The 50,403-nt window shown below is 67.7% G+C and carries 45 protein-coding genes and 2 pseudogenes; 18 read left to right on the top strand and 29 right to left on the bottom strand.

Annotated elements, in window-relative coordinates; genetic code table 11:
* Positions 1 to 258: 258 nt before the first annotated feature.
* The gene (locus tag EV671_RS22005; protein WP_132575837.1) at positions 259 to 777 is read right to left on the bottom strand and encodes a hypothetical protein; all 519 of its coding nucleotides are present in this window, start codon (positions 775 to 777) and stop codon (positions 259 to 261) included.
* 191 nt (positions 778 to 968) lie between these two features.
* On the opposite strand from EV671_RS22005, the gene EV671_RS22000 reads away from it, so the two are divergent.
* Both EV671_RS22000 and EV671_RS21995 read left to right on the top strand, forming a co-directional pair.
* Entirely contained in the window at positions 969 to 1,640 is a 672-nt protein-coding gene (locus EV671_RS22000) for a hypothetical protein (RefSeq protein ID WP_132575835.1), read from the top strand.
* 329 nt (positions 1,641 to 1,969) lie between these two features.
* Positions 1,970 to 2,209 carry a hypothetical protein gene (locus EV671_RS21995; RefSeq protein WP_415840493.1) on the top strand — a complete coding sequence of 80 codons (240 nt, stop codon included), beginning with the start codon at positions 1,970 to 1,972 and terminating at the stop codon, positions 2,207 to 2,209.
* Between the two features lie 153 nt (positions 2,210 to 2,362).
* Here EV671_RS21995 and EV671_RS21990 read toward each other — a convergent pair whose 3' ends face one another.
* The 12 genes from EV671_RS21990 to EV671_RS21935 form a co-directional block, all read right to left on the bottom strand.
* Positions 2,363 to 3,166 (bottom strand): hypothetical protein, encoded by an 804-nt coding sequence (locus EV671_RS21990; protein ID WP_132575831.1) that lies wholly within the window; start codon positions 3,164 to 3,166, stop codon positions 2,363 to 2,365.
* Positions 3,167 to 3,447: 281 nt separating this feature from the next.
* Positions 3,448 to 4,431, bottom strand: coding sequence for a LysR family transcriptional regulator (locus EV671_RS21985; protein WP_132575829.1), 984 nt, complete (start codon positions 4,429 to 4,431; stop codon positions 3,448 to 3,450).
* Positions 4,432 to 4,434: 3 nt separating this feature from the next.
* On the bottom strand, positions 4,435 to 5,187 hold the full coding sequence (locus EV671_RS21980; protein ID WP_165917679.1) for a FadR/GntR family transcriptional regulator: 753 nt from the start codon (positions 5,185 to 5,187) through the stop codon (positions 4,435 to 4,437).
* 29 nt (positions 5,188 to 5,216) lie between these two features.
* Entirely contained in the window at positions 5,217 to 7,112 is a 1,896-nt protein-coding gene (locus EV671_RS21975; RefSeq protein WP_132575825.1) for a glycoside hydrolase family 97 protein, read from the bottom strand.
* Between the two features lie 7 nt (positions 7,113 to 7,119).
* On the bottom strand, positions 7,120 to 8,064 hold the full coding sequence (locus EV671_RS21970) for a glycoside hydrolase family 43 protein (RefSeq protein ID WP_132575823.1): 945 nt from the start codon (positions 8,062 to 8,064) through the stop codon (positions 7,120 to 7,122).
* Positions 8,061 to 9,584 (bottom strand): arabinosylfuranosidase ArfA, encoded by a 1,524-nt coding sequence (gene arfA, locus EV671_RS21965; protein ID WP_132575821.1) that lies wholly within the window; start codon positions 9,582 to 9,584, stop codon positions 8,061 to 8,063. Before arfA ends, EV671_RS21970 begins: the two co-directional genes overlap by 4 nt.
* Complete coding sequence (locus EV671_RS21960) at positions 9,584 to 10,918, bottom strand: extracellular solute-binding protein (protein ID WP_132575819.1); 1,335 nt, start codon at positions 10,916 to 10,918, stop codon at positions 9,584 to 9,586. The genes arfA and EV671_RS21960 overlap by 1 nt, the downstream gene beginning before the upstream one ends.
* Positions 10,915 to 11,751, bottom strand: a complete 837-nt coding sequence (locus EV671_RS21955; protein ID WP_132575817.1) for a carbohydrate ABC transporter permease — start codon at positions 11,749 to 11,751, stop codon at positions 10,915 to 10,917. The genes EV671_RS21960 and EV671_RS21955 overlap by 4 nt, the downstream gene beginning before the upstream one ends.
* On the bottom strand, positions 11,748 to 12,638 hold the full coding sequence (locus EV671_RS21950) for a carbohydrate ABC transporter permease (RefSeq protein ID WP_132575815.1): 891 nt from the start codon (positions 12,636 to 12,638) through the stop codon (positions 11,748 to 11,750). The genes EV671_RS21955 and EV671_RS21950 overlap by 4 nt, the downstream gene beginning before the upstream one ends.
* Positions 12,635 to 13,726 (bottom strand): ABC transporter ATP-binding protein, encoded by a 1,092-nt coding sequence (locus tag EV671_RS21945; protein ID WP_132575813.1) that lies wholly within the window; start codon positions 13,724 to 13,726, stop codon positions 12,635 to 12,637. The genes EV671_RS21950 and EV671_RS21945 overlap by 4 nt, the downstream gene beginning before the upstream one ends.
* A 16-nt stretch (positions 13,727 to 13,742) precedes the next feature.
* Complete coding sequence (locus tag EV671_RS21940) at positions 13,743 to 14,672, bottom strand: arabinan endo-1,5-alpha-L-arabinosidase (protein WP_132575811.1); 930 nt, start codon at positions 14,670 to 14,672, stop codon at positions 13,743 to 13,745.
* Positions 14,672 to 15,601 carry a dihydrodipicolinate synthase family protein gene (locus EV671_RS21935; RefSeq protein WP_132575809.1) on the bottom strand — a complete coding sequence of 310 codons (930 nt, stop codon included), beginning with the start codon at positions 15,599 to 15,601 and terminating at the stop codon, positions 14,672 to 14,674. The genes EV671_RS21940 and EV671_RS21935 overlap by 1 nt, the downstream gene beginning before the upstream one ends.
* A gap of 218 nt (positions 15,602 to 15,819) precedes the next feature.
* Between EV671_RS21935 and EV671_RS21930 the strand changes: the two genes are divergently transcribed.
* The 4 genes from EV671_RS21930 to EV671_RS21915 are packed head-to-tail and all read left to right on the top strand — an operon-like array spanning position 15,820 to position 19,041.
* Positions 15,820 to 16,587 (top strand): SDR family NAD(P)-dependent oxidoreductase, encoded by a 768-nt coding sequence (locus tag EV671_RS21930; protein WP_132575807.1) that lies wholly within the window; start codon positions 15,820 to 15,822, stop codon positions 16,585 to 16,587.
* A complete protein-coding gene (locus EV671_RS21925) occupies positions 16,587 to 17,648 on the top strand; it encodes an aldose epimerase family protein (RefSeq protein WP_132575805.1) in 1,062 nt (353 codons plus the stop codon). The genes EV671_RS21930 and EV671_RS21925 overlap by 1 nt, the downstream gene beginning before the upstream one ends.
* 8 nt (positions 17,649 to 17,656) lie before the next feature.
* A complete protein-coding gene (locus EV671_RS21920; RefSeq protein WP_132575803.1) occupies positions 17,657 to 18,118 on the top strand; it encodes an acyl-CoA thioesterase in 462 nt (153 codons plus the stop codon).
* Complete coding sequence (locus EV671_RS21915; RefSeq protein WP_132575801.1) at positions 18,115 to 19,041, top strand: SMP-30/gluconolactonase/LRE family protein; 927 nt, start codon at positions 18,115 to 18,117, stop codon at positions 19,039 to 19,041. Before EV671_RS21920 ends, EV671_RS21915 begins: the two co-directional genes overlap by 4 nt.
* Before the next feature lie 19 nt (positions 19,042 to 19,060).
* Here the strand turns inward: EV671_RS21915 and EV671_RS21910 are convergent, their stop codons facing one another.
* Complete coding sequence (locus EV671_RS21910) at positions 19,061 to 19,240, bottom strand: hypothetical protein (protein ID WP_132575798.1); 180 nt, start codon at positions 19,238 to 19,240, stop codon at positions 19,061 to 19,063.
* Between the two features lie 144 nt (positions 19,241 to 19,384).
* Between EV671_RS21910 and EV671_RS21905 the strand changes: the two genes are divergently transcribed.
* Both EV671_RS21905 and EV671_RS21900 read left to right on the top strand, forming a co-directional pair.
* Positions 19,385 to 21,940, top strand: coding sequence for a cation-translocating P-type ATPase (locus EV671_RS21905; protein WP_132575796.1), 2,556 nt, complete (start codon positions 19,385 to 19,387; stop codon positions 21,938 to 21,940).
* Between the two features lie 213 nt (positions 21,941 to 22,153).
* A complete protein-coding gene (locus EV671_RS21900; RefSeq protein ID WP_132575794.1) occupies positions 22,154 to 23,014 on the top strand; it encodes a type 2 periplasmic-binding domain-containing protein in 861 nt (286 codons plus the stop codon).
* Positions 23,015 to 23,134: 120 nt separating this feature from the next.
* Here EV671_RS21900 and EV671_RS21895 read toward each other — a convergent pair.
* From EV671_RS21895 to EV671_RS21875, 5 genes and pseudogenes are all read right to left on the bottom strand, one after another.
* Positions 23,135 to 23,595, bottom strand: a pseudogene (locus tag EV671_RS21895) (DDE-type integrase/transposase/recombinase).
* Between the two features lie 146 nt (positions 23,596 to 23,741).
* Positions 23,742 to 24,059 (bottom strand): type II toxin-antitoxin system RelE/ParE family toxin, encoded by a 318-nt coding sequence (locus EV671_RS21890; RefSeq protein WP_132575792.1) that lies wholly within the window; start codon positions 24,057 to 24,059, stop codon positions 23,742 to 23,744.
* Positions 24,056 to 24,349, bottom strand: coding sequence for a YlcI/YnfO family protein (locus EV671_RS21885; protein WP_132575790.1), 294 nt, complete (start codon positions 24,347 to 24,349; stop codon positions 24,056 to 24,058). Before EV671_RS21885 ends, EV671_RS21890 begins: the two co-directional genes overlap by 4 nt.
* A gap of 513 nt (positions 24,350 to 24,862) precedes the next feature.
* Positions 24,863 to 25,138, bottom strand: a complete 276-nt coding sequence (locus tag EV671_RS21880) for a hypothetical protein (protein ID WP_132575788.1) — start codon at positions 25,136 to 25,138, stop codon at positions 24,863 to 24,865.
* Positions 25,139 to 25,149: 11 nt separating this feature from the next.
* Positions 25,150 to 25,965 (bottom strand): SOS response-associated peptidase, encoded by an 816-nt coding sequence (locus EV671_RS21875; protein WP_132575786.1) that lies wholly within the window; start codon positions 25,963 to 25,965, stop codon positions 25,150 to 25,152.
* 594 nt (positions 25,966 to 26,559) lie between these two features.
* Between EV671_RS21875 and EV671_RS21870 the strand changes: the two genes are divergently transcribed.
* Both EV671_RS21870 and EV671_RS21865 read left to right on the top strand, forming a co-directional pair.
* Positions 26,560 to 28,863, top strand: coding sequence for a hypothetical protein (locus tag EV671_RS21870; protein WP_132575784.1), 2,304 nt, complete (start codon positions 26,560 to 26,562; stop codon positions 28,861 to 28,863).
* 235 nt (positions 28,864 to 29,098) lie between these two features.
* Positions 29,099 to 29,827, top strand: a complete 729-nt coding sequence (locus EV671_RS21865) for a polysaccharide deacetylase family protein (RefSeq protein WP_132575782.1) — start codon at positions 29,099 to 29,101, stop codon at positions 29,825 to 29,827.
* A 123-nt stretch (positions 29,828 to 29,950) separates the two neighbouring features.
* On the opposite strand, the gene EV671_RS21860 is transcribed toward EV671_RS21865, so the two are convergent.
* From EV671_RS21860 to mnmE, 5 genes are all read right to left on the bottom strand, one after another.
* Complete coding sequence (locus EV671_RS21860) at positions 29,951 to 30,337, bottom strand: hypothetical protein (protein WP_132575780.1); 387 nt, start codon at positions 30,335 to 30,337, stop codon at positions 29,951 to 29,953.
* 23 nt (positions 30,338 to 30,360) lie between these two features.
* Complete coding sequence (locus EV671_RS27835) at positions 30,361 to 30,489, bottom strand: hypothetical protein (RefSeq protein ID WP_277592454.1); 129 nt, start codon at positions 30,487 to 30,489, stop codon at positions 30,361 to 30,363.
* Between the two features lie 136 nt (positions 30,490 to 30,625).
* Positions 30,626 to 32,269, bottom strand: a complete 1,644-nt coding sequence (locus EV671_RS21855; RefSeq protein ID WP_132575778.1) for a DNA glycosylase AlkZ-like family protein — start codon at positions 32,267 to 32,269, stop codon at positions 30,626 to 30,628.
* A gap of 44 nt (positions 32,270 to 32,313) precedes the next feature.
* Positions 32,314 to 32,445, bottom strand: a complete 132-nt coding sequence (locus EV671_RS27830; RefSeq protein ID WP_277592453.1) for a hypothetical protein — start codon at positions 32,443 to 32,445, stop codon at positions 32,314 to 32,316.
* 14 nt (positions 32,446 to 32,459) lie between these two features.
* Entirely contained in the window at positions 32,460 to 33,824 is a 1,365-nt protein-coding gene (gene mnmE / locus EV671_RS21850) for a tRNA uridine-5-carboxymethylaminomethyl(34) synthesis GTPase MnmE (RefSeq protein WP_132575776.1), read from the bottom strand.
* A 50-nt stretch (positions 33,825 to 33,874) separates the two neighbouring features.
* Here mnmE and EV671_RS21845 point away from each other — a divergent pair, with 50 nt between their 5' ends.
* The 4 genes from EV671_RS21845 (at position 33,875) to EV671_RS21830 (ending at position 40,073) form a co-directional block, all read left to right on the top strand.
* Positions 33,875 to 34,423 carry an ECF-type sigma factor gene (locus EV671_RS21845; RefSeq protein WP_165917678.1) on the top strand — a complete coding sequence of 183 codons (549 nt, stop codon included), beginning with the start codon at positions 33,875 to 33,877 and terminating at the stop codon, positions 34,421 to 34,423.
* A 43-nt stretch (positions 34,424 to 34,466) separates the two neighbouring features.
* Positions 34,467 to 37,136 carry a serine/threonine-protein kinase gene (locus tag EV671_RS21840; protein WP_132575774.1) on the top strand — a complete coding sequence of 890 codons (2,670 nt, stop codon included), beginning with the start codon at positions 34,467 to 34,469 and terminating at the stop codon, positions 37,134 to 37,136.
* 109 nt (positions 37,137 to 37,245) lie between these two features.
* Positions 37,246 to 38,172 carry a hypothetical protein gene (locus EV671_RS21835; RefSeq protein ID WP_132575772.1) on the top strand — a complete coding sequence of 309 codons (927 nt, stop codon included), beginning with the start codon at positions 37,246 to 37,248 and terminating at the stop codon, positions 38,170 to 38,172.
* Positions 38,173 to 38,240: 68 nt separating this feature from the next.
* Positions 38,241 to 40,073: a hypothetical protein gene (locus EV671_RS21830; protein WP_132575770.1), complete on the top strand. Its 1,833-nt coding sequence runs from the start codon at positions 38,241 to 38,243 to the stop codon at positions 40,071 to 40,073.
* A 173-nt stretch (positions 40,074 to 40,246) separates the two neighbouring features.
* Here the strand turns inward: EV671_RS21830 and yidC are convergent, their stop codons facing one another.
* Genes yidC through rpmH form a run of 4 tightly spaced genes read right to left on the bottom strand, consistent with a single transcriptional unit; the run spans position 40,247 to position 42,940 of the window.
* Positions 40,247 to 41,956, bottom strand: a complete 1,710-nt coding sequence (gene yidC, locus EV671_RS21825; protein ID WP_132575768.1) for a membrane protein insertase YidC — start codon at positions 41,954 to 41,956, stop codon at positions 40,247 to 40,249.
* Positions 41,949 to 42,263 carry a membrane protein insertion efficiency factor YidD gene (gene yidD / locus EV671_RS21820; RefSeq protein ID WP_243655839.1) on the bottom strand — a complete coding sequence of 105 codons (315 nt, stop codon included), beginning with the start codon at positions 42,261 to 42,263 and terminating at the stop codon, positions 41,949 to 41,951. Before yidD ends, yidC begins: the two co-directional genes overlap by 8 nt.
* Complete coding sequence (locus tag EV671_RS21815; RefSeq protein WP_132575766.1) at positions 42,260 to 42,760, bottom strand: ribonuclease P protein component; 501 nt, start codon at positions 42,758 to 42,760, stop codon at positions 42,260 to 42,262. Before EV671_RS21815 ends, yidD begins: the two co-directional genes overlap by 4 nt.
* 45 nt (positions 42,761 to 42,805) lie before the next feature.
* Complete coding sequence (rpmH, locus tag EV671_RS21810) at positions 42,806 to 42,940, bottom strand: 50S ribosomal protein L34 (protein ID WP_054021782.1); 135 nt, start codon at positions 42,938 to 42,940, stop codon at positions 42,806 to 42,808.
* 322 nt (positions 42,941 to 43,262) lie between these two features.
* Here rpmH and dnaA point away from each other — a divergent pair, with 322 nt between their 5' ends.
* The 4 genes from dnaA to EV671_RS21790 all read left to right on the top strand — a co-directional run bounded on the left by dnaA (position 43,263) and on the right by EV671_RS21790 (position 49,513).
* On the top strand, positions 43,263 to 44,720 hold the full coding sequence (gene dnaA, locus EV671_RS21805) for a chromosomal replication initiator protein DnaA (RefSeq protein WP_132575839.1): 1,458 nt from the start codon (positions 43,263 to 43,265) through the stop codon (positions 44,718 to 44,720).
* Positions 44,721 to 44,874: 154 nt separating this feature from the next.
* On the top strand, positions 44,875 to 45,996 hold the full coding sequence (gene dnaN / locus EV671_RS21800; protein ID WP_132575764.1) for a DNA polymerase III subunit beta: 1,122 nt from the start codon (positions 44,875 to 44,877) through the stop codon (positions 45,994 to 45,996).
* A 94-nt stretch (positions 45,997 to 46,090) separates the two neighbouring features.
* Positions 46,091 to 48,640, top strand: a complete 2,550-nt coding sequence (gyrB, locus tag EV671_RS21795) for a DNA topoisomerase (ATP-hydrolyzing) subunit B (protein WP_132575762.1) — start codon at positions 46,091 to 46,093, stop codon at positions 48,638 to 48,640.
* Positions 48,641 to 48,913: 273 nt separating this feature from the next.
* Positions 48,914 to 49,513 carry a hypothetical protein gene (locus tag EV671_RS21790; RefSeq protein WP_132575760.1) on the top strand — a complete coding sequence of 200 codons (600 nt, stop codon included), beginning with the start codon at positions 48,914 to 48,916 and terminating at the stop codon, positions 49,511 to 49,513.
* A 315-nt stretch (positions 49,514 to 49,828) separates the two neighbouring features.
* Here EV671_RS21790 and EV671_RS27550 read toward each other — a convergent pair.
* A pseudogene (locus tag EV671_RS27550) lies at positions 49,829 to 50,314 on the bottom strand (restriction endonuclease); the annotation flags it as partial.
* Between the last annotated feature and the right edge of the window lie 89 nt (positions 50,315 to 50,403).

Below are 50,403 nucleotides of genomic sequence, written 5' to 3'. Positions count from 1 at the left end.
GTTGCGGGTCCCGTCCAAACCTTCGCGGGACAACAGCTTCTGCTCAACCTCGAATAGCTTGGGACTGCGAGCCCAAATCTACGCGGGACGTAACACGCCCACCTCGCCGGGGTGAAGGCGGATATCAGCCCGCCAAGGGCCGCAGCCACGGCAATGTGAAACAGCGCTGAGCGAATTTTCATGATGGGCGACGTATCCCAATGCCGACGTTTGCGACCGACCGGTCATGGCCGGGACCGTTAGTTCGGGCATCGGCGGCTACCGGCGGCAGTCGAAAGCCGGGGTGGCATTGGCGAATCCGTCCGAGTCTTTGACCTGCACCGCCGCGTTGACCTCAATCACCTCGCAAGGCAACTCCGTCACGCCGAAGCGTGGCCAACGGTGAGGGGCTGCCTCCCAGCCGTACGAATCCAGAAGCAGCTGCGAGGCGCCACCAGCGCCCTTCAGCACGACGACCCACACGTGGGAGTCGATACCTTGCGCCTCCGACGCAACCCAGTAGTGCAGTTGATGTCGTTCGGCGTGTTCAATGCATTTCAGCGCCGCGCCGCGATCTGCCCCCAGAGCCACGAAGCCGCACGCGCGCAACCCGTCGGGAACGATGTTGAGCACCGTCGCTTGCGCCTCGTCCCGCCATCTCCCCGCCTCCTGCTCCTGAAGTGCGGTCAACTCCGCTTGCGACTGCCATGGTCGGCCATCTAGGCAGACAAGGCACAGGCACGTCACGACCCCGCTCAGCAGTGAGGCAAGGACGCCGAAGCTGGAATTGACGATCATGGCTGCCGCAGTCTTTGCGTTGTGCTCTGCACCGTGTTTGGCATGCCAGGGCAAAGCTCATTGAGCGGCATGATGCCTCATTGCCGCCGTTCGCGAATGGCGGGTGGTGGTCGGAACCGGCGCACGAAGTATGTCCATCTTGGCTATGAGACCGGTATCGTGTGCGTACGAACCGGGAGCACAGGCAACACATGGGAACGTCGGGCGCCGCGCTATTCAACGATGACGTTGCAAACGACGTCAAGCGAGACTTTCTGGACCTCTTGAGGCGCGGCATGACGCCCGGTGAGGCGACCGAGGTTCTCGGGACGGACTGGGCCAGCTCCATCGCTGATGCCGACGACGGCCCCACCTACTGGCTGGCATTGGCCGCCACGCAGTGGGCCTATGGTTGCCTCGATGATGAAGTTAAGCGCAGAGCAATCGAAGTCATTGACAACGGGGACGACCTCGCACGCTGGTCGGGCTCGGCGGTAGCTAGGCGCCGCAGAGTCCTCGATGAGCTCAAGCTTCAGTTGCTCGCCCCGCAGCCCAAGGCAAGGCGTCCGCGCAGGCAGAAACCGGTAGAGCCGCCTCCAAGTCATGAGGCAGCCGCGCCAGACGGGCGGGGCAAGGCTGTGGCGTTTAGCCTGCCAGATGCAGCATTCACGCAGGTCTATGTGGAGCGCCTCGTTGGTACATCGCGCGGCGGGGGCAGCATCTTCGTCGCAGAGTGCGAATACGACGAGATTGACCTGCATTGGTTGGTCGAGGGCGGATTGCAGGTCACGTACCCGGCGGGTGCCAAAGTGACACAGAGGTCTGAATCGCACTTCTACTGTGGAGAGGTCACGCCCATCGTCTACCGGACGAAGGGCGCCTAGAACGCGAGGTTTGGCGAGCAGCCAAGCATCCGGTTAGCAGCCGTTCGCGGAGGGCGGCTTCTGGCCGCGACTTCAAGTTCGCGATCCTCCCCCTTAGCGGTCGGTCCAGCTAGGAGTCAGGCTAGGTCTCGTGAAGCCGGCGGGCATATCGGCTCCGTGACGCTCGCGCCGCAATTCGGGCAGGTCACAGGCGCCCATCTAATCTGGTCCTTTTTCTAAGAATCTGCGCCTGTTTTTTTCATCCCGCCGAGGGCACAGTGGCAAGCAGTGGCTGTGGTCGTTCGCCTCGCGATTGACAGCGTCAACAAGAAGTCTGGAGCATCGAAATCATGGAATGGGTCCCCGCCGTATTCATTGCTTTCAAGGTGAGCGTGCTGGGAATCGGAATGTTCCTCGCCATTAAGTGGCACTACGACAAAGCGAAAAAAGAGAAGGGGCCAGCGTCGCAGCGTGCGGTCCTCTGGGCGGGCGGAAAGGTGCTCGTTGTCTTCGTGCTATTGCTCGCCGCCCTACTGTCCCTGGCATTCGGCCTGGGCTCGATGCTCAGCATCGACTTGACCCCTCCATGATCGAGAAGATGGGCGGCCGATACGAACACGCGATCTCCCCAACAAGCCTTCGGGCACCAACCGTCTCATTGCTTGTCCTTCCTCTGACGCGTCGGTCGCCGGGAGAGCCTATTGGCCGACACCCGCCCCAGTCGGTTCAAAGCCGGGCGGAGCTCACGGCCGCAGGACCTGCGATGCGAGCGCATGCCACCCCGGCGTGTCCCACAGCAGATCGGCGGCGATGGCGAATGGCAGGAACAGACCCAGCCAGACCAGGTAGGCCCGCTGCACCGAGCGGTGCCTGACCAGATCCCACAGGAACATCGGCGACACGGCCAGCAGGGTGTAGAGGTCGGTCGCCAACGGGCCGCCCGGCATGGTGGTCGGCAGCCAACTGATTCGGTCAATCGCCGCCGGCAGGGGCAGGACGGTCGCCAGGAACATCATGCGCTTGTGAAAGTCGGCGTCGGTACGCCGTGCGCGCAGGGCCAGGGCGATGCAGACGGGAAAGAGGATGCCGATGCGCAGCTGCAGCAAGGCGATGTTGTCGAGAAAACCGAGCAGATGCCGCAGCTTCTCCTGCACCTGGGGCGGTGCCGCCTGTGCCGCGTTCCAGACCTGCTGATAGATCGTCGGGACGAGGATGATGCCGACGACGACGATGACGGGCACCAGCACGAAGGCCACGCGCCCCAGCAGCATGTGCCGCCCGCGCTGGCCGGTCGCCATCAGCGTGGCTTGGGCGAGCAGCAGCAGCAGGAACGTTCCCATGAGGACGGCATGCGCATGCAGGACCAGAGGGAAGGGCGCCCGCGCGCCGGCCCGCACCATTTCGACCTTCATCAGCGAGTCCGGGATGAAGCCCGTCAAGGTGATGGCGACGAAGAAGGCCGCCATGAAGACCCAGATCCAACGGTCGATGGCCTGCGCGAGCGGGCTGTCGGACGATTGCATCGGCAGTGCGTAGTTCGTGCTCATGGTGCTCCTCGCCGGTTTGTCTTCACAACGAACGGGTCCGCCAATGCACCTGCAAGGAGCGCACCACTGCCCCGTGGAAACGCTGTTTCCTCACTGACGGCCGGGGGCGCGCATCCGCGCTTCGCGCGCCTCAGGCCTCGCAAGTGTCAAATTTTCCGACAGGGGTGGGGCGGCCTCCCGCCGCATGAGCGGGCCAGCCGACCGTCAAACCACCGGGGCCATGCTGCGCCGACCTCGGCGATGACATCGGGCGCTGAAATCGACGAGCACGGTGGCAGCGCTCAATACAGATCCCGCGCCGCCAGCCTCACCTCATGCAGCAACTGCCGCGCCCCCGGCGACATCAGGTGGCCCTCGCGGGTGATGATGCCGAAGGCGTCCATATGGCAGGGCAGCTCGATGGGCAGGATGGCCAGCACGTTCAGCGACGCGTAGTAGCGAGCCACCTCCACCGGCATCACATGCAGCGAATCCGTCTGCTGCAGCAGGGCGGTGATCAGCAGCAGGGCCGTGGTGTCCACCGCATTGGCCGGCGGCTCCAGCGCGGCGCGGCGGAACATCAGCTCCCAGCGGTGGCGCAGCACGCTGCCCGGCGGCGGCAGGATCCAGGGCTGGTCGGCCAGGTCGGCGAGCTTGAGGTTGTCGGCCTTCAGCAGCGGGTGGCCCACGCGGGCCACGGCGCAGGCGGGCTCGACCGTCAGCTCCTCGTAGTGCAGGCCGGCGGCGCCGTCGTCCTCCAGGATGCGGCCGATCATGAAGTCCAGCGAGCCGCGCTGCAGCATGTCCAGCAGCACCTTGCTGCTCTCCATGTGCACGGCGATGCGCAGCATGGGCGCCTGCAGCTTGATGCGGGCGATGGCGCGCGGCAGCAGGCCCATGGCCGGGGTCATGATGACGCCCACCTCCACCTGGCCGCTGAGGCCGTGCTTGAGCGCGACGATGTCGTCATGCGCGGCCGACAGGCTGGTCAGCGCCATGCGCGCGTGGCGGATCATGGTCTCGCCGTAGAGCGTGGGCTCCATGCCGCGCGGGTGGCGCTCGAAGAGCTTCACGTCCAGCATGTCCTCCAGGTCCTTGAGCTGCTTGGACGCGGCGGGCTGGGTCATGCACAGGGCGTCGGCGGCGCGGTGGATGTTGCGCTCGTCGTCCAGCGCGATCAGCAGCAGCAGCTGGCGCGTCTTCAGCCGTGCGCGCAGGAACCAGTTGGGGTTGGGGCTGGCGTCGGTCAGCGCGCCGTTGTCGTCATCGTCGTCTTCGCGGGCCATGGCTCAGGCGAGATTGACGCGGCCGTCACTGGCCAGCACGTTGCTGAGGTCGGTCTCGGTCTCGTCCAGCTGCACCAGCGTGGCCTGGCGGGCGCCGAGCGGGTCGCGGGCCTGCAGTGCCGTCAGGATGGCCTTGTGGCGCGGCAGCGAGAGCTCGTGCGTGTTGGGCAACTGGCTGGACAGGATGATGGACTCGCGCAGCGCCAGCGACAGCATGTTGCCGATATAGGCCAGCAGGTCGTTGCCGGTGGCCTCGGCGATGCGGCGGTGGAAGGCCAGGTCGGGCTCCAGCAGCTCGGCCGTGGTCCTGGCGGCGGCCATGCCTTCGTAGGCGGTGGCGATGCCGGCCAGTTGCTCGTCGCTGGCCGCGCGTGCGGCCAAGGCAGCGGCGGCGGGTTCGAAGATCTGGCGCACCTCGAGCAGCGCCTGCACGAAGTCGCGCTGGGGCTGGGCCTGGATGAGCCAGTACAGCACGTCGGGGTCCAGCATGTGCCACTCGTTGCGCGGGCGCACGATGGCGCCGGCGCGCTGGCGCGACACCACCAGGCCCTTGGCCACGAGCACGCGCACGGCCTCGCGCAGCACGGGGCGGCTGATCTCGTAGCGCTCCAGCAGCTGGGCCTCGGGCGGCAGCTTGTCGCCGGGCTGCAGTTCGCCGCGCACGATGGCCAGACCCAGCTCGCTGACGATGCGGCCGTGCTGGCTCTTGCCCTCGGGCTGGGCGCTGTAGGTGGAATGGTCCGCTCGGGTTCGCATCGGCGGCAGGCTGGTGAATAAGGCCTTCATTATCGAAAGCGCGCGACGAAGCCGCCGTGGGGCGCCAGCATGAGTGTGGCCTGCGGCGCGGCAAGGCGGGATTCGGCGAAGTCGCGCGGGCCTTCGCCATCGGTGACCAGCTGGCCGGCGCGCCGGCCCAGCCAGGCGAGGTCGAGCCGCACTTCGCGTGCCTCCTCGTCGGCGTTCAGGCCGGCGATGAACCATTGCCGTCCGGCGCGGCGCGCCAGCACGACGTAGCGGCCGGGCTCGCCGGCCAGGAAGCGCACCTCGTCCCAATGCCGCGGCAGCTCGCGCAACAGCGTCTTCACATAGGCCGGCGCCGTGGCCATGCCCTCGGGCTTCTCGGCGTAATGCTGGATGCCCGACAGGAAGATGACGCTCTCGGCCAGCTCGAAACCGTTGCGCGTGGCGCGCCGGATGTTGGGGATGTCGCCGAACACCAGGGGCGTGAAGTCCATGGGATCGAAGAGGTTGCGCGCGAAGGGCAGCATGGCCGCATGGCGGGCCACCTTGTCCTGGTCCTCCTGCGTGAAGGTCGTGTATTCCAGCCCTTTCACGGCCTCGGTCGTCAGCAGGTTGGGGTAGGTGCGGGCCCAGCCGCGCGGCAGCGTCGCGCCGTGGAAGTTGAGGAGCAGGCCGGTCGCGGCGGTCTCCTTCAGCAGGTCGATGTAATAGGCCTGCATGGAGGCGCCGTCGCCGCCGAAGAAGTCGATCTTCATGCCCTTCACGCCGAGGGCCTTGAGCCGCGCGAATTCGCGCTGGCGGTCGGCGGCGGTCAGCAGTGCGCTCTTGGGGCTGTACTCGGTGTCGTTCCAGGCGCCCGAGGAGTTGTACCAGGCGAGAAGCCCGACGCCCTTGGTGGCCGCGTAGTCGGCCAGTTCCTTCATCTTCGCGTCGCCGATCCTGCGGTCCCAGTCGGCGTCCACCAGCGTGTAGGGCCAGTGCATGTCGGCGGCGTAGTCGACGAAGCGCTTCTGCACGTCGAACACCGTGCCCTCGTCCTTCAGCAGCGCCCAGCTCCAGGACGCGGGGCCGGGCTTGAGCTTGCTCTTGTCGAAGGGAATGGCCGGCGCGGCCAGGTCGGTGCCCAGCGTCGACTCCATGACCGTCTTCAGCGGGCCGATGGCGAGTACGCGCCAGGGCGTCGTCAGCGGACCGTCCATCTGAGCCAGCAGATGGCCGCCGGTGAAGATCTCGCTGGGGTCAGGCAGGCCGATGCGGTAGACGCCGCCGGCCGAGTCGGCCTGCAGGCGCGACGCATGGAAGCGCCCGTCCATGCCGGCCTCGGTCAGCGCGACCCAGTTGGCGCCGGCGCGGAACAGCGCGGGGAAGACCCAGCCGGCCTGCGTGGGCGCCGGCGTGCCGACGGCGATATCGGTCTGGTAATGCTCCTCGTAGGACGGGTTGGTGCGCTTCCAGCCCGTCTTGGCGACGGACATGGGCTGCAGCCAGGCGCGTGCCTCGGGCGCGAAGGCAAAGCTCGTCGCCTCGTCCCTGAAATGCTTGGGGCCGGCGCCGCCCACCGTGTAGCGCAGGGCCAGGCCGTCGTTGGAGGCGCGCAGCGTCAGCAACAGCTTCTGGCCGGCGGCGTTGGCGACGGTGAAGCTCTGCTCATTGGCGCGGACCTCGACGCTGCTGCGCTTGCCGGCGGTCAATGTGTAGTGCTCGTGGTGCGGCTTCACGGGCGAGGCGGCGGCGAGGCTGAGGCCGTTCGCGAAGTCGCCTTCCTCCAGCACCAGGCCCAGGCGCGAGGCCAGCAGCACCGGCTCGCCAGCGCGCTGCACCGTGTAGACGAGCTGCTGCGCGGGGTTGATCGACACGTCGACCCGGAGCCGGCCGTCGGGGCTGCTCAGCGCGTGAGCCAGGGCGGGCAGGGCGAGCAGCAGCGATGCAGTCAGGCGCATGGCGATCTCAGAGGGTGTAGAGGCCATCGGCCACCGGCGTGCCGAAGTCGGGAAAGCCGTCGGCGCGCCAGGCCAAGGCCTGCACGCGCGCGTGGCGATTGGGGTCGTTGAGCGGGTCACCGACGATGTCGCTGTAGTTGCGCGCGTGGTAGACGATCAGGTCGGTGCGGCCGTCCGGCGTCGTCGTGAAGCTGTTGTGGCCGGGCCCGAACTGGCCCGCGGCCTCGTTGGTCCTGAACACCGGCAGTGGCGACTTCTGCCAGCTGTGGCGGTCCAGCAGGTTGGCGCCCTCGTCCGCCCACAGCAGGCCCATGCAGTAGTTGGCATCGGTCGCCGCGGCGGAGTAGGCGATGAAGACGCGGCCGTGGCGCTTCAGCACGGCCGGACCTTCGTTGACGTGGAAGCCGATACGCTCCCAGGCCAGATCGGGGCGACTGATGCAGACGGGTGCGGACTTCAGCGTCCACGGGTTGGCCAGTTCGGCGAGGTAGAGGTTGCTTTCCGTCGGCGGGCTCTTCTGCGCCCAGCAGAGGTAGTGCCGGCCGCCATGCTCGAAGGGCGTCGCGTCCAGCGAGAAGCCCTCTTCGGGCGTGAGGATCTGGCCGCGCTCCACCCAGGCGTCGCGCAGCGGGTCTTGCCCCGAGCACTCGAGCACATACATGCGCAGCTTCCAGATGTCGCCGCGTTCGCTGGCCGCGAAGTAGACGAACCAGCGGCCGGCTATGCGGTGCAGTTCGGGGGCCCACACGTGATAGCTCATCGGGCCGCTGTCGTGCTTGCGCCAGATGACCTTGGGGGTGGCGGTCGCGAGGCCTGCGATGCTGTCGGCGCTGCGGATCTCGATGGCGTCGTAGCTCGGCACCGACGCGGTGAACCAGTAGCGGCCGTCGACCCGGCTCAGATGCGGGTCGGCGCGCTGCTCGACGAGGGGGTTGGTCCAGCTGATGCTCATGCGCGAACTGCCTTCGTGACGATGACGTTCCACGACGCCGGCTTGAGCTTCACGCGCAGCTGCTCGCCGTCGATGGCGATGCCGGCCAGCGGCTGGGGCGCGACGCGGTCGGGCGCGTCGATGGTGTTGGCGGCATGGAGGTCGGCCGAATGCAGCTGCTCGGCCTGCACCAGCTCGCGGCCGGCGCCCAGGCCGCGCAGCGTGATGCCCAGGTCCATCTCTTCGGTGAGGTGGCGGTTCAGCAGGAAGACCGCCGTCTGCCCGGTGGACGCGTCGTCGACGACGCTGGCGCACAGCCAGGGCAGCTCGCCGTGCTTCGCGTTCGCACAGCCGGGCGACTTGACGACAGGCCGCAGCACGTCGCCGTGCGCCCAGCGCGCCGCCTGCGCGAAGGGATGAAAAATGGTCTGCCGCCAGGCCGGCCCGCCGGGCTCGGTCATGATGGGCGCGATGACATTGCACAGCTGGGCCATGCAGGCCACCTTCAGGCGGTCGGCATGGTTCATCATCATCGTCAGCATGCCGCCGATCAGCAGCGCGTCCTCGGCCGTGTAGACCTCTTCCAGCAGGCGCGGCGCCTCGGGCCAGCCGGCCTGTTTCAGGTGCTCGCCGTGGCGGGCGCGGTACCAGACGTTCCACTCGTCGAAAGACAGCATCAGCCGCTTGCTCGACCGCTTGCGCGTCGCCACCGCATCCGCAATCGCCACCGTGTCCTCGATGTAGCGCGCATTCGTCTCGATCTGCGCGAAGAAGCTCTCGGTGGATGTGTCCGCCGGCGGCTTCACGAAATAGCTGTGCAGCGACAGATAGTCCACCTGCTCGAAGCAGTGCTCCAGCACGCGGTCTTCCCAGGCGCCGTAGCTCGGCATGTCGTAGGCCGAGGAGCCGCAGGCGGCCAGCTCGATGCTCGGGTCCACCCAGCGCATCAGCTTGGCCGTCTCCTTGGCGATGCGACCGTATTCGTCGGGTGTCTTCTGGCAGATCTGCCAGGGACCGTCCATCTCGTTGCCCAGGCACCAGAACTTGATGCCCAGCGGCTCCTCGGCCCCGTGCGCGCGGCGCAGGTCCGACAGCGCCGTGCCGCCGGGGTGGTTGCAGTATTCGAGGTAATGGCGGGCCTCGTCCGGCCCGCGGGTGCCGAGGTTGACGCCGAACATGGGCTCGATGCCGACCTTGCGACACCAGTGCATGAACTCGTGCGTGCCGACCTGGTTGGTCTCGGTGGAGAACCAGGCCAGGTCCAGGCGGCGCGGGCGCTGGTCCTTGGGACCGACGCCGTCCTCCCAGTTGTAGCCCGACATGAAGTTGCCGCCGGGGTAGCGAACGAGGGTCGCGCCCAGCTCCTTCGTCAGCTCGGCCACGTCGCCGCGAAAGCCCTGCTCGTCGGCGGTCGGGTGGCCCGGCTCGTAAAGCCCAGAGTAGACGCAGCGGCCGAGGTGCTCGACGAAGACGCCGAACAGGCGGCGGTCCAGCGGCGCGAGGGCGAAGTCGCGGTCGACGGTGAGCGAAGCTTCAAACATCAGCGGCGGGCTTTCTTCAGGGCGGTGTTGACGCGTTTCTCGACGCTGGCCTGTACGTCGTCGACCGGCTTGGCCGACAGCATCAGATTGGCCACGTCCTCGCCGATCAGCAGTTCGATGGCGCGCTGCGTCGGCACATTGCCCGGCATGCCGATGCCGGTGCGGGTGATCTCGGCCAGCGGCTCGCGCAGTGGCAGCGCGCGGAAGGCCGCGCTGCCCGCCACCGACTGGCGCACCGGCAGGTGGCCGGTGCGCGACCACTCGGCGCTGTGGTCCCAGATGAACTTCAGGAACTTCAGCGCCGCTTCGTGGCCCTTGGCGTCGGTCGTGCCACCCTTGAACAGCGCCCAGGAGTGGCCGTCGGCGAACACGGCCGGCCGCTCGTAGAGCTGGGGGAAGGGCACGACCGTGTAGCCGCCCTTCAGCGGCGAATCGGCCTTGCGCGACTCGCGCAGGAACTGGTCGATGGTCCAGGTGCCGACGACGACGACCCCGGCCTCGCCGTTCAGGAAGGCCTGGTTGGCCGCGGCGTAGTCCAGGTTGGGTTTGACCAGGCCTTCCGCGTAGAGGCGCTGCAGCAGCGTCAGTGCATTGGTGACGGCCGGCTGGTGCATCTGGATGGTCTTGCCGTCCGCCGAGAACAGCTGGGCGCCCTGCTGCGCGACCAGGGTCAGAAAAGTGCGGTCGTTGGCCGCCGTCTCGTTGGCCACCGCCCACGCGAAATAGGGCTTGCCGGTGCGCTGCCTGAACTGCCGCGCCTGGGCCAGCAGCTCCTCGGGCGAATGCGGCAGCAGCGGCCTGCCGTCGGCGCCCATCAGCCCGGCCTGCTTCATCAGCCGCGTGTTGATGTGCCAGAGCCAGGCCCAGGTGTCGAAGGGCAGGGCATAGGTCTGGCCGTTGAACGAGGTGCCACGTGCGGCGTGCTCGGTGAAGTCGGCCTTGGCTATGCCGATGCGGGCGAAGTCCGCATCCAGCGGCAGCACGAGCTTGCGGCGCACATAGTCGCCGAGGGCCGATTCGTGCATGACGGCGACGGCCGGGATGTCCTTGGCGACGAGGCGGGCGGTGAGCTGGTCGTAGTAGGGCCCCCACTCGCCGATCTGCGTGCGCACGACGATGCCGTCGGTGTTGGTCGCGTTGAACTCGTTGACCAGGGCCGTGACGATGCCGCATTCGCCGACGCCTTCGGAGGCCTTCACCACCTGGCCGTACTGCGCCTCGCAGCTGCCGAAGAAGCGCATCAGCGTGATCTCGGTCTTGCCCGGGTCGGGCGTGTGGGCGCTGCAGGCCGCGAGCAGGGCCGTGCAGAGCATGAGGCAAAGGCGCTTCATCATGACTTGCCCGTTCCGGCGACCGCGGTGACGAGGTGGCGCTGGAAGAAGAGATAGAGCATCAGCGCGGGCAGGCCGGCGAACACGGCCTGGGCCATCAGGAAGCCCAAACCCTCCGACTGCGCGAAGTTGGTCTGCGTGGAGGCGAGGCCGCGGGTCAGCGTGTACATCTCGGGCTTGGTCGCGATGACGAGGGGCCAGAGGTAGTCGTTCCAGCAGGCCAGGAAGGTGAAGATGCCCAGCGTGGCCTGGGCCGGCAGCGTCAGCGGCAGCACGATGCTGAAGAAGGTCTTGAAGCGCGAGGCGTTGTCCAGCAGCGCGGCCTCCTCCAGCTCGGTCGGGATGGCCTTGAAGTACTGCGTCATCAGGTAGACGCCGAAGGGCGCGGCCAGGCCCGGCAGCGCGAGGCCGGCCAGCGTGTTCTGCAGGTTCCAGTCCGAGAACAGCCGGTGCAGCGGGATGAAGACCGACTGCGCCGGCACCGCGAGGCCGAACATGACGAGGGCGAAGAGCGCCCGCCTGCCGGGGAACTCGCAGCGTGCGAAGCCATAGCCGGCCAGCGACGACAGGATGAGCACGCCGACCGTCTGCAGCAGCGCCACCGCCGCGCTGTTGCCCAGCCAGCGGAACACCTGCGAGGTCTGCAGGATGTCCAGGTAGTTGGCCAGCGTGTAGGGCGGCGCGAGGAAGACGTCGGTGTGGCGCAGCAGGAACTCGTTGGGCTTGAACGAGAGCGCCAGCACCCACAAGAGCGGTGCGATCCAGGCCAGGGCCAGCAGCGTCAGGCCGGCCATCACGAGGCGGTCGAACCAGCCGCGTCTCAGCAAGGGGTTCATCGCTGGCCTCCCTTGTCGCGTTCCAGCCAGAGTTGGGCCGAGACGCCCACCAGCATGATGGCCAGCAGCACCTGCGAGGCAGCCGTCGCGTAGCCCAGGGAGAGCTGCATGAAGGCCTGCTCGTAGATGAACTGCACGATGGAGCGGGTCGTGTTGTTGGGCCCGCCATTGGTCATCAGCATGATCTGCGGGAAGACCTGGAACTCGCGGATCACCTCGATCAGCGCGACGAGGACGATGGCGCGCTTCAGGCTGGGCAGCGTGATGTGGGTCAGCACGCGCCAGCGCGGCGTGTTGTCCAGCGCGGCGGCCTCGTAGATGTCGGAGGGGATCTGCTGCAGGGCCGACAGGAAGAGGATCATCGGCAGGCCGATGATCCACCAGACGGTGACGAGGGCGATGGTCAGCAGAGCGAGGTTGTCGCTGGTCAGCAGCGGCAGCTCGGGGATGCCGAGGGCCGCGAACAGCTGGGCGACGAGGCCGCGCTCGGGCATCAGCGCGAGCTTCCACACGAGGGTGATCAGCGTCACCGAGAACACCGATGCGCAGAAGAAGGTGGCACGCAGCAGCGCGGCGAGCCTGCCGGGGCGGTTGAGGGCGAGCGCCAGTGCCAGCGACAGGACCACGAAGATGGGCGTGCTGATCGCGACGAAGCGGATCGTGTTCCACACGACCTGGTGGAAGACCTCGTCGTTGAGCAGTTCCCGGTAGTTGCCCAGGCCCACCCAGAGGCTGTCGTCGGACAGCAGGTCGTGGTCGTGGAAGCTGATCCACACGCCCTTGGCCAGGGGCCAAAGCAACAGCAGGGCGTAGATGGCGACGAAGGGCAGGACAAAGAAGGCGTAGGCGGGGCGCGGGGCGCGCAGGCCGACGGTTGCGGCACTCATGCCAGCGCCTCTTGCGCATGGTGGGCCCGGCCGGCCTCATCGAACAGATGCGCCTCGGCCACATCCACGCTGACGGCGACATGCGAGCCCGGCTTCGGCGAAGCGCCGGCTGGCACCGTGACGATCAGCGGGCTGCCGTCTTCGAGCTTCAGGTGCGCCAGCGTGCGCTCGCCGAGGAACTCGACGAGCTGGACGCGGCCGCGCAGCGGGCCCTGCTCGCCGATGCTCAGGTTCTCGGGCCGCACACCCAGCACCAGGCCCTGCGCGGGCAGGCCTTCGGCCGCGACCCGCGTCGCCACGTTCTGCCCGCCCGGCACAGTCACCACGGCGCGGCCCTGCTCGTCGCCTGCGCGCTGCACCGGCACGAAACCCATGCCCGGCGTGCCGATGAAGCTCGCGACGAAGCGCGTGGCCGGGCGGCGGTAGAGCTCGGTGGGCGTGGCGACCTGCTCGATGGCGCCGCCCTTCATGACGACGATGCGCGTCGCCAGCGTCATCGCCTCGATCTGGTCGTGCGTGACGAAGACCATCGTCGCGCCCAGGCGCTGGTGCAGCTGCGCGAGCTCCAGCCTTGTGCGACCCCGCAATGCCGCATCGAGATTCGACAGCGGTTCGTCGAACAGGAAGATGCCCGGCTCCTTCACCACCGCGCGGCCGATGGCGACGCGCTGGCGCTGGCCGCCGGAGAGCTGGCCGGGCTTGCGCTCGAGCAGCGCGTCCAGCTCCAGCATGCGGGCCGACTCGGTGATGCGCCGGGCGATCTCGTCGGCCGGGATGCCGATGTTCTTCAGCCCGAAGGCGAGGTTGTCCCGCACCGACATGTGTGGATAAAGCGCGTAGTGCTGGAACACCATGGCCAGGTTGCGCTGGCCCGGGGCGGCGGCCGTCACGTCGTGGTCGCCGATCAGGATGCGGCCCCCCGTCACCTCCTCCAGGCCCGCGATCATGCGCAGCAGGCTGGTCTTGCCGCAGCCCGAGGGGCCGAGGAAGACGACGAACTCGCCTTGCGCCACGTCCAGCGACAGGTTCTCGATGACCTGCACGGCGCCGTAGCGCTTGCAGACGTTCTCCAGCTTCAGGCCAGCCACGTGGGTCTCCGGTTCATCATTCTTCCTGGATGCTCGGCCAGCCGTCGGCGGACCAGCTCAGCCTCGCGATGCGCAGATGCGGCCGGCCGCCGTCTTCGGCGTCGTAGGCATGGCGCACGATGACGTCGCCGACGACGTCCTGGTGGCCCGGCCCCTTCCAGCGCTTGCCGCCGGCCTCGATCAGCGTGCCGCCGCCGTCCAGCATGGGCACACCGTCGCGGTCGACGAAGGGGCCGCCCACATCGCGTGCGCGGCCGACGCGGATGTTGTAGCTGCTGTCGACGCCGCGGCAGCAGAGGTCGTGCGAGACGAAGAGATAGGCCCAGTCGCCATGGCGCACCAGGGTCGGCGCCTCGATGCCGCCGCGGTGGCGGGCGATGAAGCGGGTCTCGCCGATGGGGTGCAGCGTGGCCGCGTCCAGCTCGGTCAGGCGGATGCCGCCCCAGAAGGAGCCATAGGTCATCCACAACCGACCGTCGCGGTCGCGCATCACGTCGGGGTCGATGGCGTTGAAGTCGTCGCCAGCGCCGCTCTGCACGATGAGGCCGTCGTCGCGCCAGTCGGTGGCGTCGGGCGCCGTGCTGCTGGCCAGGCCGATGGCCGAGCGGTTCTTGCCGAAGGTGGAGATGGAGTACAGCACCCAGGTGCGGCCGGCATGCACGAAAAGCTTGGGCGCCCAGACATCCAGCCGCCGGTGTTCGGGCACGGCCTCGGCCCACCAGGCGGGGGCTTCACTGAAGACGGGCGCGAGGCGGCGCCAGGTCTTGCCGGCGTCGCGGGATTCCAGCCGCTGGATGCCCCGCCCGGTCGTGAAGGCGAACCAGTGCGCGCCGTCCATCAGCAGCGTCGGGTCGTGGGCGCCGGTGTCGCCCTGGGGCTCCACGGCCGACACCTGCATGGCCAGCGCAAGGGCCAGGATCGCTACCAGCGCCAACAGCGCGCGCATCACTGGCCCCAGCGCAGGACCAGGGGGTCGAGGCGGCGGGCGGCGTCGAGGAGGCCGGCGCGCACTTCGGGGCTCATCTCGGGGAAGGGATGGCGCGGCGCATCGCTCCTGATGACGCCGCCTTCCTTCATCAATGCCTTGGCGGTCAGGATGCCGCCCTGGCGGTTCTCGTAGTTGATCAGCGGCAGCCAGCGGCCGTACTGGGCCACGGCCTCCTCGCGGTCGCCGGCGTGGAAGGCGTCGAAGATCTTGCGGATGCCGTCCGGGAAGCCGCCGCCCGTCATCGCGCCGGTGGCGCCGGCGTCCAGGTCGGCCAGCAGCGTGATCGCCTCCTCGCCGTCCCAGGGGCCTTCGATGGCCGCGCCGCCGACGCGGATCAGCTCGCGCATCTTGCTGGCGGCCTGGGGCATCTCCAGCTTGAAGTACTTCACGTTGGCGATGTTCTGCGCCATGCGCGCCAGCAGCGGCACCGGCAGCGGCGTGCCGGCCACCGGGGCGTCCTGGATCATGATGGGAATGCGAATGGCGTCGGACAGGCGCTGGTAGAAGCCCTCGATCTGGCCCTCGGACACGCGGAAGGTGGCGCCGTGGTAGGGCGGCATGACCATGACCATGGCCGCGCCGAGTTCCTGAGCGAGCCGGCTTCGCTCGATGCAGATCTGCGTTGCGTAGTGCGTCGTCGTGACGATGACGGGCACGCGGCCGGCCACGTGCGCCAGGATGGCCCGCGTCAGCGTCTCGCGCTCGGCGTCGGACAGCACGAACTGCTCGGAGAAATTCGCCAGGATGCACAGGCCGGTGGAACCGGCATCGATCATGAAGTCGATGCAGCGCAGCTGGCCCGGAAGGTCCAGGCCGCCATCGGCGTTGAAGATGGTCGGAACGACGGGAAAGACGCCCCGATACGGGCGGGTGGCGGAGGCGCTCATGATGCGGGCCTTGTCTCGGAGAAGTTGGATCAGGCACCGGCAAGCGGCGCGCGGGCCAGCTGTCGTCGCCGGCATGTCGTCATTAAAGTATGACTATTTATGAATGATCATCGGGGTTAACCCGAAAATTGCCCGCTTCCAAAGAAAAAAAGTATGACTAATAATGGCCACCAAGCCGGGCCCATGCCGCCCGCGCAATGCCTTTCGGAGACAAGTTCATGAGTGCATTCGCCCGCTACCCCAGCCTGCAGGACCGGGCCGTCCTGATCACCGGCGGGGCCACCGGCATCGGTGAAACGCTGGTCGAGGCCTTTGCCGGGCAGGGCGCCAAGGTGGCCTTCATCGACCTGGCCGCCGACGAAGGCGCGGCCCTGGCCGCGCGCCTGGCAGGCAGCTCCCGCCACGCGCCGCAGTTCATGGCCGCCGACCTGAGCCAGGTCGAGGCATTGCGCGGATCGATCGCCGCGCTGCGCGAGCGCACCGGTCCGTTCTCGGTGCTGCTGAACAACGCCGCCAACGACAGGCGCCATGCCGTCGAGGACACGACGCCCGAGTTCTGGGACGCCAGCGTGGCCGTCAACATCAGGCATCAGTTCTTCACGGCTCAGGCCGTGCTGCCCGACATGAAGGCGCTGGGCGGCGGCAGCATCGTCAACTTCGGCTCCATCTCCTGGATGCTCAAGCAGGGCGGCATGCCGGCCTACACGGCCAGCAAGGCGGCCGTGCAGGGCCTGACGCGCTGCCTGGCGCGCGACGTCGGGCCGCATCGGGTCCGCGTCAACACGCTGGTGCCCGGCTGGGTCATGACCGAGAAGCAGTTGAAGCTCTGGGTCACCGAGGAGACCAAGCAGGAAATCGCCAAGGGCCAATGCATCGCCGACCCGCTGATGCCGCAGCACATCGCGGCTATGGCCCTGTTCCTGGCAGCGGACGATTCGGCCATGTGCACCGCGCAGGACTTCATCGTCGACGGCGGCTGGGCGTGATGGAGGTCCGCGACTACGGCCATCTGCCCGATGGCCGGCCGGTGCATGAGTACACCCTCGCCAACGGCCTGGGCCTGAGGCTGACCGCGATCACGCTGGGCGGCATCGTTACCGGCCTGTGGGTGCCGGATGCCCACGGCCAGGCCGCCAACGTCGTGCTGGGTTTCGACAACCTGGACGACTACGTCCACCGCAACCCGTCCTTCGGCATCATCGTCGGCCGCTATGGCAACCGCATCGCCGGCGCGAGCTTCGAGCTGGACGGCGAGACCCACGCGCTGAGCCGCAACGACGGCCCCAACTGCCTGCATGGCGGCGTCGAGGGCTTCGGCCACCGGCTCTGGCAGGCCGAGCCCGACGCGCCGCGTGCCGGCGAGGCCGTGGCCCTGCTGCTTCACGACACCAGCCCGCACGGCGATCAGGGCTTCCCGGGCGAGCTGCGGGTGAGCGTGCGCTATGCGCTGAGCGCGACCGAGAACAGCTGGCGCATCGACTACGAGGCCACGACCGACCGCGCCACCGTCGTCAATCTGACCCACCACGACTATTTCAACCTCGCCGGCCACGGCTCGGTGCTGCGGCACCGGCTGACTCTCCCCGCTTCGCGCTATAGCGAGGTCGACGAGCACCTGATTCCGCTGTGCCATGCGGCCGTCGAGGGCACGCCCTTCGACTTCCGCCGACCGACGCCCATCGTCGCCCGCCTCCGCGAAGCCCACCCGCAGCTGCTGCGCGCCCGCGGCTATGACCACAACTGGCTGCTCGACGGCAGGCCGGGCGCCGACGGCCTGCGCCCCGCCGCGACGCTGGAGGACCCGCATTCCGGCCGCCGCATGGACGTGCTGACGACCGAGCCGGCCCTGCAGTTCTATTCCGGCAACTTCCTCGACGGCAGCCTGGCCGGTCCCGGCGGGCGCGTCTACCGCCAGGGCGACGGCCTGTGCCTGGAGACCCAGCACAACCCTGATTCTCCGCATCACGAAGCCGGTTCAGACTGGCCTTCGACGGTGCTGAGGCCCGGCGAGACATGGCGCAGCACCACAATCCACTGCTTCACCTAGGAGCGATCATGGACCTGCCCGCCCACCAACTGACGATGACGGTGCTGATGACGCCGGACACCGCCAACTTCGCCGGCAATGTCCACGGCGGCAACATCCTCAAGCTGCTCGACCAGGTCGCCTACGCCTGCGCCAGCCGCTACGCCGGCCGCTATGTCGTCACGCTGTCGGTGGACCGCGTCATCTTCCGCCAGCCCATCCACGTCGGCGAGCTGGTCAGCTTCCTGGCCAGCATCAACCACACCGGCACCTCGTCGATGGAGGTCGGCATCAAGGTCGTGGCCGAGAACATCCGCACGCAGGAGACGCGCCACGTGAACAGCTGCTATTTCACGATGGTGGCCGTGGGCGACGACAACAAGCCCGTGCCCGTCGCGCCGCTGCGCCCCTTCACGCCCGACGAGCGCCGCCGCCATGCCGCGGCCATCGCCCGCAAGCAGGCCCGAGCCAGCCTGGAAACCCCACCATGAACTCCGCGACCGCCGCCCCGGCTCTGACGCCTGCCCTGACCCAGTCCGCGACGCTGGGCGAGGGCCTGCAGTGGCATGCGCCCAGCGGCCGCTGGTGGTGGACCGACATCGAGGGCCGCAGCCTGCACGCCTGGACGCCCGGTGCGAAGGCGACGCTGGTGCTGCGCCTGCCCGAGCGCGTGGGTTGCTTCGTGCACTGCCGCTCCGGCGCGCTGCTGCTGGGCATGGCCAAGCGCGTCGCGTGGCTGCGCGTGGCCGACCTGCAGGCCTGCGGCGAGTTCGTGCTCAGCCCCGAGGAGATCGTGCCCGTCGAGGCCGGCATGCCGACTACGCGCGTCAACGACGGCCGCTGCGACCGCAGCGGCAACCTCGTGTTCGGCACGCTGGACGAAGCTCGCCCGCGCCAGACGATAGGCAGCTTCTACCAATATTCGCAAGCCCACGGCCTGCGCCGCCTTGCGCTGGATGGCGTCGCCATCGCCAACAGCATCTGCTTCAGCCTCGACGGCCGGCGCATGCACTACTGCGACACGTTGAGTCGCCGCATCATGGTCTGCGACTACGACGCTGCCACCGCCCGCGTCAGTGAGCCACGCCTGTTCGCGAAGAAGGACGTCGACGACTGCTGGCCCGACGGCTCGACCATCGACGCCAAGGGCTGCCTGTGGAACGCCGAATGGGGCCATGCCAGCGTCGCGCGCTACGCGCCGGACGGCCGCCTGCTCGGCCGCTACGCGGTGCCGGTCAGCAACGTCAGCTGCCCGGCACTCGGCGGCCCGGCGGGCGACCAGCTCCTCGTCACGACGGCCCGCCAGGAGCTTGGCACGGCCGAGCTGATGGCCATGCCGCTGTCGGGCAGCCTGTTCGGCATGGCGGTCGAGGCCGGGCTCTACCTGCCCGAGCCGCTGTTCAACGACGCCTGAGACCTCTAAGAGTTTCTGATCAGCGCCGGCCGGGCTTCTGCACCCAGGCGTCCATCCAGTCCGAACCGGACAGCACGCGGCGCGAGCGCCACATCTCGTCGCGGGGCTGCGGGCTCGCGAGCGCGCTCGACCGCGCCTGCGGCACCGGCTGGCGGGGTGCGGGGTCGATCGTGAAGCTGACGTGTTGAAGGCGTTTCATGCGTCCTCCTCCTGCTGAGGCCACTCTAGGCAGCCGGTGATCAAGCTGGTGTCGAGCTTGCCGGCCGGCGCATCAAGAACGCATAAGGACGCGATCCGGACGACAGGGTCGCGCGGCGTCACGTCGCTTTGCGACACTGGGCCGATGGCAGACTCCTCTCTCCCAGGCGGCCTGACGGCCGACGAGGCGCGCCGGCGCCTGGCCGAGTTCGGCCCCAACGAGCTGCAAGGCCGCGAGAGCGGCGGCCTCGTCGCGCTGCTGCGCAGCATCGCGACCGAGCCGATGTTCCTGCTGCTGCTCGCCGCGGCCGGGCTCTATCTTGTCGTCGGCGACCTCGGCGAGGGCCTGATGCTGGCCGGCTTTGCCGTCGTGACGGTCGGCCTGACCCTGATGCAGGAGCGCCGCAGCGCGCGGGCGCTGGACGCCCTGCGCGAGCTGACCGTGCCGCAGGTGCGCGTGATCCGCGACGGCAGCGTGCAGCGCCTGCCGGTGCGCGAGCTGGTGCCGGGCGACCTCTTCCTGTTTACCGAGGGCGAGCGCATCGCCGCCGATGGCCTGGTGCGCGACGCCGTCGGCCTGGGCGTCGACGAATCGCTGCTGACCGGCGAATCCGTGCCGGTGCGCAAGAGCCCGAGTCCCGGCACGCAGCGGCCGGCCGCCGCGCCGCCTGGCGGCGACGACACGCCCTGGGTGTTCGCGAGCACGCTGGTCGTCGCCGGCCATGGCCTGGCCGAGGTGGTGGCGACCGGGGAGCGAACCGAGGTCGGCCGCATCGGCGTGTCGCTGGCTGGCATCGCCACCGAGGCCACGCCGCTGCAACGCCAGCTCGGCCGTCTCGTGCGCCTGTTCGGCGGCGTCGCCATCGCCGCCTGCGCGCTGCTGGCGGCCTGGTGGGGCCTGTCGCGCGGCGACTGGCTGCAGGGCCTGCTGTCCGCCATCGCGCTGGGCATGGCCATGCTGCCCGAGGAGTTCCCGATGGTGCTGGCGGTCTTCCTGGCGCTGGGCGCGTGGCGGCTGGCCCGGCTCAAGGTGCTGGCGCGCCGCCCAGCCGTCGTCGAGGCCCTGGGCGCCGCGACGGTGCTGTGCGTGGACAAGACCGGCACGCTGACCGAGAACCGCATGCAGCTGCGCCGCCTCGTCAGCGACACGGACGATGTCGAGGTGCGGCCCGGCGCCGAGCTGCCCGAGGCCGTGCACCGCCTGGCCGAGTTCGCGCTGCTGGCCTCGCAGCGTGACGGCCTGGACCCGATGGACCGCGCCGTCCTCGCCCTCGGCGACGCGGCGCTGCAGGGCAGCGAGCATCTGCATCCTGAGTGGCAGCTGGCGCGCGAATACCCGCTGACACCGGCCCTGCTGGCCATGGCCCAGGCCTGGACCGCCGAGGACGGCCGGCGCTGGCTCGCGGCCAAGGGCGCACCCGAGGCGATCTTCGACCTCTGCCACCTGGAGCCCGCACACCGCGAGGCCCTGCTCGCGCGGGTGCGCGGCCTGGCCACCGAGGGGCTGCGTGTGCTCGCCGTTGCCGAGGGCCGGCATGACGGCCGCGCCGAGCACGATGGTGCGACGCTGCCCGAGCATCCGCATGCCCATGGATTCGCGTTGCTGGGCCTGCTGGGCTTTGCCGACCCGCTGCGTGCCGGCGTGCCCGAAGCTGTCGCACAGGCGCGCGAGGCCGGCATCGCGGTGGCGATGATCACCGGCGACCATGCCGCGACGGCGCTCGCCATCGCCGCCCAGGCCGGCCTGGACACGAATGCCGGCGCGCTTGCCGGTGCCGAGCTCGCCGGCCTGGACGACACCGCGCTGGCCGCGGCCGTGCGCCGCGTGCGCGTCTTCGCGCGCGTGTCGCCCGAGCAGAAGCTGCGCCTCGTCCAGGCCTTCAAACGCAACGGCGAGACGGTCGCGATGACGGGCGACGGCGTCAATGACGCGCCGGCGTTGAAGGCGGCCCATGTCGGCATCGCGATGGGCGCGCGCGGCACCGACGTCGCCCGCGAGGCGGCCGGCCTGGTGCTGCTGGACGAGGATTTCGGCCACATCGTCGCCGGCGTGCGCATGGGCCGGCGCATCTTCGACAACCTGCGCAAGGCCATGGTCTACATCACGGCCATCCATGTGCCGGTGGTCGGGCTGGCGCTGCTGCCGATGCTGTTCGGCCTGCCGCCGCTGCTGCTGCCGGCCCATGTGGTGCTGACCGAGATGGTCATCGACCCGGCCTGCTCGCTGGCCTTCGAGGGCGCGCCCGAGGACCCGCGCGTGATGCGCCGCCCACCACGCAATGCCGACCGCGGCCTCATCGACCGCGGCCTGCTGCTGGAGGGGTTGTTGCAGGGCGCCGTCCTGCTCGGCGCGACGCTGGCGATCTATGCGCTGGCGCTGCAGGCCGGCCGCGGTGCGGACGTCGCCCGCACGCTGGCCGTCGTCGGCCTGACCGTCGGCAACCTGCTGCTGGTGGCGGCCACCGTTTCGGCGGGTCTGGGCCTGCGCACGCTGCTTCAGCCCGGCGCGCGACCCCTTTGGATCGTGGCCGCTGCGGCCACGGCCGCCCTCGGTAGCGCGTTGCTGTGGGCGCCGCTGCGGGGACTGCTGCATTTCGGGGTGCCTTCTGCCAGCGACCTCGGCGCTGCGCTGCTCGCCATCGTGCTGGCCGTCACGGCGGGGGCGGCGCTGGCGCCACGTTGCCGCGGGGCGGAGCATTAGGCCCGGCGTTTTGGAGCCCGACGACCGGTCGCGTTCTCGTTCGGCCCGAGCGTGTGCGAGTGCCCACTGAATTCAGCTGGGCGCCACGCTCGCGTGATCGCACCAGTGCGCCTGGTGGAGGCACCGGACCATCAAGTCCGCTGTGCGTCGTGCGAGGATCGTGCGGTTTCGGTCCGTCGGAAGAAACTACCGTTCAACGCTTGACAGCCGTAGATGACCAGCAAAGCCATCTTGACACTCGTCCTCGCTGGTGTGTCCTTGTTCGGGCTCCGTGCACAGGCCGGGTCCGCGGAAGGCGCGCCTGGGATCGTGACCTACCCGGCGTCGGGAGCCCCCGACGACAAACGTGGTGACTACTATGTCAGCCTGCTCGAGCTCGCGTTGAACAAGGCCGGGACCGGTCTCGTGGCGCGGCCCTCCACCAACCCGAGCGTGGCAGCGCGCGCCTTCATCAATATGGCCAAGGGCCGGGGCATCGACGTGGTCTGGGCACCGACCACCACCGAACTCGAGCGTGACTATCTTCCCGTGCGTATCCCACTCGACAAGGGCATCCTTGGCTGGCGGATCTTCCTCATCGCGGGTGGTGACCAGGCTCGATTCGCGAGCATCCAATCCGTGCAGGAGCTCAAGGCCCTGACGGTCGGCCAAGTCAGGGAATGGGTCGATACCGGCATCCTGAGCGCCGACGGTTTTTCCGTGGTGGCGGCTTCACGCTACGAAAACCTGTTCACGATGCTGGCGGCCAGGCGCTTTGACTACTTGCCGCGCGGTGTCGGAGAGGTCTACGACGAGGCGCACAACTACGGCCATCTGGGCCTGGTTGTCGAATCCCACCTGGCGCTGAACTATCCGATGTGCACCTATTTCTTCGTGGCGCCGAAGAATGTCGAGCTCGCCAGGCACATCGAGAAGGGGCTGCTGCGCGCGCAGATCGACGGGTCGCTCGAGGAACTTTTTCAGCGCTTCTTCGGCAAGATGCTGCGGGATGCGAGGCTGGACAGCCGCCTGGTTTTCAACCTGGAACGTCCGACCGCACCTTCGACCTGCAAGCGCGCCGGCATGCCGGGGTGACCATCCTGAACGCAGGGCATCAGTTGCGCCCCTGAGCGCCCATGCCACGGTCAAGGGCGAGCTGGGTTCTGTCGAAATAAGGGGTACGGATCGAGTTGAGTTGGAAGGGCGAGCTGGGGATCAAACAGCCAGGCTGTAGAACTGTGTGGCAGCAGGCAGAGTTCGGCCCTCGGGGCAGGCCAACTGCCCCTTCTTGATGGCAGGCATGGTCTCGATGCCGGCGATGATCTTGTCGATGCTGATTTTCTCGGGCACGTCAATGCCGTCGATCGCGCGCGGGCGACTCGGGCCGCGGCCAAATCACGCCGAGCCGTGAGCAGGAAGTCCACGGTCTGCCCGAGCTTGTCGACGGCCCGGTACAGGTGCTTCCAGCGGCCGCCGATCTTGATGTAGGTCCATCCGCCAGCTCTTGCCTACCGGGCGTTTGCGCCGGCGAAAGGCCTTCGCCAGCACCGGCAGGATCTTCAGCGACCCGTTGTGCACCGTGGAGTGATCGACCTCCACGCCTGGCTCAGCCATCATCTCTTCCAGGTTGCGCGTGCTAACGGATAGGCGGCATACCAGCGCAGGCACAACAGCATGATCTCCAACGGGTCGTGCAAGCGCTGGAAAACCTTCCGCAGAGCCGACCTCGTGAGCTGAATGTGCGCTGGAACCGTCCTTCCCTCTTCCGCCAACTCGCCTATTTCGACAGAGCCAGATTTCCGCAGTGGCCCGTTCACCAGCGTCAGTGATAGTCGGCCTCGTGTTGATGACGAATGGCAAGTACCACCACCAGCTGAGGTGAAGCGATTTCGTACTTGAGCACGTACCCTGCAGCGCCAAAGGGCACGACCAGCTCGCGCCGAAGAGGGCTACGCGACCCGGCCGTCTTGCGAAACAGGAAAGGCGTCCTAGCAAGCGAGGACATGGCCGCGTCGATGGCCTCAAGCGCACGATCCGCAATGTCCAGATCCTCGACGTACTCAGCGCGTTCGAGCAGGTACTCGTAAAGCCTCAGCAAATCCGCCTTCGCTTCGGGATCGACGATGACCCTGAAGGTCATGCTTTCGTCGTTCGGTGCTTGCCCTGCAGCTCGCGGCGCCGAGCTTGCAGCCGCCCGCGCATCTCGGCAACGACCTCTTCGGCCGGCACACCAGCGCCCGTCTGCTGGAAGCGCGACCAAGCGGCATCCGCTCGGGCGTCAAACTCGGCTTGCATGCGTCGGAAGTCCACCGCCTGACGCACGGTCGCTTCCAGGAAGTCGGACAGTGTTTCACCTTCGCGCAGCACCGCTTCGAGGTCGGCCCGAAGCTGGGGCTCTACGCGCACTTGCGGAAGGATGGCGGTCTTCATTTGACGAGTGTGTTGCAAACGCGTTGCAACGTCAAGAACGGCTGGGGCCATCTTGTCGGCCTGTGGTCTCAATGAAGAAGGCAACGCAGCTGGCGGTGCAGGATCTGCGAGAGGTTGAGCAGACGTTTGCAGCGCGACATGTGCGCAATGGCAGGCACGGTGGCGCACGGCATGTAAGCGCTCCCGGTCCGACGGCTGAAATGAGGCGGCAGGGGCGGCTCAAGGCTGCGGGCGCAAGTTCACCAGGCGAACTCGTTGCCACCTTCCGCTCGGAATGCCTTGATCAGGCCTGGAGAAAAACCGCGTCCTCGCCGTCACATAGATGCGGATCTCGACCAGCGTTCACAGCCAGATTCGCGTCCGGCAATTCCAGGGCCGCGCGGAGCTTCCTGCTCGGCCACGGCGAGCGCTCATAAAAAAGGGCTGGACAGCCCAAGCCATCAAGCCCAATGCCGCATTGTTCCGAAGACCCGCGGCAACTGCTCTGTGAGCACCTCAGCTGCTGCTGAGCCTTCAACCCATGGCGAACTCGCTGAATCTCGACTCGGGCGCGGACACCGCGCCGTCCTGCTCTGTATCCCACGTCTTCGAGCTGCGTCGCTGCTCGATCGATCGCCGCCTCAGCGCCCGCAATTCGGGACTCGCAGCGATACGGCGCCGCGCTGCGTTGATGCTGCGGGAGAACTCCGGGCTGGCCCGAAGCTTGTAGTCCAGATAGCTGTCATGGCGCTCCGGGAAGACCTGCCACCAAGCCACGATGCTGTCCACGCTGTTGAGGTCGAGTTGCATGACCACTCCGTTCAGAAGAGATCGCCCGTGATCGGGCCGGGAAGTTCGTGTGGCTTGGGCGCTAGGGCCCGCGGCGCGCGGACCGCGCGCTTGGGCGGCTGCTCCGCAGCGAGGGCATGCCACTCGGACGCGAACATGTCGGGCACCGCGGCCCAGCTCTCAGGCTCGGTCCAGGCCTTGCTTGGCGGCTCCCGCGATGTGGCCTGCAACTGCTCCGCCGGGTAGCGCGTCAGCAGCCGCTCGGCGTCCTTCATCGCGCCATAGAGCCATAACTCCTGCGCGTTGATCGGCAAGATCACCGGCATCCGTTTCTCGTGGTCCGGAGCGTTCAGGCGCCCGAAGACTTCATGCCCGTCAGCATTGAGGGTCAGCAGGCTGAACGACAGCACCCTCTCGCCTGCCGGGCTGGTCCAGTCGTTCCACAGGCCCGCCAGGCCCATGGGCGCCTCGTCGGCCCGCTGGACGTGCCACATCTGCGGTCGGCCCGACTCATAGTTCCACTCGGAGATCAGCTCCACCGGGATCACGCAGCGCCGTGCCGCCCACCAGCTTTCCCGGAAAGCCGGCTGGGACTTCATCGTCTCCATGCGGCAGTTGCAGGTCTGCTTGCCGAAGCCGATGTCGGTCGCGAAGTGCGGCAGCAAGCCCAACAGTCCGAACTTGGCGTCGCCCAGCGCGCCAGGCGATTTGACCTCCGCGCGGACGATGAAGGGCGCCGTCACGCCCGCGCTGCATTGGGACGCCAGGTCGGCTTCCCCGGACAGGGTGACGCCGAAGCTGGCCAACAGTCGGTCGCTGTCCGTGACGGGTTCGTAGTTCGAGCGCATGGTTCAGGGCTGGATCAGCGCCTCGTGAGGGCCAGCGGGCGGGGCGTGTGGCGGTTGGCACGCGCGCAATTCGATGGTTCGACAAGGTCGTGGGCTGGATAATACTGTATGCAAGAACAGTACTTCGAGCGCGAACCTTCAGTCGCCTGCCAGGCGGGCCGCCATTTCTTGGCGCAGCCGCTGCCGGCCCGTGTCGAGGCAGCACCGTGGCGGGCGGCGCCCCCCGGTGGTCGTTGGCGCCATCAACATCGCAGAGTCAGGGGCGCAACGATCCGCCGCCATCGTCGTCGGAGCGGCTACCGAGCGGTTTGGTCTACCGAGTGGGCGGGTGTTGCCCTTGTGCCGCGAGCTCGATCGCCCCCTTGGGTTGGGGACTATTGCCCATGGAGGCAGGGCGGCGTGTCATCACTCTCCGAATACAGTTTTGCGTCCGATAGGGAGAGGAACATGTCGTCTTGGAAAGCTTGGGCGGGTGCTTGCGCCTGCCTCTGGGTGCTGGCGGGATGCGGCGGAGGCGGCGGTGGCAGCAACGGCGGTGCCGGGGACCCGGGCAGTGGTAGTACCGCTGGCAACACGACACCGGCCTACTCGGGTGTGCAGCCCGTCGCCGCGCCCGCAGCACCGCTGGTCGACGCGAGCCATGCCAGCGGCACGGTGTCAGTCGCTGGTGATACCTTAGATGCCACCGGCCGAAGAGCCGGGCTGTCCGTCGAATTGCATGCCATCCAGACAGACGGCAGCCTGGGGCCGATCGTGGGCAGTGCGAGTACGGGCGCTGATGGCAGTTTTTCAATCGCCATGCCGGCAGGCAGTTCGACCGCAGATGGCACCTGGATGTTGCAGGTCCGGGCTGGAGGTGTCACCCTGCGTGCCTATCTATATCCCGGCACCGTGCGAGTGGACGCGAGCTCCGAAGCATGGGTCCGCGAAGTAGTTGCTGCGGCCGGACGCGTGCTCACCTTCCCTGGGACGCCGCTGACCACCGTGGCCCAGATCTCGGGTGCCTTTGGCTTATATGCCGATGCGACGGGGGATCAACACGCAGCGCTGTCACCTTCGACCGCTGCGGCGCAACTGGTGCAGGCGCTCGCCGACGACCATGCGCTGGCCTATGTGCTGAACACGCTGCGCGTCAGCAACTCACTGCCCAGCGCGGGCACAGGTGACATCGGCGCGTTCTATGCGCTGTCCAAGACCTATGCCGCCTTTTTCGTCAAGGACAAGGCCCAGCAACTGCAAGTCTCGCTCGCAGACCAATTCGGTGTTGCGATGGGGGCGGATGGTGCTTGGCAGTACACCGCCACCATCGCCTCTCAGACGAACGGGAAGTGGACGCCTCTGACCGGGGCCGGAGGCTCAAGGCGGCAGAGCGCCAGCCGCGATTACCAATCCCTGCCTACGACGACGTCGCAGGACGCTCTGGTGTCCGGCGTGGTCGGCGAGTTTCCCGCGTCGAGTTATCCGGTGCAGCCAGGCGCTCGCCAACTCGATGGTCGCAGGATTGACGCGACGAAGCTGAATTTCACGGGTGGAACCGATATCCAGCCGCTGGCCTTCTCGGTCAACGAGCAGGTGGGGGGCGTGGAGACGGTCTCCATTGCGGCCGGCACGTTCCGGGCGGTTCGCGTGGTCACGGACACGCAAATCGTGGTGCCCAAATCCGCGACAGCGGTCACGACCGAGCTGGTACACACGACCGTGTGGCTGGCGCCTGGGGTGGGCATCTTGAAGGAGACTGATCAGTACTTTCTCGATGGGGTGGAGAACACCAGCAGCGCGACAACTTTGGAACTCAGTGGCGCCTATGCCAACGGCGGCGTATGGCCCGCGCAACTGGCGATTGGCGTCGACCGCCTCGACAGGCTTACGCAGACGCACTTTTGCCCACCCGTGGTATTGCCAGCTCTGCATCGCATGGTCACGGTGGAATCCGGACCCACCAGTCAAGGGTCACCAACGCTGGCACTGGCGCTCTGGAACATCGATACGGGGTTGCAAGTCGCAAGCCAACGCGTGTTTGCTGGGTTTTCTACTTTTTGCCCGATTGCCACGGGCGATCTGTCGAGCTTGCTGGTGCCCGAGGCGATCCAACCGAACAACTTGCCCTACAGCGACCCGACGACCGCGGCTGCGGCTGCAGCGCAGAGCGATGTGATCCATCAAGTCAGCGGTGCGGACCTGTCGGACATTGCGAGCTACACGCTGCCTGCCGTCCCCGATGCGACGCAGCCCGCCAAGTTCCGGTCGGCGCAGCTCACTGCCTTGTACGCCGCGGCAGACGGCAGCGGTCAGTTCATGGCGAGCTTTAACCAGTCCCTGACGCTGGGGGTGATGCCGCACTATGTGCAGGCACTGGGGCCGGGGCTGGCCGGCCCGGCGGCAAACATTGGCGACCAGAATGATTTGCTGATTGGCGTGGATTGGAGCAATGGACGCGCCTTCTCATGGCAAAACGCCACCCCCCAGTTGCTGCAGGCCTGGACCTTTGCACCAGGCACTGGCATCGATTCAGTGTCGACTCGAACGATTCGCACCGGTACGAGCGTGCCCCAGCTCTGGTATGCGAGCACCAATCTGCTGCATTTGAACGATGGCAGCACGATTCGCATCAGCGATGGCGGCGATGGACCGAAATTGCCCTATGCGTCAAAGGACTGCGGTTACGGCTACGGCATGCTCGTGTGTCTTGATGCCACGGCGGACCAACTGGTCAAGCTCGATCCGGACACACTGGCGGTCCGCTCGACCGTGGATCTCGGTTCCTACCTGCGCAGCCTCTCGGCAACGCCCCCGGATTTCAGGGCACCGTCGGATCCCAACGCCCGTGGAATCCAGTTCTTGGACGACTCGACCTACAGCATTCGGGGCTACGTCGTGCACGTGGGGCGCTGGAGATGAGCGCTGCCGCTCGTGTGCGATCCGCGCCGGCCTCGGTAAGTGAGAGGGGCGATGGCGGCCGAACTCGACGCGAGGCGCTGTGGCATGCCCCGCAATCTCGGACCTTGACCGATCTCCGTGACAGGATCGAGCCCATGCTTGCATGCAGGTGAGATCTCCGGGTCAAGTTTGCAGTTCGCACGGTTCGCCAAGCTCTGGCCGTCATCCAAATGCCGTCCATTCACGTTGATCGAGCATGAGCCGAACCGTTTTCACTTTGCTCCTGGGTCTGATGGTGTCAGCGACAGTTACCGCCGCGCCGAGTTGGGGTGTGGAGGTGCATGATCGCCTTGCCGTGCCGTCAGGCGCGCCAACGAAGGCGGTGGCAATCACGCTCGATGCCTGCGGGGGAGCTTTCGACGCCAGCCTGATTGAAACGCTGATCGATCTGCGCGTACCTGCGACCATCTTCGTGACGAAGAAGTGGCTTGATCGCAATCCTGCAGGCACAGCCATGCTGCTGGCTCACCCCGATCTGTTCGAACTGGAGGATCACGGGACGTCGCATGTGCCGGCAGTGATCGGCACGGGTCGACGTGTCTATGGCATTGCCGCGGAACCGGACGCTGCACATCTCGAAGAAGAAGTCAGCGGCGCCGCGCAGGCCATCCGGTCGCTGACGGGTCGCGCGCCGGTGTTCTTCAGAGGGGCCACCGCGATCTACGACGCGCAGTCGATGCAGATCATTCGCTCGATGGGCTACCAGGTTGCGGGCTTCTCGGTGAATGCGGATGCCGGTGCCACGCTGTCCGAGGCGCAAATCTCCGCGCGCCTGCGCGCAGTTCAACCTGGCGATATCGTGATTGCGCACATGAACAAGCCGGCTGGCTCGACGGCCGAGGCTTTCGCAGCGACCCTGCCGTCGTTGCTTGCCAAGGGCTATCGTTTCGTCACCCTGTCCGGGGGGCGCCTGCAGCCTGCTTGAGCAGGTTCGGCGCTTGGCACGGACGCGAGCCAGATCTGTTGAACCGGGGCGGATGCCCCGTGATTGCAATTCTTGCAGGGCCAATCCCACCCCGGGGCCTGAGCCTTGGGTCGGAAGGTCCCATCAAACCGACGTCAGCGCGCCAAACGGATCGTCGGAGTCCTTCTTGCACCCGACCCAGGCGTCGCAACTCCAGCAGACCCAGAACTGCCGCTCCGCGAGATCCTTGTGATCCGGGTACACGTCGAGGCCGCCGTACGGATCTGCGTGCCTGCCAAAGTAGTCGCAGATCACGAGCAGCACCAGGTCCGGCACGATGAGGGCCTTGCTGCGCGTGTAGCCGGGCGGGCAGTCCACCCGGTATGGGTTCACAACGCAGAAGTCGTCGCGCTCGGGGCGCTCCCAGTCGATGAAGTGGATGGTCTGGCCGCGGCCGCTACCCCAGCCAGGCAGGCCTTCCGCCGCCAGGCGGCCCACCAGCAGCGAGGTATCCGCCTTGTTGGCCCACATCAGCCGGTGGCCCGGCGTGCGGGTCAGGGCGATTCGGCCTGGGTGAGGCGCTCGTCATCCAGCCAGAGTTGGCCGTCGTGCAGGTTCGGCGCGTGCAGCTGGCGGCGCAGGGTGTCCGCCTCGGTGACTCGGGCGAAGCTGGCCAACCTCATCCAATTCCCGGGGCATAAACCTCCATACCAACCTCACTGGGGCCGCTAAGTGCTTGATTAATAAGACGCGTATTGGATATATGGCCCGCAGCTTCGTCCAATTCCATCCGATTCCATCCGATTCCTCTGGAATCCTTTAGGCGCCCTTAGGCTCTTCCCCCGGCACATAGGCGGCAGCTCGCCCTGCCCCTTCCAGCGTCAACTTGCCTTCCGCCTTCAACCGCTTGAGCAGATCCTTGGCCTGACCCTCGGTCAACCGGCACAAATCCATCACGTCAGCGCGCTGAATGCGTCCATGCTGCCGCACGTAGTTCAACACCAGCTGCTCATGTTGGAGGCTGCTGAAGCCCAACTGGCGGGTGTAGGCGGCCTTGTCGCCATCGGCCTTGTAGACGCCCATGGCCAGCGTGTAGGTCCGTCCGCGGGCATTGCCGTGCGCCTGCGCCAGGCCAGCCTCCACCAGGCTCTCCAACGTCTTCTTGGCCTGTACCGGCTCGCGCTGGATGTGCGCCGCCAGCTCGTCGGTACTCAGCCGCTTCAGATCGCGCAGCGTGGCCAGGGCAATGAGGCTATCGATGGGCAGCTCGCGGCCCTGCCTGCCCTCCTGCTCCACCACCAGCTTCAAGAAGGCCTCGTCGGCATCCACCGTTGCCAGCCGCAGCACCACATCGGTGGCGCTGGTGCGGCGGTAGTCCGGCTCGGGCCGGCCAAAACGCAGCATGCCGCGGTAGATCTTGTCCACGCCACGGCCGGAGCGCTCCACCATCCCGACGCGTTTCATCGCATCCGCCAGCATGCGGTTGCGCGGCCGGGGTTCGGTGGTCAGCAGGTTGGCCAGCGTCACACCGTCCACGAGGCCACCCGGATTGCTGATGGTCAGGCCCTCGTCGTCCAGTCGCACATGCACGGCACCCAGGCGGTGGTAGTCGCGGTGCACCAAGGCATTCGCCAAGGCTTCCCGGAAGGCGCCCATCTCCACCTGAGGCACCGGCACGCGGAACAGGCCGATCTGCATTTCGCGCTCTGGGTTGTAGGGTCTGAAGTTGGTCTCCAGCCAGTCCATCGCCTTAAGCAGTGGAAAGCGGCGGAACTCGTTGAACCGCACGGCTTCACGCGCCAGAACCTGGAAAGCGAACTCGTGTGTGGGCACCAGCTCGCGCAGTGCAGGCTCGCGGCCGATCAGCAGCAGGCCGGTCAGCGTCGGTGCGCGGCCGCTACCGTCGGACAGGCGTGCCGTCAGTCCCAGCGCGCCGTCCAACGCCTCGTCGTCCAGTTCCAGCAGAGCGCGGTCACCGCCGTACTGCTGCACGCACTGGCGCAGCCGCTCGCGCTCCAGCGGGTCCAGGTCGGCCAGCGTGGCGCCGGCCACGATCTGCGTCGAGGCATCCATCAGCCCGAAGCTGCTGGCCCGGCTGGCGCGGTCGTGCGGCAGCATGGCCACACACTCGGGCGTGCCGTCGGACTTGAGGCGGCGGCGCAGGTAGACGCCCGTCGTGGTGGACACCTCCCCCTGGGCCTTGGGCACGGCGATGCGAGCCACGGCCACGCCGCCCAACTGCACCGGCGTCACCGTCACGGCCAGGGAGGGCGAGGTGCGCGCTGCCACAAGTCCGGCCAGACCCGCCAGCTGCTGGTGCTCGGTGTGAAGGCCGGTAGGCTGACCATCGTCCTCCACGCCCAACCACAGCTCACCGCCTTCGGCATTGGCCATGCAGACGATGGCCTCCACCAGCTCCCTGTCGGGCAGGCGGCTGCGGTCGCTTTTGAACTCGACGGTCATCGATTCGCAGGGGGCAGCGAGTGGGCTGTCATGTGGATACCGCGTTAGAGAAGCGGGCGAAGGCTCTGCCTGCGGCGCAGCGACAGTTTCGCAGCCCGGCAGCCCGGCAGCCCGGCAGCACGCCGTGCGACCGAACGATTGGCGGCTTGCAGTTCGAGCAGGATGTCGTCGAACATCCTTTGACCCGGTTTCACTTGCCGATGCAGAAGCTGCTGAAGATGACGCCCAGAAGCTCGTCGGCCGAGAAGGCGCCGGTGATTTCGCCCAGCGCGTCGTGGGCCAGGCGCAGCTCCTCGGCCAGCAGGTCCAGCGCCGCGTCGCGCTGCTCGGCGATGGTGCGGGCCAGGTCCAGGTGCTCGGCCGTGCGGGCCAGGGCCTGCACATGGCGCTCGCGGGCGATGAACAGGCCTTCGGGCACGGCCTGCCAGCCGGCGGTCTGCAGCAGGCGCTGGCGCAGCGGCTCCAGACCTTCGCCGGTCTTGGCGCTCAGCGCGATCTCGCCGGCCGGCGGCTGTGCGAGGTCGGCCTTGTTGAAGACCTGCACGATGCGGTTCGCATCCACGCCCGCCAGCCGCGCGCGGATGCGCTCGTCCTCGGCCTCGTAGTCCGGCTGGCCGACGCGGCCCAGGTCGTGCAGGAAGAGCACGACGTCGGCATCGGCGATCGCGTCCCAGCTGCGTGACACGCCGATGCGCTCGACCTCGTCGGCGGTCGCGTCGCGCAGGCCGGCCGTGTCGGTGATGTGCAGGGGCACGCCTTCGATCTGGATGGTCTGGCTGACCTTGTCGCGCGTCGTGCCGGGGATGGGCGTGACGATGGCCAGCTCGGCGCCCGCCAGCGCGTTCAGCAGCGAGCTCTTGCCGACATTGGGCTGGCCGGCGAGAACCACCTTGAGGCCGTCGCGCAGCAGCGTGCCCTGGCGGGTGCGGGCCTGGACCGCGCTCAGTTGCGCGGTCAGGCGGTCCAGCCGGCCGAAGGCGTCGGCCTTCTCGAGGAAGTCGATCTCCTCCTCGGGGAAGTCCAGCGTCGCCTCGACCAGCATGCGCAGCTGGATCAGCTGGTCGCGCAGCAGGCCTACCTCGTGCGACAGCGCCCCGCCCAGCGCGCGGCTGGCGCTGCGTGCAGCCGCCTCGGTGCTGGCGTCGATCAGGTCGGCCACGGCCTCGGCCTGGGCCAGGTCGAGCTTGCCGTTCAGGAAGGCGCGCTGCGTGAACTCGCCCGGTTCGGCCAGGCGCACGCCCGCACCGGCCTCGATGACCCGCGCCAGCAGCAGTTGCAGCACGACGGAGCCGCCATGGGCCTGGAGCTCAAGCACATGCTCGCCGGTGTAGGAGTGCGGCGCCGGGAAGTGCAGGGCCAGGCCCTGGTCAATGGCGTTGCCGCTTGCGTCGCGCAAGGGCAGATAGGTGGCCTCGCGCGCGCGGAGCTGGCGTCCGCAGACGGCTAACATCAAGGGTGTCAGGTCTTGCGGTGAGGACACGCGCACGATGCCGACCGCCCCGCGCCCGGGCGCGGTGGCAATGGCGGCGATGGGGTCGGCATGGCGGGACAGCATGGCGGCATTGTCGAACCTCCCGCTGGCCGCCCGGGAGCCCGTCACCGCCCGTGAATACGACCACCTCCGCCCCCACCGAATCTGCGACCCCGCTGCTCCCCCTGGACCCCGCGCTGCGCGATGAGCTCTACCGCGAGTTGCGCCAGATGGCCCACCAGCGCCTGCGCCGCAGCGGCCCGCTGACCTTGCTGGACACCACGGCGCTGGTACACGAAGGCTGGCTCAAGCTGGCCAACGGCAGCGGCTGGCAGGGCCTGGAGCCAGGCCATTTCATGGCCTATGCGGCCACCGTGATGCGCTCCATCGTCGTGGACTACGCCCGCGCCCGTCAGACCCGTCAGCGCGGCGGCGGCGCCACCCATGTGCCGCTGGAAGAGCTGCCCACGCTGGCCCACCGCGACGACGAATACCTGCAGGTGCACGAGGCGCTGAACGACCTCGAACGCCAGGACCCGCGTCTGGCCCGGCTGGTGGAGCTGCGCTTTTTCGTCGGCCTGGAAGAGGCCGAATGCGCGGAGGCGCTGGGCCAGTCCCGTCGCACCGTGCAGCGCGACTGGCAGAAGGCGCGGGCCTTGTTGTGGGACGCGCTGAACGACTGAATCTTCACCCTTGGCTGCGGCGCTGGGGCGCTCGCTCTTCACCATGTCCGTCCTTTCCCCTGACGATTGGCAGCTCGTCGAGCCCTTGCTCGACGCCGCCTTGTCCCTGCCGCCTGCCGAGCGCCGGCACTTTCTCGATACCCTGCCTCCCGCGCAGCAGCGCTGGCGCGCCAAGCTGGACCGGCTGTTGCAGGCCGAGGCCGACGCCGCGGGAGCCGGTTTCCTGAGCCGCGCGGCCAGCCTGGCCGGCGGCACCGAGGGCCCGGGTGCCGGCGCGCCCCGGTGGCATGCCGGCCAGCATGTCGGCCCCTGGGCGCTGATCGAGGAGCTGGGCCGCGGCGGCATGGCCAGTGTCTGGCGCGCCCGCCCGCACAGCGGTGACTTCCAGCGCGAGGTGGCGCTCAAGCTGCCGCACAGCCCTGCGCCTGGCTGGCTGGAGCGGCTCAGGCGCGAGCGCGACCTGCTGGCCCGGCTGCAGCATGCCGGCATCGCGAGGCTTTACGACGCCGGCGTGGACTCGCAGGGCCTGCCCTGGCTGGCGATGGAGTGTGTGCAGGGCCGTGACATCCTCGCCTGGTGCGAAGCCCACCGCAGCAGCACGCGGGAACGCGTGGGCCTGCTGTTGCAGGTGGCCGACGCGCTGCAGTACGCGCACAGCCGCCTGGTGCTGCACCGGGACATCAAGCCCGCCAACGTCATGGTGCAGGACGACGGCCAGGTGCGGCTGCTGGACTTCGGCATCGCGCGCAGCCTGGCGGCGGCCGAGGACGAGGCCGCGCTGACCCAGCTCGGCCAGCGCCCGATGACGCCCGAATACGCCTCGCCCGAGCAGGTGCGTGGCGAGGAGCCCGGCATCGCCAGCGACGTCTATGCCTTCGGCGTGCTGGCCTACCGGCTGCTCAGCGGCGCCAGCCCCTATGCGGCGGCCGCGCCCGCGTCGCGCCATGCGCTGGAGCGCGCCGTGCTGGAGGTCGAGCCGCCGGCGGCGTCCACCGCCGCGGCCGATGCGGCCACGCGCAAGGCCCTGCGGGGCGACCTGGATGCCATCGTCGGCAAGGCCCTGGCCAAGGACCCCGCGCAGCGCTATGCGACGCTGGACGCGCTGGCTGCCGACCTGCGCCGCCACCTCGCCGGCGAGGCCGTGCTGGCCCGGCCGCCCTCCTGGCGCTACCGGGCCGGGCGCGTGATCGCGCGACATCGCTGGGCCGTCGGGGTGTCCACGCTGGCGGTACTGGCGCTGGTGGGCACGACGGGGTGGGCCGTGCAGGAGGCCCGGGCGGCGCGCCAGGAGGCCCGACGGTCGGGGGCGATGTATGAGTTCCTGACCGGGCTGTTCAACCCTTTGCGGGAGGCACAGCCGGATACCCGCAATCGGGACATGCCGGTGCGCCGCCTCATCGAGGACGGTGCCGAGCGCGTGCTGGGCGCCTTGAAGGACGAGCCGCTGGCCCGGGAGCAGTTGCTGATCGACCTGAGCACGCTGACCCAGCAATTGGGCTTGCCCGAGCTGTCGCGCGAGTTGGCCGAGGAGCGGGTGCGGCAGGCCGAGGCGCTGCACGGTACGCAGAGCCGCGCCTACGCCGATGCCTTGCTGGGGCAGCGCGACCTTTGGGAGAGCTCGGGCCGGTACGCGCAAGGGTACAAGGCAGCTGGGCAGGCCCTGGCGATCTACCAGGCCCAAGGCGAGCATGACCCGCAGCGTCTGGCGTTGGCCCACCTGACCCTGGGCGGCTTTGGCGCTCGATTGCACCCCCCCGAGCAGGCGGACATCGAGCACCTGCAGACCGCCGCCAGGCTGTTGAGTCCACTGCCCGGTCCCAACCTGCTGGGCGTGGTCTATGAACAGCTGACGGTTGTCTACATTGGGCGGGGCGACATGGAGTCGGCCTACCAGGCCGGCATGCTCGGCATCCAGGCGAATCGCGCGCAGCGGGGCGCGGAGGACTGGAAGACCGGTGCGTCGGAGGATCAGGTGGGCCAATTTGCCATGCTGACCCTGCGTCCGGCCGAAGCCCGCAAGCTGATCCGGCACGGGCTGGAAGTGGTGCGCAAGACCATGGGCCCGGATGTCGTCATCCTGGCGCGCGGCGAGGCCAATCTCGCGATGCTGGACATGGCCGCGGGGAAGGTCGAGGAGGCGCGTGCCCATGTGACGGAGGCCCGCCGCATCGCCGCGCTGCCGGCCAATCGCGCGATGGTTCCTTTCGGGTTGACGGTCGAGGCTTCAGCCCTGGATGTGGCCCAGCAATCGGGGGACTGGGGGGCGCTGCACGAGGCTTGCCAGCGCTGGGGCAGGGATGTGCAGGCCCCGCAGCCGGCGCTGCGGCTGCGCCTGCAGCAGGCTTGCGCGGCCGAGGCGCTCCATGTGGGGGATCTCGGCCGCGCGCGTGCGTTGTTGGACCAGGGGCAGGCGGTGGCTCGGCAATTCTTCGCGCAGGTGCCGGCGCGCCATGCCGCGCTGTGGCTGCGCGAGGGCGAATGGCTGGCGGCTCTGGGGCGCACCGATGCCGCCATCGAACGCTGGAAGCAGGTCTTGAGCGTGGATGACCGCAGCATCGTCACCGCAAGGGCCCAGGCTTATGCCCACCTGCGCGAGCAGCATGCCTTGGACGCCCCCACCCGCGCCTTGGCCGCGCGGCTGCGCGAGCAACTGCACGCCGCTGGTGGTGACGCGTTGCTGGCCACGCCGCTGGGCCTGCTGGCCGACGGTTGACCGCCGTTCAAGGCGGCATGGCGCTTTTCGGCGCCCGTTCTCGTGAATGCAGATGGAGGCCCCGGCACGACCGCTTGGGGGTCCATTGCGCAATCAAGGAGAACTGGCAATGAAGAGGATTTCGACCCTGGGGCTGGGCCTGCTGATGGCCGCCGTGCTGGCGGCCTGCGGCGGCGGTGGCAGCGACAGCAGCACGGCCTCCGCCGGCAGCACCGGCTCGACGGGTTCGTCGGGTTCGGGGAGCTCATCGGGTTCGTCCGGCGGCGCCACCGCCTTCCCGTTCACCCGCTACGACGTCTACGCCCTCTATGGCACCGGCCTGAACACCGGCACCAACACGGTGGCCTCGGTGTCGGCCACGCAGGGCACGCTGTCGACGGGCTCGGTGAGTTTCCGTGGCGCGCAGGGCGGCGGCGGGACCACCGTCACGCTGGGCACGGGCAGCGTCAGCCTGACGAGCGCCGTCGTGGCGACCGCCGACTTGAGCTGGCTGGCGCCAGGCGCGGACGGGCAGCTGGTGCAGCAATGCTCGGTGGTGCGTCAGGACGTGAGCGGTGCGAGCGTCGGCGGCTATGCCAAGAGCATGATGGTGATGGTGGCCGGCACGGCCACCGCGCTCGGCCAGGTGAGCGGCATCCCCACCGGGACGCGGCTCTATGCGGCCGAGGACTGCCAGTTCACCGGCGGCACGCCCACCGGTGACATCGCCAAGGTCACGGCGCAAGCCAACGACAGCGCCGTGGTCAACGCCGATGGCTCGGTGACGGTGTCGCCGATTGGCGCCGCCAGCTTCACGGTCTCGGCGGCCGATGTCGGCGCCGCGCTGGCCGCCGGCGGTACGGGCCTGGACGTGGTGGGCGACGTGGTGGTGCCCAGCGCCGCCGGCAAGGCCAACGGCAGCTATGCGATGCATGCCTACAGCCTGCCGCGCACCGGCGCAACGCCGCGCTACGTCGTCGTCATCCAGGCCACGCCGACGGGCGGCAATGTCGCGACGGGCAGCAAGGGCTCCGTGTCCATGCTGGTCAGCGCCTGAACGCCCTCGGCTGAAGACCCTCGAACCGGGCGGCTTGGTGCCGCCCGCTGCCGCATGAAGGCCTCCCCATGATCTCGTCCCTCCTGGCTCTCGTCCGCGCTGCGGCCGCCGCTTCCTTGCTCGTCACGCTTTGCGCCTGTGGTGGCGGTGGCGTCGACGGCACCGCACCCGCCGCCACGCCCAGCAGCCCGTTGGCCGTGCCGGTGCCGCCCGCCGCCACGGGCGATACCACCGTGCAGGCGGCCTACCAGCCCGGTGTGCGCGAACTCGTCAGCGCCAATGGCGGTCCGAAGCTGCTGCAGAGCGACGCGAGCGGCGGCCTGGTGTTCAGCGCCGCGCCCGGGGCGCAGGTCGGCCAGGTGTTGATCGTGGCCGGGCGGGCCTATAGGGTCACCGCGGTGGACGCCAGTGGCACGCAGCTGGCGACCCGCGCGCCCGAGTTGGGCGAGGTGTTCTCCAGCCTGCGCATCAAGGCCAGCGTGCAGGATGCCAGTGCCGTGCCTGCGGCGGCCGGCTGGGCCCGGCCGTTGGCCAGCGGCGGCGCCAGCACCAGCTTCGCCTACGACCTGGGTGCCATCGGTCCGGTGGGCTTGAGCTACAAGGGCCAGCTCGCGATGAAGCTGGACCTGGATCTGGACTTCAGCGCCGCCGGCGGGTTCAAGACCTTCAGCCTGGCTGGCGACCTGACCCTCACGCAGACGCTGCTGCTGCAGTTGCAGACGGCTGCCAGCAACGGCAGCGCCAGCGCCGGCGTGGAGCTCACCCGCTTCAGCTATGTGATCCCGCAGACCCTGGGCCTGGCGCGGGTGGACGTGCCCGTCATCATCCAGGCACAGGCCAGCGGCGATGCCAAGCTCTCGATGCGGGTCATCGACGGTCCGACGCATGCCCATGTGTCTCTGCGTTATGACCCGACCACCGGCCAGTTGCAGAGTGACGGCGGCGTCGATGCCAGCGCCGGCAGTGAGGCACCCGCTGCCACGGCCCAGTCCGCGGTCTCGACCACCAGCCTGGGGCTCACGTTGAAGCTGGGCCCCGACCTGCAGCTCAAGCTGCTGGACACGGTGCTGCCCTTCAGCGCCAGCGTGCGCGCGAACCTGGGGGTCTCGGCCCAGGTGGTCAGCAACGGCCAGAGCAACTGCGTGGGCTGGAGCGCCACGCTGGGCCTCGAGGCGTCCGCCAAGCTCAAGCGCGGGGGTGGCGGCAGCGGAACCGGCGACCTGCAGGCGACGCTCGCCAGCAGCCCCTGGCCGCTGGGCAGCGGCGGCGACCTGGCCGCCTGCCAAGTGCCGACGCCTAAGCCGACACCCACGCCGACACCTGTGCCACCACCCACTCCCGCGCCCGTTGTCGACGGCCTGGCACTGCTGCCGATGCCCGCCGGCGCGGAGCTGCTGACCGACTATCAACTGGTGCTGGCGACCGACGCCTTCACGCCCGACGTGAAGAACGTCTTCAACGAGAGCAGCCTGTGCTGGCAGCAGCCTTTCTATGGCTTGCAGGCCGAGCTGCTGGAGACGGTGGCGGTCTGCGCCCATACGCTGCAGCCGCAGATCCGGCGGGCCGATGCCAGCGTGGTGAATCCCGAGGCCAGCGACGACTGGGTGATCCGTTTTGGCAGCCCCGGCATGCCGAGCTGCGCGGCCGACCTGGTCGACCCCTTGCTGGGCGTGACGCAGGGGGGCGTGGTGCGGACGCACGAGCAGGGCAGTTTTGTTGGCGCGTTGACCTACTTCATCGGCCCGACCGCGGTCCACACCAACCGCCTCAGCCTGGTCTGTCAGTTGCAGGTCACGGAGCGCACGACCGGCAAGAGCTATGTCTTGCGCAGTCCGGTGTGGACATCGCCCACCGGCAAGGTGGCGGTGTCGGGCGTGACCTGGACCTGGGTCGGCGACTGATCCCGCGTGCGCCCGACTTTGGCCGGGCGCGGTGTCTGGCGCGGGGGAGGCCCGGTCCGGGCGCTCTCGTGAGCCCCGTCCGGGCCGGTGTTCTCTGCCCCGCGTCGCCATTGAACTCCGAAGCGCGGGCATAAAAAAGCCCCCGCGTGCGGGGGCTCATTCAGGGGTGTGAATCAGTTCACGCCCAACCTCTTGTTGATCAGCCACTGCTGGGCGATGGACAGGATGTTGTTCGTCAGCCAGTACAGCACCAGACCTGCGGGGAAGACGAAGAACATGATGCCGAAGGCCACTGGCATGATCCACATCATCTTCTGCTGCATCGGGTCCTGGGCCGGCGGGTTGAGCCAGACCTGGAACAGGCTGGAGGCCATCATCAGCAGCGGCAGGATGAAGAAGGGGTCGCGCACCGACAGGTCGGTGATCCACAGCGCCCAGGGTGCCTGGCGCATCTCGACCGTGGACAGCAGCACCCAGTACAGGGCCATGAAGATGGGCATCTGCAGGAAGATGGGCAGGCAGCCGCCGATGGGGTTGACCTTCTCCTCGCGGTAGATCTTCATCATCTCCTGCTGCATTTCCTGCGGCTTGTCCTTGTAGCGCTCCTTCAGCTCGTTGATGCGCGGCGCGACGGCCTTCATCTTGGCCATGGACTTGTAGGCACTGGCGTTCAGCCAGTACAGCGCGATCTTCAGCAGCACGACCAGGGCGACGATGGTCCAGCCCCAGTTGCCGAGCAGGCCGTGGATCTTGTCGAGCAGCCAGAACAGCGGCTCGGCCAGGATGGTCAGCTTGCCGTAGTCCTTCACGCGCTCCAGGCCCGGGGCCAGGGCGGCGAGCTTCTTCTCCTCTTGCGGGCCGGCAAACAGCGTGGCCTGCTGCGTGGTGCTGGCGCCGGGCGCGAGCGTGGGCAGCGTGAAGACCATGCCGCTGGCATAGGTCTGGTCGGGCTGCTTGCGCACGAAGAACTCGCGGTTGCCGGCTTCGTTGACCAGCCAGGCGCTGGCGAAGTAGTGCTGGATCATCGAGACCCAGCCGTCGTTGGCCTGCTTCTCGATGTCGACCTTGCCCTTGTCGATGTCCTCGAACTTCAGGGTCTGGAACTTGGTCTTGTCGTTGTAGACGGCCGGGCCGGTGAAGCTGGGCGTGAAGGCCGCGCCGCCGGTGACGTGGCTGCCGTCGCGCACCAGCTGCAGATAGACCTGCGGCGTGACCGGCGCGGTGCCGACGTTGACGACCTCGTGCGTGACGCCCACCGTGTAGGCGCCGCGCTTGAAGGTGAAGGTCTTGACCAGCTTGACGCCGCCGACCTCGGCCGACTCCAGGCGCAGCCGGATCTCGTCCTGGCCGTCCTTGAGCTCGCGCTCGCCGGCCACTGCCGTCATCGGCGTGGTGTGGGCGGGCAGCGGGCCCTGGGCGCTGACCAGGCCGGTCTGGGCGCGGTAGCGCTGGGCCTCGTTGAACAGCAGGACGGGCTGGGGCGTGAACTCCGGCTTCTTCTGCAGATGCACCATCTGCAGCAGCTGGTCCGTCACCGTCGGGTCGGGCGAGGTCAGGTAGTGCGGCAGCTCGGTGCGCACGATGTCGCCGCCCAGCGTGTCGACCGTGACGGCCAGCACGTCGGTGTGGACGGTGATCTTCTCGGACGGAGCGGGCCCTGCCGGCGCGGCGGCGGCCGTTGTGGGCGCCTGGCCGGCCGCGGCCGTGCTGGCTGGCGGCACACCGCCGCCCGAGGCGGGCGTGGCCGGTGCCGCCGTCGACACGGCCTTGGGCGCCGGGCTGAACATGGACGGATGCCCGTTGTACTTTTGCCAGCCGTCCCAGAGCAGGACGAGGGACATCGTGAACACCACCCACAGCACGGTGCGGCGAATATCAGTCATGAGGAGACTCGGACGAGGAAGACGACGCGCTGGCGCGCGCCATGGAGGGGGAGACGAAGCGGGTGAACAGCCGCGGCGGATTGTGGGGCACGGGGTCGTGCCCGCCGTCGCACCACGGGTTGCAGCGCAGGATGCGGTGGACCGTCAGATAGCTGCCGGCCAGCGCGCCATGCTGTTCCAGCGCCTGCAGCGAATAGCGCGAGCAGGTCGGTTCGAAGCGGCAGGCATTGCCCAGCCAGGGGCTGAGCATCAGGCGGTAGCCGCGCACGACAGCCATCAGCGCCCGGGCCGGCCAGCTGGGCATCATGCCTGTGCCCCAGATTTGGGCGGCTGCGGCTTCAGCGCGCGATCCAGCAGCTGGGCCAGCTCGGCGCGCGCGGCCTGGCGCAGCGCGTCGGAGGCGGCGCTGGGGAATTTCTGGCGGTCAAAAGGCGAGCGCAAGCGGACGACCCACAAACCCGGCGGCATGCCTGGGCGCTCGGCAAATGCGGCGCGGATCTGCCTCTTCAAGAGCTGGCGCGTCACCGAGCGCTTCGCATGCCGCTTGGGAACGACGATGCCCACCCAGCAGCCTTCAACTTGTTCGGAAGGCGCGCGAGGCGGGTCTTGTTCCACAAGGGTGTGGGCAGGCTGTGTGTCGCCTGTTGATAACTCGGCCTGGGCTGTGCGCAACTTGGCGGCATGCCAGGCGCTGGGCGCCGGATTGGCCGAGAGATGGTGCAGCGCGAAATGCGCGCTGCGTCCCCGGCTCTGACGACCGAGCACACGCTCAAAGTCCACCGGGCGTTGCAGCTTGCCGATCATCGGATGCCCGGGGGCTGACGACGCGCTCGGGCGTCGTCGCGCGGCTTAGACGGCCAGGCGCTTGCGGCCCTTGGCGCGGCGAGCGGCGATGACGGCACGGCCGCCACGCGTCTTCATGCGCACGAGGAAGCCGTGGGTACGGGCGCGGCGGGTCTTGGAGGCTTGGTAGGTACGCTTCATGGGAAACCTCTTTTGAGGGTTTGTTCAGGCTGGGCGCAACGGTTGGCACCCGGCAAGGGGCCGGGACGGGCCCCGGCGAAAAGCGCACGACGAAGCACTCGCAGTGCGCGAAAACCCGTGATTACAGCAGATGCCGCGGCCCCGGTCAATAAGTCGCCGGCCTCAAGGCGGGTTTGCCAGGGATTGACCCCCGTCCAATTTCTGTGGATAACCCGCCTTTCTGGGGCGCTGGTTCCGTACAATCCAGCCGCTCGAGAACAAGTTTTCCACAATGAGCGAAGAAGAACACGGGGTGGACGGGGTGCAGGCCTTGGCAACTGGCATGGAATCGGCGGACTGGGCATCGGACCTGTGGCGGCGCGGCTGCGAGCGCTTGGCCACCGAGCTGCCGGAGCAGCAGTTCAACACCTGGATCCGCCCGCTGCCGCCGGCCACGCTGGCCGGCGAGGGCGCCCCCGAAAGCGCCCTGGTCGCGACGCTGCGGGTGCCCAACCACTTCAAGCGCGACTGGATCCGCCGTCAGTACGCGGCCCGCATCGAAGCCATCCTGACCGAGCTGGCCGGCCGCCCGACCCGGCTGGAGCTGGCCCTGGCCGCGCGCGACCCCGCCGGCGCCGCCATCGCCGTGCCGCCTGCGGCGCAGGCGATGGCGCCGCAGCAGCTCCCGGTCCTGCCGGCCGAGCCGAGCGCGGCGCTGAGGCCGGTCGTCGTGCCGGCAGCGTCCACCGTCGTCCTGCCTTCGCAGGCGCCGGCCTCGGCCAAGCACCGCATCAACCCGTCGCTCACCTTCGACACGCTGGTGCCCGGCCGCGCCAACCAGATGGCCCGCACGGCGGCCCTGCATGTGGCCGGTGCCCCGGGCGTCACCTACAACCCGCTGTTCATCTACGGCGGCGTCGGCCTGGGCAAGACCCACCTGATCCACGCCGTCGGCAACGCGCTGCTCAAGGACAGGCCGGACGCCCGCGTGCTCTACCTGCATGCCGAGCAGTTCATCTCCGACGTGGTCAAGAACTACCAGCGCAAGACCTTCGACGAACTCAAGGCCAAATACCACTCGCTGGACCTGCTGCTCATCGACGACGTGCAGTTCTTCGCCGGCAAGGACCGCACCCAGGAGGAGTTCTTCAACGCCTTCGAGGCGCTGCTGGCCAAGAAGGCCCACATCATCATGACGTCGGACACCTACCCCAAGGGTCTGGTGGACATCGACGAGCGCCTGACCTCGCGCTTCGACGCCGGCCTGACGGTGGCCATCGAGCCGCCCGAGCTGGAGATGCGCGTCGCCATCCTGATCAAGAAGGCCGAGGCCGAGGGCCAGCCCATGCCCGAGGACGTGGCCTTCTTCGTCGCCAAGAACGTGCGCGCCAACGTGCGCGAGCTCGAAGGCGCGCTGCGCAAGGTGCTGGCCTATGCCAAGTTCTCGCACAAGGAGATCAGCATCACGCTGGCCCGCGAGGCGCTGAAGGATCTGCTCTCCATCCAGAACCGCCAGATCGGTGTGGAGAACATCCAGAAGACGGTGGCCGACTTCTACAAGATCAAGGTCGCCGACATGTACTCCAAGAAGCGCCCGGCCAGCATCGCCCGGCCGCGCCAGATCGCCATGTACCTGGCCAAGGAGCTGACGCAAAAGAGCCTGCCCGAGATCGGCGAGCTGTTCGGTGGCCGCGACCACACGACGGTGCTGCACGCGGTGCGCAAGATCGGCGGCGAGCGCCAGAAGAACACCGAGCTGAACCAGCAGCTGCACGTGCTGGAGCAGACGCTCAAGGGTTGAGGCCCCGACGGGACGCCTCCGGGTTGACCCGGAGGCTTCAAGAAGCCCTCGCCGGCCGGGCGTGCACCCAATCCGGGCGACAATCGCAGCTTCACGCGCGCGCGCGTTTTCTGGGCGTGATCCCAGTCGAAAACTCTCCCTCCAAGAGGTCCTCATGATCGTTTTGAAAGCTCCCCAGGATCAGGTGCTCGGCGCGCTGCAGGCGGTGTCGGGCATCGTCGAGCGGCGCCACACGCTGCCCATCCTGGCCAATGTGCTGATCCGCAAGACCGGCAACCAGGTGGAGCTCACGACCAGCGACCTCGAGATCCAGGTCCGCACCACGGTGCAGTTCGACGGCGATGCCGGCAACCTGTCCACCACGGTGGGTGCGCGCAAGCTGATCGACATCCTGCGCTCCATGCCGGCCGACCAGACCGTCAGCCTGACGAGCAACCAGAACAAGATGACGCTGCAGGGCGGCAAGAGCCGCTTCACGCTGCAGACGCTGCCGGCCGACGACTTCCCGCTGGTGCAGGAAGCCGCCGACTTCGGCCCCGCCTTCAGCGTGCCGCAGAAGGCGCTCAAGGGCCTGATCAACCAGGTGCACTTCGCGATGGCGGTGCACGACATCCGCTACTACCTGAACGGCATCCTGTTCGTCGCCGAAGGCAGGAACCTGACGCTGGTCGCGACCGACGGCCACCGCCTGGCAATGGCCCAGGCCGAGCTGGACACCGACATCCCCAAGCAGGAAGTCATCCTGCCGCGCAAGACCGTGCTCGAGCTGCAGCGCCTCTTGAAGGACGGCAAGGGTGATGACGAGAACGCGCCCATCGAGATGCGCTTCGCCGGCAACCAGGCCAAGTTCTCGTTCAGCGGCATGGAGTTCGTGACCAAGCTGGTCGAGGGCAAGTTCCCCGACTACAACCGCGTCATCCCGAAGAACCACAAGTTCCGCCTGACGCTGGGCCGTGCGCCGCTGCTGGCCAGCCTGCAGCGCGCCGCCATCCTGACCAGCGAGAAGTTCAAGGCCGTGCGTCTGAGCTTCGAGCCGGGCCTGCTGTCCATCGCGTCCAGCAATGCCGAGCAGGAAGAGGCCAAGGAAGAGATCGAGATCGACTACGGTGGCGACAAGATCGAGACCGGCTTCAACGTCACCTATCTGATGGATGCCCTGAGCAACATGAGCCAGGAGATGGTCTGCATCGACCTCAACGACAGCGCATCCAGCGCGCTGCTGACCATCCCGGACACGACGGGATTCAAGTACGTCGTGATGCCGATGCGAATCTGAGCCAGCGCCTGGCTTGGACACAGCGGGCCTCGGCCCGCTTCAGTGCTTTTATAGGGCGGTGAGTTGACCGCCCGTGAGTGAGAGAGAGTTCCCGATGAGTGATGTTCCCAGCAGTGCCGAGCACCCCGATGGCCTGAACGCCAACCAGCAAGCGGCCGCTGCGGCCGAGGCCAAGTCGGGCGCGGTCTACGACGCCGACTCCATCCAGATCCTGGAAGGCCTGGAGGCGGTGCGCAAGCGCCCGGGCATGTACATCGGCGACACCTCGGACGGCACCGGCCTGCACCACCTCGTCTTCGAAGTGGTGGACAACTCCATCGACGAAGCGCTGGCCGGCCACTGCGACGACATCGTCGTCACGATCCACACCGACAACTCCATCTCCGTCATCGACAACGGTCGCGGCATTCCCACCGGCGTCAAGATGGACGACAAGCACGAGCCCAAGCGCTCGGCCGCCGAGATCGCGCTGACCGAGCTGCACGCCGGCGGCAAGTTCAACCAGAACTCCTACAAGGTCTCCGGCGGCCTGCACGGCGTGGGCGTGAGCTGCGTGAACGGCCTGTCCAAGTTCCTGCGCCTGACGGTGCGCCAGAACGGCAAGGTGCACTTCATCGAGTTCGCCAAGGGCATCCCGCAGAACGGCGAGAGCGTGGTGGTGGACGGCTTCGAGACCCGTCCGATGAAGGTCATCGGCGAGACCGACAAGCGCGGCACCGAAGTCCACTTCCTGCCGGATACCGAGATCTTCAAAGAGAACAACGACTACCACTACGACATCCTCGCCAAGCGGCTGCGCGAGCTCTCCTTCCTGAACAACGGCGTCAAGATCCGCCTCGTCGACGAGCGCAGCAACAAGGAAGACAACTTCGCCTATGCCGGCGGCGTGAAGGGCTTCGTCGAGTTCATCAACAAGGGCAAGACGGTCCTGCACCCGAACATCTTCCACGCCATCGGCGACAAGATGAGCGACCAGGGCACCAATATCGGCGTCGAAGTGGCGATGCAGTGGAACGACGGCTTCAACGAGAACGTCCTCTGCTTCACCAACAACATTCCGCAGCGCGACGGCGGCACCCACCTGACCGGCCTGCGCGCCGCGATGACCCGCGTCATCAACAAATACATCGAGGACAACGAGCTGGCCAAGAAGGCCAAGGTCGAAGTCGCCGGTGACGACATGCGCGAAGGCCTGGCCTGCGTCGTGTCCGTGAAGGTGCCCGAGCCCAAGTTCAGCTCGCAGACCAAGGACAAGCTGGTGTCCTCGGAAGTGCGCGCGCCGGTGGAAGACATCGTCAGCCGCCTGCTGACCGACTACCTGCTCGAGAACCCGCTCGACGCCAAGACCATCTGCGGCAAGATTCTCGACGCCGCCCGCGCCCGCGAGGCCGCCCGCAAGGCCCGCGAGATGACGCGCCGCAAGGGCGTGCTCGATGGCCTGGGCCTGCCCGGCAAGCTGGCCGACTGCCAGGAAAAGGACCCTGCGCTCTGCGAGATCTACATCGTGGAGGGTGACTCCGCCGGCGGCTCCGCCAAGCAGGGCCGCGACCGGAAGTTCCAGGCCATCCTGCCGCTGCGCGGCAAGATCCTCAACGTCGAGAAGGCACGCTACGAGAAGCTGCTGACCAGCAATGAAATCCTGACGCTGATCACGGCCCTCGGTACCGGCATCGGCCGCGGCGCCGGTGGCGACGACTTCAACCCCGACAAGCTCCGCTACCACCGCATCATCATCATGACCGACGCGGACGTGGACGGCGCCCACATCCGCACGCTGCTGCTGACCTTCTTCTACCGCCAGATGCCCGAGCTCGTGGAGCGCGGCCACATCTACATCGCCCAGCCGCCGCTGTACAAGGTCAAGGTCGGCAAGCACGAGCAATACCTGAAGGACGGCCACGAGTTCGACGCCTTCCTGCTCAAGGTCGCGCTGCAGGACGCGCACCTGGACACTGGCGCCGGCACGACGCTGAGCGGCGACGCGCTCGACCTGCTGGCCCGCAAATACGTCACCGCGCAGAGCGTCATCGAGCGCCTGTCCAACTGGATGGACATCGAGGCCCTGCACGTGCTGGCCAACGGCCTGGCCTTGAAGCTCGACGCCCGCGACGACGCCGAAGCCAGCGCCGCCGCGCTGAAGGCCGCGCTGCACAACGCCGAGGTCACGGTCGAGACGGACCCGCGCACCGACAAGCTCTTCCTGAAGATCGCCCGCATCCACCACGGCAACGTGCGCGCCAGCATCATCTCCGCCGACTTCGTGCACGGCGCCGACTATGAAGTGCTGGCCGACGCCGGCCTGAGCTTCCAGGGCCTCATCAAGGAGGGCGCCCTCGTGCGCAAGGGCGAGGGCGAGAAGGCCAAGGAAAGCAAGGTCGACGATTTCCGGGCGGCCATGGCCTGGCTGATGGGCCAGGCTGAAGGCAGCGTCGGCCGTCAGCGCTACAAGGGCCTGGGCGAGATGAATCCCGAGCAGCTGTGGGAAACGACGATGGACCCGACGGTCCGCCGCCTGCTGCGCGTGCAGATCGAGGACGCCATCGAGGCGGATAAGGTCTTCACGATGCTGATGGGGGATGAGGTGGAGCCGCGGCGCGAATTCATTGAGACGAATGCGCTGCGGGCGGGCAATATCGACGTTTGACGTTTGTCGGGTGCGTAGGGCGCCGAATTAGTTGCGACTGGTGGGCGCTAGTTAACGCGACTGGCTTCAACGTTGAATTTGACAAGGTCTTGCCGAGACTCGCTTTGCTAGGGAAGGCCTGCAGATTTCGCGGACCTTGGCGTGCCTCAGTGCAACCTACCTGTCGGGTGACACGGTAGGTGGCAGGATCGCCAAGTTTTTGCAATCAAGCTTCCTTCGCCAGGGGAATTCGGTGCGGCGCAACGCGCTCGTCATCGATCAAAGAACAAGAGCATGTACGCACCGATGACGATCGATGGTCAGATCAAGACCTTCGAGCACCTGGTTCCCATCAACCGCAGAGTCAAGATTGAGCTGCCGCCGAACCTGTTCAAAGAGGTTCTGGTGCACTTCAAGTTTTCCAACCATTGCTTCTCGGAAGAGTTGCCCGAGGGTGAGGTGGCGCCAGCCGGCCGTGGGGTTGCTGACGGCTCGGAGAAGCACCCTCGCAATCGCGTCTTCAATGAGGAGCGATATGTTCTTTCGAAAGGCTTGGTGAGCGTCATCGACCAATTGATCGCCGGCAACCAGCGCGTCACCAAGACGAAGCATCACAACTACTACCGTGCTGACGACGTCAGCACGATGCGCGATGGACAGGAGGTGAAGGTCTCTTACGCCATCTTCATGTCAGCCAAGCTCAAGGACGAGCCTGGCCAGCAGAAGCACCTCGAGGTCTACGTTGAGTCGGCGTACCCTCTGGACTCCCAGCTTCCCGTGGTGGGTTCGCAATGGAGCGGAAGCTTTGGGGCGATGCTCGGCAGCAAGTGGAATCCGGTGCAGACCCAGCCACACAAAGCCAAGAAGACCAAAAAAATTAAGAAGACCAAGTAGGCAGTGCCGCAGCTGCATCGAGCTGAGGAACGAAAATCAAGCCCAAACGGGTGAAGGGGCCACAAGGGCCCCTTCAAGGTACGCGATGTTCTCTTTAATCCCTGGGGAACCACCGAAGTGGCGGAGAACGGCTAGGTCACATCGCTTTGCCGTTGCTTTCACGAAGCTCGCGCTTCGCGTCTCTACTTAGTCCCGGCCCCCGAGAGGGTAGGCAAGAAGAGTTATTAGGCTGAATGCTATCCGGATACGGATGCCCTGTCAACACTTTTGGCGTGACCGCAACGAGTCTTGTTGGGTCAAAAAATCTATTAAGAATCAACTACTTAGGCGGTGTCCTAAGGGCTCCGGACGCATGCTCAAAGCTGACGTTAACGGCCATTCGGCTTGAGATGCTTGGGCGTCCGTGGCTTGTGCCTGCTGCTGGCTACGCTCGGACCGAGCTTGGCGCAAAAGTCCTTGAAGCGAGGTGCCATCAACCAGTGTGACGTTTCGGCCGCTGGCGAAGGCCACGGCGTCCTCGGTGAACCGGCCCGAGGTCACAACAAATCCGCCCGCGGCGCCCCTGGCAGCCATGGCGCCGTACAGCTCGCGAACCACCTCGACCCCGACCTTGAAAGCACGCCACTGCTTGCACTGAACCAAGTACTTCTCAGTGCCATTCTTGGCCGGCCGGGTCAGCACAAGATCGACGCCGCCGTCGGGCCCACCTCCACCTGTTTCGGCCACGCGGTAACCCTGCATGCGGAAGCCCTCTCCGACGAGCATCTCGAACTCTCGCCAGCTCATCCCTTCGAGAACGTCAAAGACATGTCGCCGCAGGAGGTGCTCAAGCGCTACAAGAGCTTGGCCGACATCGAGCGGGGCTTCCGGGTGCTGAAGTCCGAGATCGA

Source organism: Roseateles saccharophilus, assembly GCF_004342485.1.
In the GTDB taxonomy this organism is placed as follows: Bacteria; Pseudomonadota; Gammaproteobacteria; order Burkholderiales; family Burkholderiaceae_C; genus Pelomonas; species Pelomonas saccharophila.
Note: the sequence above shows the minus strand (reverse complement) of the source record. Positions and strands in the feature narration are given on the sequence as shown.

Coding starts and splice junctions, on each gene's coding strand:
- EV671_RS21835 (WP_132575772.1), top strand. CDS start 37,246: ATGAAGAGGATTTCGACCCTGGGGCTGGGCCTGCTGATGGCCGCCGTG.
- EV671_RS21930 (WP_132575807.1), top strand. CDS start 15,820: ATGAGTGCATTCGCCCGCTACCCCAGCCTGCAGGACCGGGCCGTCCTG.
- EV671_RS27835 (WP_277592454.1), bottom strand. CDS start 30,489: ATGAGGTTGGCCAGCTTCGCCCGAGTCACCGAGGCGGACACCCTGCGC.
- EV671_RS21950 (WP_132575815.1), bottom strand. CDS start 12,638: ATGAGTGCCGCAACCGTCGGCCTGCGCGCCCCGCGCCCCGCCTACGCC.
- EV671_RS21865 (WP_132575782.1), top strand. CDS start 29,099: ATGAGCCGAACCGTTTTCACTTTGCTCCTGGGTCTGATGGTGTCAGCG.
- EV671_RS21990 (WP_132575831.1), bottom strand. CDS start 3,166: ATGAGCACGAACTACGCACTGCCGATGCAATCGTCCGACAGCCCGCTC.
- EV671_RS21970 (WP_132575823.1), bottom strand. CDS start 8,064: ATGAGCATCAGCTGGACCAACCCCCTCGTCGAGCAGCGCGCCGACCCG.
- EV671_RS21935 (WP_132575809.1), bottom strand. CDS start 15,601: ATGAGCGCCTCCGCCACCCGCCCGTATCGGGGCGTCTTTCCCGTCGTT.
- EV671_RS21875 (WP_132575786.1), bottom strand. CDS start 25,965: ATGCGCTCGAACTACGAACCCGTCACGGACAGCGACCGACTGTTGGCC.
- yidD (WP_243655839.1), bottom strand. CDS start 42,263: ATGATGCCCAGCTGGCCGGCCCGGGCGCTGATGGCTGTCGTGCGCGGC.
- EV671_RS21900 (WP_132575794.1), top strand. CDS start 22,154: ATGACCAGCAAAGCCATCTTGACACTCGTCCTCGCTGGTGTGTCCTTG.
- EV671_RS21925 (WP_132575805.1), top strand. CDS start 16,587: ATGGAGGTCCGCGACTACGGCCATCTGCCCGATGGCCGGCCGGTGCAT.
- EV671_RS21960 (WP_132575819.1), bottom strand. CDS start 10,918: ATGATGAAGCGCCTTTGCCTCATGCTCTGCACGGCCCTGCTCGCGGCC.
- EV671_RS21985 (WP_132575829.1), bottom strand. CDS start 4,431: ATGGCCCGCGAAGACGACGATGACGACAACGGCGCGCTGACCGACGCC.
- EV671_RS27830 (WP_277592453.1), bottom strand. CDS start 32,445: ATGTTCGACGACATCCTGCTCGAACTGCAAGCCGCCAATCGTTCGGTC.
- EV671_RS21955 (WP_132575817.1), bottom strand. CDS start 11,751: ATGAACCCCTTGCTGAGACGCGGCTGGTTCGACCGCCTCGTGATGGCC.
- EV671_RS21860 (WP_132575780.1), bottom strand. CDS start 30,337: ATGTGGGCCAACAAGGCGGATACCTCGCTGCTGGTGGGCCGCCTGGCG.
- mnmE (WP_132575776.1), bottom strand. CDS start 33,824: ATGCTGTCCCGCCATGCCGACCCCATCGCCGCCATTGCCACCGCGCCC.
- arfA (WP_132575821.1), bottom strand. CDS start 9,584: ATGTTTGAAGCTTCGCTCACCGTCGACCGCGACTTCGCCCTCGCGCCG.
- gyrB (WP_132575762.1), top strand. CDS start 46,091: ATGAGTGATGTTCCCAGCAGTGCCGAGCACCCCGATGGCCTGAACGCC.
- EV671_RS21880 (WP_132575788.1), bottom strand. CDS start 25,138: ATGCAACTCGACCTCAACAGCGTGGACAGCATCGTGGCTTGGTGGCAG.
- EV671_RS21980 (WP_165917679.1), bottom strand. CDS start 5,187: ATGCGAACCCGAGCGGACCATTCCACCTACAGCGCCCAGCCCGAGGGC.
- EV671_RS21940 (WP_132575811.1), bottom strand. CDS start 14,672: ATGCGCGCGCTGTTGGCGCTGGTAGCGATCCTGGCCCTTGCGCTGGCC.
- EV671_RS21890 (WP_132575792.1), bottom strand. CDS start 24,059: ATGACCTTCAGGGTCATCGTCGATCCCGAAGCGAAGGCGGATTTGCTG.
- EV671_RS22005 (WP_132575837.1), bottom strand. CDS start 777: ATGATCGTCAATTCCAGCTTCGGCGTCCTTGCCTCACTGCTGAGCGGG.
- EV671_RS21905 (WP_132575796.1), top strand. CDS start 19,385: ATGGCAGACTCCTCTCTCCCAGGCGGCCTGACGGCCGACGAGGCGCGC.
- EV671_RS21790 (WP_132575760.1), top strand. CDS start 48,914: ATGTACGCACCGATGACGATCGATGGTCAGATCAAGACCTTCGAGCAC.
- rpmH (WP_054021782.1), bottom strand. CDS start 42,940: ATGAAGCGTACCTACCAAGCCTCCAAGACCCGCCGCGCCCGTACCCAC.
- EV671_RS21915 (WP_132575801.1), top strand. CDS start 18,115: ATGAACTCCGCGACCGCCGCCCCGGCTCTGACGCCTGCCCTGACCCAG.
- EV671_RS21815 (WP_132575766.1), bottom strand. CDS start 42,760: ATGATCGGCAAGCTGCAACGCCCGGTGGACTTTGAGCGTGTGCTCGGT.
- yidC (WP_132575768.1), bottom strand. CDS start 41,956: ATGACTGATATTCGCCGCACCGTGCTGTGGGTGGTGTTCACGATGTCC.
- EV671_RS21995 (WP_415840493.1), top strand. CDS start 1,970: ATGGAATGGGTCCCCGCCGTATTCATTGCTTTCAAGGTGAGCGTGCTG.
- EV671_RS21855 (WP_132575778.1), bottom strand. CDS start 32,269: ATGACCGTCGAGTTCAAAAGCGACCGCAGCCGCCTGCCCGACAGGGAG.
- EV671_RS21840 (WP_132575774.1), top strand. CDS start 34,467: ATGTCCGTCCTTTCCCCTGACGATTGGCAGCTCGTCGAGCCCTTGCTC.
- EV671_RS21885 (WP_132575790.1), bottom strand. CDS start 24,349: ATGAAGACCGCCATCCTTCCGCAAGTGCGCGTAGAGCCCCAGCTTCGG.
- EV671_RS21830 (WP_132575770.1), top strand. CDS start 38,241: ATGATCTCGTCCCTCCTGGCTCTCGTCCGCGCTGCGGCCGCCGCTTCC.
- EV671_RS21910 (WP_132575798.1), bottom strand. CDS start 19,240: ATGAAACGCCTTCAACACGTCAGCTTCACGATCGACCCCGCACCCCGC.
- EV671_RS22000 (WP_132575835.1), top strand. CDS start 969: ATGGGAACGTCGGGCGCCGCGCTATTCAACGATGACGTTGCAAACGAC.
- dnaA (WP_132575839.1), top strand. CDS start 43,263: ATGGAATCGGCGGACTGGGCATCGGACCTGTGGCGGCGCGGCTGCGAG.
- dnaN (WP_132575764.1), top strand. CDS start 44,875: ATGATCGTTTTGAAAGCTCCCCAGGATCAGGTGCTCGGCGCGCTGCAG.
- EV671_RS21975 (WP_132575825.1), bottom strand. CDS start 7,112: ATGCGCCTGACTGCATCGCTGCTGCTCGCCCTGCCCGCCCTGGCTCAC.
- EV671_RS21920 (WP_132575803.1), top strand. CDS start 17,657: ATGGACCTGCCCGCCCACCAACTGACGATGACGGTGCTGATGACGCCG.